Origin of the sequence: Bradyrhizobium cenepequi, from assembly GCF_020329485.1 — a bacterium.
GTDB classification, from domain to species: domain Bacteria; phylum Pseudomonadota; class Alphaproteobacteria; order Rhizobiales; family Xanthobacteraceae; genus Bradyrhizobium; species Bradyrhizobium cenepequi.
In genome coordinates this window covers 1-55,902 of record NZ_JAGKJI010000014.1, presented here as the reverse complement: position 1 = coordinate 55,902, position 55,902 = coordinate 1, and the positions used below count along the sequence as shown (strand labels likewise).

53 protein-coding genes are annotated in these 55,902 nt (G+C 63.7%); 30 read left to right on the top strand and 23 right to left on the bottom strand.

Annotation, left to right across the window (positions count from 1 at the left end; all coding sequences use genetic code 11):
- The first annotated feature begins 65 nt into the window (after positions 1-65).
- A complete protein-coding gene (locus tag J6497_RS17070) occupies positions 66-836 on the top strand; it encodes an IclR family transcriptional regulator (RefSeq protein WP_225705434.1) in 771 nt (256 codons plus the stop codon).
- A gap of 164 nt (positions 837-1,000) precedes the next feature.
- Here J6497_RS17070 and J6497_RS17065 read toward each other — a convergent pair whose 3' ends face one another.
- The 4 genes from J6497_RS17065 to J6497_RS17050 form a co-directional block, all read right to left on the bottom strand.
- On the bottom strand, positions 1,001-1,747 hold the full coding sequence (locus J6497_RS17065; RefSeq protein ID WP_225705433.1) for an SDR family NAD(P)-dependent oxidoreductase: 747 nt from the start codon (positions 1,745-1,747) through the stop codon (positions 1,001-1,003).
- The gene (locus J6497_RS17060) at positions 1,744-2,985 is read right to left on the bottom strand and encodes an ABC transporter substrate-binding protein (protein WP_376708222.1); all 1,242 of its coding nucleotides are present in this window, start codon (positions 2,983-2,985) and stop codon (positions 1,744-1,746) included. Before J6497_RS17060 ends, J6497_RS17065 begins: the two co-directional genes overlap by 4 nt.
- An 87-nt stretch (positions 2,986-3,072) precedes the next feature.
- Entirely contained in the window at positions 3,073-3,879 is an 807-nt protein-coding gene (locus J6497_RS17055; protein ID WP_225705432.1) for an acetoacetate decarboxylase family protein, read from the bottom strand.
- A 28-nt stretch (positions 3,880-3,907) separates the two neighbouring features.
- Positions 3,908-4,735, bottom strand: a complete 828-nt coding sequence (locus J6497_RS17050; protein WP_225705431.1) for a phytanoyl-CoA dioxygenase family protein — start codon at positions 4,733-4,735, stop codon at positions 3,908-3,910.
- 197 nt (positions 4,736-4,932) lie between these two features.
- Here J6497_RS17050 and J6497_RS17045 point away from each other — a divergent pair, with 197 nt between their 5' ends.
- A complete protein-coding gene (locus J6497_RS17045) occupies positions 4,933-5,715 on the top strand; it encodes an SDR family oxidoreductase (RefSeq protein ID WP_225705430.1) in 783 nt (260 codons plus the stop codon).
- A 99-nt stretch (positions 5,716-5,814) separates the two neighbouring features.
- Here J6497_RS17045 and J6497_RS17040 read toward each other — a convergent pair whose 3' ends face one another.
- Positions 5,815-6,546, bottom strand: a complete 732-nt coding sequence (locus J6497_RS17040) for an aspartate/glutamate racemase family protein (RefSeq protein WP_225705525.1) — start codon at positions 6,544-6,546, stop codon at positions 5,815-5,817.
- Between the two features lie 156 nt (positions 6,547-6,702).
- Here J6497_RS17040 and J6497_RS17035 point away from each other — a divergent pair, with 156 nt between their 5' ends.
- Entirely contained in the window at positions 6,703-6,996 is a 294-nt protein-coding gene (locus J6497_RS17035; RefSeq protein WP_225705429.1) for a GYD domain-containing protein, read from the top strand.
- Positions 6,997-7,077: 81 nt separating this feature from the next.
- On the opposite strand, the gene J6497_RS17030 is transcribed toward J6497_RS17035, so the two are convergent.
- Both J6497_RS17030 and J6497_RS17025 read right to left on the bottom strand, forming a co-directional pair.
- Positions 7,078-8,055, bottom strand: coding sequence for a DUF3280 domain-containing protein (locus J6497_RS17030; protein ID WP_225705428.1), 978 nt, complete (start codon positions 8,053-8,055; stop codon positions 7,078-7,080).
- 311 nt (positions 8,056-8,366) lie between these two features.
- Entirely contained in the window at positions 8,367-9,047 is a 681-nt protein-coding gene (locus J6497_RS17025) for an alpha/beta hydrolase family protein (protein WP_225705427.1), read from the bottom strand.
- A 306-nt stretch (positions 9,048-9,353) separates the two neighbouring features.
- Here J6497_RS17025 and ybaL point away from each other — a divergent pair, with 306 nt between their 5' ends.
- A complete protein-coding gene (gene ybaL / locus J6497_RS17020; RefSeq protein ID WP_225705426.1) occupies positions 9,354-11,078 on the top strand; it encodes a YbaL family putative K(+) efflux transporter in 1,725 nt (574 codons plus the stop codon).
- 156 nt (positions 11,079-11,234) lie between these two features.
- Complete coding sequence (locus J6497_RS17015) at positions 11,235-11,708, top strand: hypothetical protein (RefSeq protein WP_225705425.1); 474 nt, start codon at positions 11,235-11,237, stop codon at positions 11,706-11,708.
- A 55-nt stretch (positions 11,709-11,763) separates the two neighbouring features.
- Here the strand turns inward: J6497_RS17015 and J6497_RS17010 are convergent, their stop codons facing one another.
- Positions 11,764-12,738: a LysR substrate-binding domain-containing protein gene (locus tag J6497_RS17010; RefSeq protein WP_225705424.1), complete on the bottom strand. Its 975-nt coding sequence runs from the start codon at positions 12,736-12,738 to the stop codon at positions 11,764-11,766.
- Between the two features lie 128 nt (positions 12,739-12,866).
- Between J6497_RS17010 and J6497_RS17005 the strand changes: the two genes are divergently transcribed.
- The 4 genes from J6497_RS17005 (at position 12,867) to J6497_RS16990 (ending at position 16,649) form a co-directional block, all read left to right on the top strand.
- A complete protein-coding gene (locus J6497_RS17005; protein WP_225705423.1) occupies positions 12,867-13,541 on the top strand; it encodes an RraA family protein in 675 nt (224 codons plus the stop codon).
- A gap of 98 nt (positions 13,542-13,639) precedes the next feature.
- A complete protein-coding gene (locus tag J6497_RS17000) occupies positions 13,640-14,746 on the top strand; it encodes an amidohydrolase family protein (protein ID WP_225705422.1) in 1,107 nt (368 codons plus the stop codon).
- 14 nt (positions 14,747-14,760) lie between these two features.
- Positions 14,761-15,666, top strand: a complete 906-nt coding sequence (locus tag J6497_RS16995) for an amidohydrolase family protein (protein ID WP_225705421.1) — start codon at positions 14,761-14,763, stop codon at positions 15,664-15,666.
- Positions 15,663-16,649, top strand: a complete 987-nt coding sequence (locus J6497_RS16990) for a Bug family tripartite tricarboxylate transporter substrate binding protein (protein ID WP_225705420.1) — start codon at positions 15,663-15,665, stop codon at positions 16,647-16,649. Before J6497_RS16995 ends, J6497_RS16990 begins: the two co-directional genes overlap by 4 nt.
- A gap of 192 nt (positions 16,650-16,841) precedes the next feature.
- On the opposite strand, the gene J6497_RS16985 is transcribed toward J6497_RS16990, so the two are convergent.
- Complete coding sequence (locus tag J6497_RS16985) at positions 16,842-17,096, bottom strand: hypothetical protein (protein WP_225705419.1); 255 nt, start codon at positions 17,094-17,096, stop codon at positions 16,842-16,844.
- Between the two features lie 137 nt (positions 17,097-17,233).
- On the opposite strand from J6497_RS16985, the gene J6497_RS16980 reads away from it, so the two are divergent.
- From J6497_RS16980 to J6497_RS16965, 4 genes are all read left to right on the top strand, one after another.
- A complete protein-coding gene (locus J6497_RS16980) occupies positions 17,234-18,622 on the top strand; it encodes an FAD-dependent oxidoreductase (RefSeq protein WP_376708221.1) in 1,389 nt (462 codons plus the stop codon).
- Between the two features lie 11 nt (positions 18,623-18,633).
- Positions 18,634-19,638 carry an ABC transporter substrate-binding protein gene (locus J6497_RS16975; protein WP_225705417.1) on the top strand — a complete coding sequence of 335 codons (1,005 nt, stop codon included), beginning with the start codon at positions 18,634-18,636 and terminating at the stop codon, positions 19,636-19,638.
- 176 nt (positions 19,639-19,814) lie between these two features.
- The gene (locus J6497_RS16970) at positions 19,815-20,588 is read left to right on the top strand and encodes an ABC transporter ATP-binding protein (RefSeq protein ID WP_225705416.1); all 774 of its coding nucleotides are present in this window, start codon (positions 19,815-19,817) and stop codon (positions 20,586-20,588) included.
- A complete protein-coding gene (locus J6497_RS16965; protein ID WP_225705415.1) occupies positions 20,581-21,408 on the top strand; it encodes an ABC transporter permease in 828 nt (275 codons plus the stop codon). The genes J6497_RS16970 and J6497_RS16965 overlap by 8 nt, the downstream gene beginning before the upstream one ends.
- 101 nt (positions 21,409-21,509) lie before the next feature.
- Here the strand turns inward: J6497_RS16965 and gtdA are convergent, their stop codons facing one another.
- Positions 21,510-22,550 (bottom strand): gentisate 1,2-dioxygenase, encoded by a 1,041-nt coding sequence (gene gtdA, locus J6497_RS16960; RefSeq protein WP_225705414.1) that lies wholly within the window; start codon positions 22,548-22,550, stop codon positions 21,510-21,512.
- 105 nt (positions 22,551-22,655) lie between these two features.
- Here gtdA and maiA point away from each other — a divergent pair, with 105 nt between their 5' ends.
- From maiA to J6497_RS16945, 3 genes are read left to right on the top strand one after another with little or no spacing between them, the layout of a single operon-like run.
- Positions 22,656-23,288, top strand: coding sequence for a maleylacetoacetate isomerase (maiA, locus tag J6497_RS16955; RefSeq protein WP_225705413.1), 633 nt, complete (start codon positions 22,656-22,658; stop codon positions 23,286-23,288).
- Entirely contained in the window at positions 23,278-23,790 is a 513-nt protein-coding gene (locus tag J6497_RS16950; RefSeq protein ID WP_225705412.1) for a MarR family winged helix-turn-helix transcriptional regulator, read from the top strand. The genes maiA and J6497_RS16950 overlap by 11 nt, the downstream gene beginning before the upstream one ends.
- Entirely contained in the window at positions 23,790-24,977 is a 1,188-nt protein-coding gene (locus J6497_RS16945; RefSeq protein WP_225705411.1) for a 3-hydroxybenzoate 6-monooxygenase, read from the top strand. Before J6497_RS16950 ends, J6497_RS16945 begins: the two co-directional genes overlap by 1 nt.
- Before the next feature lie 366 nt (positions 24,978-25,343).
- Here the strand turns inward: J6497_RS16945 and J6497_RS16940 are convergent, their stop codons facing one another.
- The 3 genes from J6497_RS16940 to J6497_RS16930 form a co-directional block, all read right to left on the bottom strand.
- Entirely contained in the window at positions 25,344-26,954 is a 1,611-nt protein-coding gene (locus tag J6497_RS16940; protein ID WP_225705410.1) for a benzoate-CoA ligase family protein, read from the bottom strand.
- Entirely contained in the window at positions 26,951-28,093 is a 1,143-nt protein-coding gene (locus tag J6497_RS16935; RefSeq protein ID WP_225705409.1) for an FAD-dependent monooxygenase, read from the bottom strand. The genes J6497_RS16940 and J6497_RS16935 overlap by 4 nt, the downstream gene beginning before the upstream one ends.
- Before the next feature lie 84 nt (positions 28,094-28,177).
- Positions 28,178-28,999: a hypothetical protein gene (locus tag J6497_RS16930; protein WP_225705408.1), complete on the bottom strand. Its 822-nt coding sequence runs from the start codon at positions 28,997-28,999 to the stop codon at positions 28,178-28,180.
- A gap of 234 nt (positions 29,000-29,233) precedes the next feature.
- On the opposite strand from J6497_RS16930, the gene J6497_RS16925 reads away from it, so the two are divergent.
- Positions 29,234-30,433: an efflux RND transporter periplasmic adaptor subunit gene (locus J6497_RS16925; protein ID WP_225705407.1), complete on the top strand. Its 1,200-nt coding sequence runs from the start codon at positions 29,234-29,236 to the stop codon at positions 30,431-30,433.
- Positions 30,434-30,444: 11 nt separating this feature from the next.
- Positions 30,445-33,615: an efflux RND transporter permease subunit gene (locus J6497_RS16920; protein ID WP_225705406.1), complete on the top strand. Its 3,171-nt coding sequence runs from the start codon at positions 30,445-30,447 to the stop codon at positions 33,613-33,615.
- Between the two features lie 157 nt (positions 33,616-33,772).
- On the opposite strand, the gene J6497_RS16915 is transcribed toward J6497_RS16920, so the two are convergent.
- Positions 33,773-34,774 carry an NADP-dependent oxidoreductase gene (locus J6497_RS16915; protein WP_225705405.1) on the bottom strand — a complete coding sequence of 334 codons (1,002 nt, stop codon included), beginning with the start codon at positions 34,772-34,774 and terminating at the stop codon, positions 33,773-33,775.
- A gap of 143 nt (positions 34,775-34,917) precedes the next feature.
- The gene (locus J6497_RS16910) at positions 34,918-35,871 is read right to left on the bottom strand and encodes an ATP-grasp domain-containing protein (RefSeq protein ID WP_249793607.1); all 954 of its coding nucleotides are present in this window, start codon (positions 35,869-35,871) and stop codon (positions 34,918-34,920) included.
- A gap of 288 nt (positions 35,872-36,159) precedes the next feature.
- Here J6497_RS16910 and J6497_RS16905 point away from each other — a divergent pair, with 288 nt between their 5' ends.
- Both J6497_RS16905 and J6497_RS16900 read left to right on the top strand, forming a co-directional pair.
- Complete coding sequence (locus J6497_RS16905; protein ID WP_225705404.1) at positions 36,160-36,933, top strand: ferredoxin--NADP reductase; 774 nt, start codon at positions 36,160-36,162, stop codon at positions 36,931-36,933.
- 328 nt (positions 36,934-37,261) lie between these two features.
- On the top strand, positions 37,262-38,887 hold the full coding sequence (locus tag J6497_RS16900; protein WP_225705403.1) for an FMN-binding glutamate synthase family protein: 1,626 nt from the start codon (positions 37,262-37,264) through the stop codon (positions 38,885-38,887).
- Positions 38,888-39,195: 308 nt separating this feature from the next.
- On the opposite strand, the gene J6497_RS16895 is transcribed toward J6497_RS16900, so the two are convergent.
- The 3 genes from J6497_RS16895 to J6497_RS16885 form a co-directional block, all read right to left on the bottom strand.
- Positions 39,196-41,196, bottom strand: coding sequence for a carbohydrate porin (locus J6497_RS16895; RefSeq protein WP_225705402.1), 2,001 nt, complete (start codon positions 41,194-41,196; stop codon positions 39,196-39,198).
- Positions 41,197-41,663: 467 nt separating this feature from the next.
- A complete protein-coding gene (locus J6497_RS16890) occupies positions 41,664-41,939 on the bottom strand; it encodes a hypothetical protein (protein ID WP_225705401.1) in 276 nt (91 codons plus the stop codon).
- A 140-nt stretch (positions 41,940-42,079) separates the two neighbouring features.
- Positions 42,080-42,892, bottom strand: a complete 813-nt coding sequence (locus J6497_RS16885) for a creatininase family protein (RefSeq protein ID WP_225705400.1) — start codon at positions 42,890-42,892, stop codon at positions 42,080-42,082.
- A 249-nt stretch (positions 42,893-43,141) separates the two neighbouring features.
- Between J6497_RS16885 and J6497_RS16880 the strand changes: the two genes are divergently transcribed.
- The 5 genes from J6497_RS16880 (at position 43,142) to J6497_RS16860 (ending at position 47,591) form a co-directional block, all read left to right on the top strand.
- A complete protein-coding gene (locus J6497_RS16880) occupies positions 43,142-44,161 on the top strand; it encodes an ABC transporter substrate-binding protein (protein WP_225705399.1) in 1,020 nt (339 codons plus the stop codon).
- A gap of 20 nt (positions 44,162-44,181) precedes the next feature.
- Positions 44,182-44,991, top strand: a complete 810-nt coding sequence (locus J6497_RS16875) for an ABC transporter ATP-binding protein (RefSeq protein WP_249793606.1) — start codon at positions 44,182-44,184, stop codon at positions 44,989-44,991.
- Positions 44,988-45,776, top strand: a complete 789-nt coding sequence (locus J6497_RS16870) for an ABC transporter permease (RefSeq protein WP_225705397.1) — start codon at positions 44,988-44,990, stop codon at positions 45,774-45,776. Before J6497_RS16875 ends, J6497_RS16870 begins: the two co-directional genes overlap by 4 nt.
- Positions 45,773-46,762, top strand: a complete 990-nt coding sequence (locus tag J6497_RS16865; protein WP_225705523.1) for a 2-hydroxyacid dehydrogenase — start codon at positions 45,773-45,775, stop codon at positions 46,760-46,762. The genes J6497_RS16870 and J6497_RS16865 overlap by 4 nt, the downstream gene beginning before the upstream one ends.
- Before the next feature lie 127 nt (positions 46,763-46,889).
- Complete coding sequence (locus tag J6497_RS16860; protein ID WP_225705396.1) at positions 46,890-47,591, top strand: AprI/Inh family metalloprotease inhibitor; 702 nt, start codon at positions 46,890-46,892, stop codon at positions 47,589-47,591.
- A 291-nt stretch (positions 47,592-47,882) separates the two neighbouring features.
- Here the strand turns inward: J6497_RS16860 and J6497_RS16855 are convergent, their stop codons facing one another.
- The gene (locus tag J6497_RS16855; RefSeq protein ID WP_225705395.1) at positions 47,883-49,550 is read right to left on the bottom strand and encodes a methyl-accepting chemotaxis protein; all 1,668 of its coding nucleotides are present in this window, start codon (positions 49,548-49,550) and stop codon (positions 47,883-47,885) included.
- A gap of 317 nt (positions 49,551-49,867) precedes the next feature.
- On the opposite strand from J6497_RS16855, the gene J6497_RS16850 reads away from it, so the two are divergent.
- A complete protein-coding gene (locus tag J6497_RS16850; protein WP_225705394.1) occupies positions 49,868-50,242 on the top strand; it encodes a hypothetical protein in 375 nt (124 codons plus the stop codon).
- 32 nt (positions 50,243-50,274) lie between these two features.
- Here J6497_RS16850 and J6497_RS16845 read toward each other — a convergent pair whose 3' ends face one another.
- The 3 genes from J6497_RS16845 to radC are packed head-to-tail and all read right to left on the bottom strand — an operon-like array spanning position 50,275 to position 51,460.
- Positions 50,275-50,571 (bottom strand): GNAT family N-acetyltransferase, encoded by a 297-nt coding sequence (locus tag J6497_RS16845; RefSeq protein WP_225705522.1) that lies wholly within the window; start codon positions 50,569-50,571, stop codon positions 50,275-50,277.
- Positions 50,543-50,722: a hypothetical protein gene (locus J6497_RS16840; protein WP_225705393.1), complete on the bottom strand. Its 180-nt coding sequence runs from the start codon at positions 50,720-50,722 to the stop codon at positions 50,543-50,545. Before J6497_RS16840 ends, J6497_RS16845 begins: the two co-directional genes overlap by 29 nt.
- A gap of 24 nt (positions 50,723-50,746) precedes the next feature.
- Positions 50,747-51,460: a RadC family protein gene (gene radC, locus J6497_RS16835; RefSeq protein ID WP_225705392.1), complete on the bottom strand. Its 714-nt coding sequence runs from the start codon at positions 51,458-51,460 to the stop codon at positions 50,747-50,749.
- Between the two features lie 209 nt (positions 51,461-51,669).
- Between radC and J6497_RS16830 the strand changes: the two genes are divergently transcribed.
- From J6497_RS16830 to J6497_RS16815, 4 genes are all read left to right on the top strand, one after another.
- Complete coding sequence (locus J6497_RS16830) at positions 51,670-52,623, top strand: helix-turn-helix domain-containing protein (RefSeq protein WP_225705391.1); 954 nt, start codon at positions 51,670-51,672, stop codon at positions 52,621-52,623.
- Positions 52,624-52,770: 147 nt separating this feature from the next.
- Complete coding sequence (locus J6497_RS16825; RefSeq protein WP_225705390.1) at positions 52,771-53,484, top strand: SDR family NAD(P)-dependent oxidoreductase; 714 nt, start codon at positions 52,771-52,773, stop codon at positions 53,482-53,484.
- A gap of 10 nt (positions 53,485-53,494) precedes the next feature.
- Positions 53,495-54,586 (top strand): NAD(P)H-dependent flavin oxidoreductase, encoded by a 1,092-nt coding sequence (locus J6497_RS16820; protein WP_225705389.1) that lies wholly within the window; start codon positions 53,495-53,497, stop codon positions 54,584-54,586.
- 85 nt (positions 54,587-54,671) lie between these two features.
- The gene (locus J6497_RS16815) at positions 54,672-55,391 is read left to right on the top strand and encodes a DNA-3-methyladenine glycosylase I (protein ID WP_225705388.1); all 720 of its coding nucleotides are present in this window, start codon (positions 54,672-54,674) and stop codon (positions 55,389-55,391) included.
- 280 nt (positions 55,392-55,671) lie between these two features.
- On the opposite strand, the gene J6497_RS16810 is transcribed toward J6497_RS16815, so the two are convergent.
- Positions 55,672-55,902, bottom strand: a 231-nt coding sequence (locus J6497_RS16810) for a transposase (RefSeq protein ID WP_225705387.1), incomplete at its 5' end; no start/stop codon positions are given.

The window sequence follows — 55,902 nt, the reverse complement described above, 5'->3', positions numbered from 1 at the left end:
CAAGCTTCGTTCCCTGCCGCCTGCGGCGGGGAGATGATGTACTGGCATGTCCCAAGGCTTGACGGATGAAGAAGGCGAAGAACGTGCAACCGGGGGCTCCCGCCCTTGAAAAGGGGCTGGATCTTCTGGAAGCACTCTCGGCGGAGTCGCGCGGTCTCAGCCAGAAGCAGCTGGCCGAGCGGGTCGGTCGCTCCGTCGGCGAGATCTTTCGCATGCTGGTGGCGCTGGAGCGCCGCGGCTATGTCACGCGCGATCCCTCGACGGGCGAATATACGCTGACACTAAAGCTGTTCCGGATTGCCTCGCAATTCCCGCCGACCGAGCGGCTATTGAAGGCCGCACTGCCCGTGATGGAGCAGCTTGCCGGCCGCGTGCAACTGTCCTGCCATCTCACCGTGCTTCATGGAGAGCAATTCATGGTGATCGCGCGGATCGAGCCGGAATGGCTGATGGGCTGGTCGGTCAAGGTCGGCGCCGTGTTTCCGCTCACCCAGCAATATGCTTCGGCGAAAGTGCTGGCGGCGTTCCAGCTCGAGGGCCGACGCCAGGAGCTGGCGGAAGTCATCGCCGCCAATGACCGGATCAGCGGCAAGAAGGCGCTCGCGGCGCTCGACCGAATCTCGGCGGAGGGCGGCAACTTCTCCAACGACGACGGCTATACCCGTATCCTCGCCTATAGCTGCCCGATCATCGAAGCTTCCGGCCGCGCGGTTGCGGCGCTGACCGTGCCGCTGGTGCGGGAGGGCCGCATCTCCGCCGGCGAAGCCGCCACCATCGCCACCGAGTTGCGCGCCGCCGCGAAGATCGTATCGGAGAAGGTCGGCGGCGTGCCTTAGTAGTAGCCGCGATGGCGGTGCGCTCCCTCTCCCGCTTGCGGGGGAGGGCCGGGGTGGGGGTGTCTCCGCGGGCGAGACTCTTCGTGTGGAGAGAGCCCACCCGGATCGCATCTGACGATGCGATCCGACCTCTCCCGCAGGCGGGAGAGGTGAAGCGAGCGTCTCTAACCCACCGTCATCCCTCCATCGACGACCCAGGCAGCGCCGTTGACATGGGCAGCCGCATCGGAAGCAAGGAACGCGACGATATCGGCGATATTGTCCGGCTTCCCGTACGGCGCACCGCCACGTCGTCGCGGCGCGACCGCGCGCTTGCGCGCCTGGTCTTCGAGCTCCTGGATCATGCGGGACTCGACCGGCCCCGGCAGGATCGCGTTGACCCGGATCTTCGTTCCCGTCACTTCCAGCGCTGCAGTGCGGGTCAGGCCGAGCACCGCATGCTTGGATGCCACATAGCCGGCGAGTCCCGCACGGCCGCGGATCGCAGAGGTCGACGCGGTGTTGACGATCGCGCCCCGTCCGCGCGGGATCATTCTCGCCAATACGTATTTGAGACCGAGGAAGACGCCCTTCACATTGACCTGCAACAGCCGGTCGAACGTATCGTCAGGGTATTCGTGCAGCGGCGTGACCACGCCTTCGATGCCGGCATTGTTGGCGAAGATGCCGATCGGACCCAGCTTCTGCTCGATCGTTTCGACAAAAGCCGCGGTCTCCGCCGCGCTCGAGACATCGGCGCGGATGGCGAGCGTCTTGGCGCCGGCTGTCTCAACGAGGCGCGCCGTCGCCGCAGCCGCCGCTTCGTCGATATCGACGATCGCGACAGCTTGGCTCTTGCGAGCCAGCGCGAGCACGATCGCCCGGCCGATGTCGCCACCACCGCCGGTGACGAGCGCTACGTCACCGCTCATGACTTGAGGAAGTCACAGCCACCTTCCTCCAGCGGCCGCCACGCTTCGCTCGGCGGGATGGTCTTGATCAGCTTGTAATAGTCCCAGGGATATTTCGACTCTTCCGGCTTCTTGACCTCGAACAGATACATGTTGTGCAGCTTGCGGCCGTCGGCGCGAATGCTGCCCTTGCCGAACAGGGGATCGTCGGTCGGCAGCTTCTTCATCTCCTGTACCACCGCCTTGCCATCGCTGGAGGCGCCGAGCGCGTCGACGGATTTGAGGTAGTGCAACGTGGCGGCGTAGACGCCGGCCTGCAGCGCGGTCGGATAACGGCCGTTGTTGCGAGGTGCGAAGCGCTTGGCCCAGGCGCGGGTATCGTCATTGAGATCCCAATAGAAGGATTCGGTGAACTGCAGGCCCTGCGCGACCTTCAGGCCCAGCGAATGCACGTCGCTGAGATAGAGCACGGTCGCCACCACGCGCTGGCCGCCCTGCGAGATGCCGAACTCGACCGATTGCTTGATCGAATTGATCGTGTCGCCGCCGGCGTTAATCAGCGCAATGACTTCCGCCTTCGAGGCCTGCGCCTGCAAAAGGAAGGAGGAAAAATCCTGAGTATTGATCGGCGTGCGCACGCCGCCGACGACCTTGCCGCCCAGCTTTTGCACGACGTTCTTGACGTCCGCCTCCATGGCGTGCCCGAACGCATAATCAGCCGTCAGCGTGAACCAGGTCTTGCCGCCGCTGCCGACGACCGCCCGCGCAGCGCCCGATGACAGCGCGTAGGTATCGTAGGTCCAGTGCACGAGGTTTGGCGAACAGGACTTGCCGGTGAGGTCGGACGAGGACGCGCCCGACACCAGGAGTGTCTTGTTGTTCTGCTGCACGACATTGCGCACCGCGAGCGCCACCGCGGAATTCGGCGTGTCGATGATGGCGTCGACATTGTTGCGGTCGATCCATTCGCGCGCGATGTTGGCGGCGAGGTCGGCCTTGTTCATGTGGTCGCCGCTGATGACCTCGATCGGGCGCGTCATCTTGTGCGGTGAGGCCTGAAAATCCTCCACCGCCATCTTCGCCGCCAGCAGCGATCCGGGCCCGGTGACGTCGGCATAGAGGCTCGACATGTCCGTGAGCACACCGAGCCGGAGCGGCCCGGGCTCCTGCGCCTGCACACTGAGGCTCGTGATGCCCATTGCCATGCCGCCGAGGCCGGCCAGCAGCCGGCGGCGGTTCAACGAAATACACTTTATCATGTCCAAAACCCTCCCATGTGTGGCCCGGGCTTGCGCGCGGGACGTTTGCGCCCGCGCGTGCTTTGCGCGCGGGTCGATCTTGTCGTTTTACGGAATCAGGCGCTCGATCAGCCGCCGGTCTTCGACTTCGAAGCCGCCGCCATAGACCTCCGAGACCATGAATTGCGCGCCCAGGATCTCGGGCGCGAGATCCGCGATCGGATCGTATTCGCTTGCGTGCAGCGTCATCGAGGCGCGGCCGGGCAGCGGCGCGGAATATTTCAGCGGCGTGCGGCGATAGGCGATATCGGCATAGGCCGTCTCCAGGCGTTCCGGGTGCGGCAGGCGTCGCACATGGATCTCGCCGGCCGGCAGTTCGTCGCCGTCGACAATACGGATCATCGGCGCGGACGGATCGGGTGTGAAGGAAAAATCCGTCAGCGGAATGCCGCGCCGCCTGACCCACCCAGTGATCGAACCGTCCGGCTGCTCATTGAAGGCGTAGTGCGCATCCTTCTTGGTGTAGCCGAAGACTTCGCGGCCGGCGCAGATCCCCATCGGGTCGCTGCAATACATGAAGATATGGGTCTCGGTGAACAGGCCCTTGTAGCGCACGGGAACGGTGATCATCAGATCGAACATCTGCCCGGCATGCACCGCCAGCGAATGGCCCGGCGACACCATGAAGCGGAAGGCGACGCGGTCGCTCGCGATCTCGAACGGGGTATCTGCGAGCAGGCGCGACACTTTGCCAGGTGTGACGCGCGTCATGATCTCGACCGTCCGGAGCGTGCAGCCCCACTCCACCGGATAGGCCGGCGAGTAAGGCGGATTGACCCCGCTGTTCGGGTGCAGCCGGTAGTCGCCGAACATGCGGCGCCGGGGATCGTTGGGGTCGGTAATCGGGTCGGTCATTTGGGCTTGCTCTCCTTCGGCGGCATGCTCATCGCATGGCGCCCGCTTGCGTGTTCCGCATCAAGACCTTCTGCTGGTCGCCCATCACGTGGGCGTGGAAGGTAATCGCGGCGTCGGACAGGTCGCTCTCCGGGGCATATTCCGGCGCGAAGTTGCCGTAGCGGTCGACGCCGCGCACCAGCGTCGCGCTATCGTTCGTTCCCACAACCTGCCGCACATGGGTCGGCAGATAGCGGATCGCAAAGCCGATCCGGCGCTTCGCCGACGGGTTGGGGTCGCTGCCATGGATCAGGCGGACGTGATGCAGCGACATCTCGCCGGGCTGAAGCTGCAGCATCACGGCTTTGCTCTCATCGACATCGACGGCGATCTCCTGCCCGCGCGTCAGCAGGTTGCCGGTGGCGAAGGTGTCGCGGTGTGCGATCTGCTCCAGCGTCTGAGTGTCGGGAACGACGCGCATGGCGCCATTCTCCGCGGTGCTCTCGGACAGCGCCACCCATGCGGTGACGATGTCGGCGGGGTCGAGCCCCCAATAGGTCGAGTCCTGGTGCCAGGAGACGAAACCGGGATCGTGAGCTTCCTTGATGAAGAAGGTGGAACTCCAGCAGAGGATATCAGGGCCGATCACGCTTTCGACCGCATCGAGAATGGCCGGATGGCGGATCAGGCCATCGAGCCAGGTGAACAGCAGATGGCTCTTGTGCCGCATCGATCCCTTGAGCAGGCCGTGTGCGGCCTCATGCTCCTCCAGTTTCCTGCGAATGCCTTCGACCTCGGCCGCCGACATGACCCTGATCGGCGCGTGATAGCCGTGCTCGCGGTAGTGATTGATCGCAGCTTCGGGCAGATGGGTCATGGTTTCCTCATTTCATATATGATTTCTTATTTGCATATATGAAATCAAATTTTTGACCCGAGTCAAGCCACGGGGTGGCGGTTCCGCGGGTTCGGATTGCGTCCGAATCGGGGCTAAATGCGCCGCCCAGAAAGCGGTTGCCAGCGGCGCCGGGCGACGAAAAGATGGAGTCAAACCGAAAAGGGGAGCGCTCCGCCATGCGTGTCAAAGACAAGGTCTGCGTCGTGACTGGAGCGGCTGGCGGCATCGGCGAGGCCGTGGCGCGGGCCTATGCCGAGGCCGGCGCCCGAGGTGTCGTCGTCGCCGATCTCAAGACCACGCGCGAGCGGCTTGCGAGCGTCGCCGGCGATATCGATGGGTTGGCGGTGACCGCCGATGTCGGTCTGGAAGAGGACGTCAAGGCGCTGGTCGCGGCGGCGGAAGCCAAATATGGCCCGGTCGACGTCCTCTTCTCCAATGCCGGGCTATCGCGCAAAGGACAGGAAGCCGCTTCTGATGCCGACTGGGACGTGAGCTGGCGCGTGCATGTGATGAGCCACGTGTTCGCGGCGCGGACGCTGGTCCCCGGCATGCTCGCACGCGGCTCCGGCTATCTCCTCAACACGGCGTCCGCCGCGGGTCTTCTGGCCTCGCTGAACTCGATGCCGTACGGCGTGACCAAGAACGCCGCGGTCGCGCTCGCCGAGCATCTTTCCATCCAGTATGGCGACCGCGGCATCCGCGTCTCCGTGCTGTGCCCGCAGTCGGTGCAGACCGGAATGACCACGCGGGGACCGAGCGCGGCGCGGGTCGATGGCGTGATGCAGCCGGCCGAAGTCGCGCGTATCGTGATCGAGGCGATGGAGGAGGAGCGCTTCCTGATCCTGTCGCACCCGCAGGTGCAGGAATACATGCAGCGGAAAGCCTCCAATCGCGACCGCTGGCTTGCCGGCATGCGCCGCCTGCGCGACCGCATCTACGGTGCGCCGTCTTCAGCGTGAGTGCCTCTGCCGTCATTGCGAGCGAAGCGAAGCAATCCATTGCGCCGCTTGCGGAGATATGGATTGCTTCGTCGCTGTCGCTCCTCGCGATGACGCACTTTACGGCGGCGCGAATTTCTCCAGCAAGCCCGTATAGTTCTTCGCGCCTGGAAACGCGTAGGCGCCGCGGCGCGAGGTCGTAAGCTTCAGCCCCACCAGCGCCTCGGCCTGTTTCACCGCCGCGGCGACGCCATCGATGACGGGCACGCCGAATGTTTGCGACAGTTTGGCCGCCAGATCGGCCATGCCTGCGCAGCCGAGCACGATCGCCTCAGCGCCGCGGTCCAGCGCCTGCTCGATTTCATTGCCGAGCTTTTCCTCCGCGCCCGAGCCTGGCTTCTCCAGATCGAGCACCGCGACATTGCACGCCGTCACCGCGACTCTTTCGGCAAATCCATAGCGGCGCACGAGCTCTTCCAGCGGCACCACCGAGCGCGGCAGCGTGGTGACGACCGCGATGCGCTTTGCGAGCTGGCCCGCGGTGACCAGCGCCGCCTCGCAAATGCCGACCACCGGAAATGGTGCCGCCGATCGCGCTGCATCCAATCCGGTGTCGTCGAAGCAGGCGATGATTCCGGCGTCAGCGTCCTTTGCGCTCAGTAGCGCCTGGATCAAGCCGGGGACCGCGAACGCTTCATCGTAATACCCTTCGATCGACACCGGTCCCATCGCCGAAGTAACGGCAGATATCTCGGTGCAGGGAGACGCTGCGGCGCGCGCCGCGGCGGCGATGGTCTCGGTCATCGTGACGGTGGTGTTGGGATTGACGATCAGGATTCTTGTCGGTGCCATGACGCCATCGTAGCGCGGATCAAGCGGCGTGGCAAAAATGGTCACGTCTGGTGACCTTCCTGAAAGGGGCTGTGGCTGTGCCGCAGCCGCTGTAGCATGCTCGGCACCACTTCCTCATGCCAAGTTGCACAGGGGTCCTAACCAAGGAGGACAGCCATGGTGACTTATGTCGTGCTGGCGAAGTTCACCGATCAGGGAATCCGCAGCGCCAAAGAGTCTCCGAAGCGAGCGGAAGCTTTCAAGGAAATGGCGAAGACGTTCGGCGTGAAGGTGAAAGAGCTCGTCTGGACCCAGGGTCGATATGACGTCGTGACCTTCATCGACGCGCCGGATGAATCATCCGCCATGTCGCTCAGCCTGAGCCTCGGCGCGCTCGGCAATGTTCGCAGCGAAACACTGCGCGCGTATTCGGCGGCTGAGATGATGAAGATCGTCAGCAATATGCTCTGACGACCGCTTCCAAGCGCGGCCGCCATCACAGCGGCTGCTCGGTCGGTGGCGGGCTGAGCGAAGCGGGTGCTGCGCAGCGACTTATTGTTGAGCCTGGCGCTCGAGCAGGTGATCCTTGACGAGGCGTACTGCGCCGCGCCGCCAGGAGTAGTCGGCGCCCATGCGGAGCCCGCTGTCGGCGCGCGAAATAGCGGCGCCGCTATGGGCGTCGCGGACTTGAAATCCGATCGTGTATTCGGTGCGGCTGACCCGCCTCACCACGCCGATCAGCGATTGATCCGCGCCCAGCTTCAGGGCGACGCCGGCCTCGCAGCCGCCGCAGTCGCGCAGCGTGTGTGTCTTGACGGCGTCCGCATTCGCATCGGTGATCTCGATCATGCGGTAGCGGCCCGATTGCGCGATCAGCTCGCGCACGCCATTGGTGACATCGGCCAGTTGTGCTGCATCCGAAGCCGCGACGCCGCTTGTCACAGCCGCCGCGGTGGTATCTTCCAGTTCGAACTCGAACACTGCAAGCGTGATCGGCGCGGACGCGACTGCCGGAGATGCGGGTAGCCGCGTCGCCAGCGCCGCGCGGATGTCCCGGGACAGGAAGCTCTCGGCGCGATCCCACGCCTCGTCATTGTCGCCGCGAAACGAGTAGCGCCTTTCGAACACCACCCGTTTGGTGCCGATGTCGATGACAACAGCGTTTGCCCACTGCACTAGGGTGCTCATCTTCTGAACAGCGCCGGTGATCAGGATATTGGCGCCGCCTTGCGCCGCGGCCTGCATGCGCTCAGCGGGCGTCGCCCGATCGTCCATCGAGGGCGGGATGAGGCGGTAGCGTGGGTCGGCCTCGACGCCTCGTCGCAACGCGGCCATGAAGGTCTGCAGCCGCTTTTGATGGGCGGCGGTCTGATCGGTGGGCTCGCCCGAGGTGTCGAGATAGCCGAAGTCTTCAACGGTGACGCCCAGGGTCTGGGCCGCAGGCCCGCTGGTGTCGGCACGGGCGGAACTGAAGCCCAGCAAGAGCGCAAGTAAGGCGACGGCGTGCAAGCCAACAGGGGACCGGTGCATCGGCGGACCTCTCAGTGATCATGCGGGCTTCCAGTCTGTGCCAACTAGATATGTCACCGAAGCCGACCTCCTCCCGACGCAGCCGGGAAAATTTCACGATGTCATTTTCGGGCGCGGGCAATGCTTTCCGCCGCTTCCATTCTGCCATTGATTGTATCGCCCCCGCTCGAAGATCGGGAGTCCAAATCATCCACGCGGCTGTATCCGCCGGTGTGGAAACCACAGGAGTTTCTTGCGGCACTGTCCTACGCCACGCCGCCGGCCCGGACATCGATCATGAACTCGCGGTCAGGGTTTCGCGGCGAGGGACTTCAAAGGATCGAATCCACCCACGCCACAAACGTATCGAGCACCTCGTCCATCACCTCGCGGTCGTTGCGGCCGGAGCGCGCCAGCACATGGAAGGAGTGATCGGCCTCTTTCACGAGATGCAACGTCGCCAATGATCCGAGTTGCTTGACCATCGGCTCGAGCAGCTTCAATTCCGCCAGGGCATCGCGCGTACCCTGCAGGAACAGCATCGGTATCTTGATGTCCGCAAGATGCTTTGCCCGCTCGCTGGACGGCTTCCCGGCGGGATGCAGCGGGAAGGCGAGAAACACCAGGCCGCGCACGCCGGCAAGCGGCTCGATTGCCTGCGCCTGTGAGGTCATCCGTCCGCCGAAGGATTTTCCGCCGGCGAAGATCGGCAGGCCGGCGCACCGCTGCGCGGCTTCCGCGACCGCGGCGCGCACGGCGGCATGCGCAATCGCCGGCGGATCGGGCCGCTTGCTGCCTTTGTCCATATAGGGGAACTGGTAACGCAACGTCGCGATGCCGCGCACGGCGAGTCCGGTGGCAATCACCTCCATCGAGGCATGCGTCATGCCGGCACCCGCGCCATGGGCAAACACGTAAGTGGCGCGCGCCTGTGGCGGACGCATCAGCAGCGCCGAGACCATGCCGGCATGGTCGACTTTGATCTTGAGCGATTGTGTGTCTGGGGCTTGCATCGTCCCACTCTGTGACGTTCTTTGGTTGGATCAGTCCTGCCGTATGTTCATTCACCTCTCCCGCTTGCGGGGGAGGTCGGCGCGTAAGCGCCGGGTGGGGGCTGTCTCCACTCAAAGAGTGTCAATCGCGGAGGCAGCCCCCACCCCAGCCCTCCCCCGCAAGCGGGAGAAGGAGCGCAGTTGTTACGTGGATGCAGCGCCGTCTCATCAGGCGCAGACCGCGCGAGTCAGCGCAAGCAGCACGTGCGACACGCCGCCACAAATCGTCCGCAAGACATCGGCGACAGATTGTGCGAAAAGCCGAAAATGCTGCATCATACGCCACTTATCGCGACCATTGTTGCAGGGCTTGTACTGGCTTTTGTGTTCGGTGCCTTGGCCCAGCGGTTCCGCCTACCACCGTTGGTCGGCTACCTGCTTGCGGGAGTTGCAGTCGGCCCCTTCACACCTGGATTTGTCGCCGACCAATCACTGGCAACGGAGCTGGCGGAACTGGGCATCATCCTGCTGATGTTCGGCGTGGGCCTGCATTTCTCCCTCAACGATCTCTTATCTGTCCGCGCCATCGCGCTGCCCGGTGCCGTCGTCCAGATTGTGGTTGCGACGCTGATGGGGCTCGGCCTCGCAGTCGCGATGGGATGGACGGTCGGAGCGGGCCTCGTATTCGGGCTGGCATTATCTGTCGCCAGCACCGTCGTGCTGCTTCGCGCGATGCAAGAGCGCCGGTTGATGGATACCGATCGTGGCAAGATCGCCGTCGGTTGGCTGATCGTGGAAGATTTGGCGATGGTGCTCGCACTCGTGCTGCTTCCGGCACTTGCGAGCGTGCTCGGCGGAAATGGCGATGCGCAGACCGTCGGTCCGCTCGCGGCGCGACTTGGCCTTGGCCTCACGGGCACGTTGTTGCTCACAGTCGCCAAGGTCGCCCTGTTCATCGTCCTCATGCTGGTGGTGGGACGCAGGCTCATTCCCTGGATCCTGCACTACGTTGCGCACACCGGCTCCCGCGAACTGTTTCGGCTAGCCGTGCTGGCGATCGCGCTTGGCGTTGCATTCGGCGCAACCAAGCTGTTCGACGTTTCGCTCGCGCTCGGCGCTTTCTTCGCCGGGATGATGCTGACGGAATCCCCGCTCAGCCAGCGCGCCGCGCAGGAATCGCTGCCGCTGCGGGACGCCTTTGCGGTGCTGTTCTTCGTGTCCGTCGGCATGCTGTTCGATCCGATGAGCGTCGTCCGTGAGCCGTGGCCGCTGATCGGCACGCTCTTTATCATTATCATCGGCAAGTCAGTGGCAGCCTTCCTGATCGTGTTGGCGTTCCGGCGCCCGATCTCCACGGCACTGACGATCTCTGCAAGTCTCGCCCAGATCGGAGAATTCTCCTTCATCCTGGCGGAGATTGGCGTTGTTTCCAATCTGCTCCCAAAGGAAGGTCGCGATCTGATCCTGGCCGGATCGATCCTCTCGATCATGCTCAATCCGCTGATCTTCGCCGCTGTCGACTGGCTGATACTTCGGCTCGATCAGGCGCGGGCATCACCAGAGACAGCCGCGCCTGTCACCCGCGAACCGATCTCGGTCACAAGCCTGAGCGGGCATGCGATCCTGGTCGGCTATGGTCGGGTCGGGAATATCGTCGGTGGCGCCATGAAGCAGGCTGGGCAGCCATTCCTCGTCATCGAGGACGCGGATGCGATCGTCACCGGACTCAAGCAGAAAAACATCGAGGCGATCATGGGCAATGCCGCCCGCGCCGACGTGCTTGCTGCCGCCAATCCGACCGCGGCCCGATACCTGGTGGTCGCGATTCCCGAGGCGTTCGAAGCCGGGCAGATCGTTCAGCAGGCGCGCGCCGCCAATCCGGAGATCCGGATCATCGCCCGCGCGCATTCGGACGCCGAGGTCGAGCATCTCACGCGATTGGGCGCCGATACCGTCATCATGGGCGAGCGCGAGATTGCACGGGCGATGATCGAAAGCCTGCAGCGTGAGCCGCAAATGCAGCAGGTGGAGCCGCAGGACGCCGCACTGTGATCGCTCTGCCCGGTGTGTTCCAAGAGCGCCAACAGATCGCCAGAGCGTTTTCGAGCGAAGTGGACACCAGAGCTTCGGTTCTGATTCAATCAGAACCGGGAATGCGCTAGTATGCCCCGTCTCGCGTAGGAACGCAGTCGACAGAAGAGGAACAGAATGAGTTCTCTGACGGAGCTGAAGCGGATCATCGAAACCGAATCCATCGACGGGATCCACTTGTTGGACTGTCCGCACGACAATCCGATCTGTTCGCTCTCATATGATGAAAGCATTCCCTGCATCGCGGTGGTGTGGCGGAAATACGCGACCAGCGCCCAGCTTCGCTTCGTTCATGAAATCATCCTTGGCATGCTCACGCAGCATGCCGCCGATAGGATCCTGGGAGATGATTCGGATTTGCCGATCGTCCACGCGGAAGACCAGAGGTGGATCGTGGAAGATTGGCTGCCGCGGGCGCGCGCGGCGGGTCTCAAGGCCGTCGCGACTGCCGTGTCGCTGACATTCTTCGGCAAGGTCTCGATCGGGACCATCCATTCGAAACTGGCCAAAGAGATTGCGATCAGGGATTTTCACAACATCCACTCAGCCCGCATGTGGCTCGGCAGCCTGGGTCCGCAGCAATTGGCATAGCCGCGCCGAGTTTCACCCGATCCGCCGCGCAGCGTCGCAACGCGCCCGCGAAGGTTCAGCGAAGCAGGACGATCTTCGCCTGTGGCTTGGCGTGTTCGTCGGCTGTTTTCGACGGCACCAGAAGCGGCGCATCCGCGCCACCGAGATTGCAGGCGATGTCGATGAAGCGCTGCATCAGCGGCGGCATGTCGCGATCGCGCATCGCGATCATGAGCCAGCTCTCGGCGTCTATGCCGGCGATCGGGCGGCTAGAGACGCCCGGTATCGCCATGCACGTATAGCACTCCGGCAGCACAGCAATGCCGAGCCCTGCGGAAACGAGGCCGAGCACGGTGTTGAGCTCGCGCGCTTCCTGCCCGATGCGCGGCGCGAATCCCGCCGCACCGCACAGCGTCATCAGATGTTCATGCATCCCGCAATTGACCACGGGCTCGACGCCGACAAACGGCTGATCGACCAACTCGGTCATCTCGACCGGCGCGGTCGACACGGCAAGCGGATGGGTCGAAGGAAAGAACAGCCGCGACCGGTCACGCCACAGCGGTACCAGCCTGACGTTCCGATTCTGCTGCAGCATGGCCGGCGGCCGTAGGATGCCGAAATCGATCTGGTCATCGGCGAGTGCCGCGAATTGCGAGCCGGTCCCCAAATGCTGCAATTCGATCTGCACGTCGGGATAGCGGCTGCGGAAGGCGCGCAGCATCTTCGCGAAGGCTTCGCGCATCGGGACCGAACTGGTGAAGGCGAGCCGGATGGTGCCCGCTTCGCCGCGGCCGGCGCGGCGCACCGCCTCGGTAGTCTGTTCGAGCAGCTTCACCGCGCGCCGCGCATTGTCGAGTAACACCTCGCCGGCCGGGGTGAGTTCGACCCTGTGCCGATCACGGCTGAACAGGATTGTTCCCACTTCGGCCTCGATCGCCTTGATCTGGATGCTGAGCGGCGGCTGGCTGATGTTCAGCCGTCTGGCGGCGCGGCTGAAGCTGAGCTCTTCGGCCACCGCAATGAAATAGCGAAGCTGGCGATAATCCATGTTCTTATAGTCAAAACGTATAGCCGGGCTGTCAATATCATATTGGACGGAATAGCCGCTGGCGCCTACACCGACGGCAAGCACGAGAGGAACCGGCGCTACGCCGGAGCGAAAAAGGGAGGCGAGGCGTGATTGGATTCCAGATCTGCAAACGCACGCGCAAGGTCGATGCGGAGACGGTGGCGAAATTTCGCGAGCTGCCGGTCGCCAATATCAGTGACTCGATGTCGCGGATGACCGCGGGCGGCGCGACGCTGCGGCCGATCCATAAGGAGGGCGTGCTCGCCGGCCCGGCCTTCACGGTCAAGACGCGTCCCGGCGACAATCTGATGGTGCACAAGGCGATCGACATCGCCGAGCCCGGTGATGTCATCGTGGTCGACGGCGGCGGCGATCTCACCAATTCGCTGATCGGCGAGATGATGGCAGCGCAGGCCGAGCGACGCGGTATCGCCGGCATTGTGATCTATGGCGCGATCCGCGACTACGACACGCTCCACGCCGGCACGTTCCCGGTCTATGCCGCCGGCGTCACCCATCGCGGCCCCTACAAGGATGGCCCCGGCGAGATCAACGTGCCGATCGCGATCGACAGCATGGTGATCGCGCCGGGCGATCTCATCGTTGGCGACGGCGATGGCATCGTCTGCGTGCCCTTCGATGTCACGGCCGAGGTGCTGAAGGCGACCGAGGCTAAGCACGAGGCCGAGATCAAGCAGCTCACCTTGATCAAGGAAGGCAAGCTCGACCGCTCCTGGGTCGACGCCACGCTGACCCGGCTCGGATGCAAGATTCACAATTGATCGCGACGTTGGCAAGGGAGTATGCCGTGTTTGCTTTTTCCGGATCGGTCCACCCGAACGGCTGTTCGTGTTGCGGCCCGCAAGCTTTCCAAAGCGTAATGGCTTCGGGCAGGCCTTCTTCCGTTTCGCCGCCGACCAATATCGAGGCGACGGAAGGGCTCCGCCGCGCGCGGGCGTCAGGCGGACCGATCATCGACTGCCACGGCCATTACACCACGGAGCCGCAGGCGCTGCTCGACTGGCGCAAGCGACAGATTGCGGCGATCGGCGATCGCTCTCAGATGCCATCGGTGGACGCGCTCAAGGTCAGCGACGACGAACTCCGACAATCGGTCGAGGGCGCGCAATTGCGGCTGCAGCGCGAGCGCGGCACGTCGGTGACCTTGTTCTCGCCGCGCGCCTCCGGCATGAGCCATCACATTGGCGATGCCGCGGTCAGCGAAGCCTGGTCGCGGGTTTCGAACGACCTGATCTACCGGCTGACAAAGCTCTATCCGAAGAATTTCATCGGCGTGTGCCAGTTGCCGCAGTCGCCCGGCGTCGAACCGAAGGACTGCATCGGCGAACTGACGCGTTGCATCGAGGAACTCGGATTCGTCGGATGCAACCTGAACCCCGACCCGAGCGGCGGCTACTGGAGGGATCCGCCGCTGACCGACCGCTGGTGGTATCCGCTGTATGAGAAGATGGTCGAGCTCGACGTGCCCGCGATGATCCATGTCAGCGCCGCCGCCAATCCGGTCTTCCACACCACCGGCAGCCACTACATCAATGGCGACACCACCGCCTTCATGCAGTTCCTGATGTCGGACCTGTTCAAGGACTTTCCGACGCTGAAGCTGATCATCCCGCATGGCGGCGGTGCCATTCCCTATCATTGGGGGCGTTACCGCGGCATCGCGCAGGACCAGAAGCGGCCGCCGCTCTCCGAGAGCGTATTGAAGAACGTATTCTTCGACACCTGCGTCTATCATCAGCCCGGCATCGATCTGCTGACGAAAGTGATCCCGGCGGAGAACATCCTGTTTGCTTCAGAGATGGTCGGCGCGGTGAAAGGCATCGATCCCCAGACCGGCTTCAATTACGACGATACCCGGCGCTACATAGATGGTTCGACGCTGCTAAGCGCGGACGAGAAGCGCGCGATCTTCGCCGGCAACGCGCGGCGCGTGTACAGCCGCATTCCTGCTGACATCTTTGTTTGAAGGGAGTGGCTGCCTTGATCACGGACTCGCAGGTTCATCTCTGGGAAGCGCATCGGGCCGATCGGCCCTGGCCGGCCGAGCAGGTCGGCAAGCCGTCCTTCGTCGCGGTCCCCGGCGCGCGGCCGCATCGCCCCGAGCCGCTCGGCGCGGATGAATTGATCGGGATGATGAACCAGACCGGTGTCGATCGCGCCGTGATCGTGCCGCCATCGCCGGTCGGCGATTCCAACGATACGGCGCTCGAAGCGGCGCAGCGGTTTCCTGAGCGGTTCGCGGTGATGGGCCGTTTCAATCCGGATGAGGCCGGCGCGCGCGAGCGCTTGCAGACCTGGCTCGACCAACCGGGGATGCTCGGCATCCGCATGACCTTCTACAAGCCGCGATGGGCGCGCTGGCTCGTGCCCGGCACCATCGAATGGTTCTGGTCGGACTGCGAGCGATTGGGAATTCCGCTGATGGCGCTGGCGCCCGGCATGCTCAAGGAGATCGCCGCGCTGGCGGAGCGCTATCCCGGCCTCACCATCATCCTCGATCACATGGCGCGGCAGAGCGCGCTGCGTGATGAAGCCTGTTTCGCCGATCTCGACGAACTGCTCGCGCTGGCGCGGTATCCGAACATCGCGATCAAGGCGAGCTCGCTGCCCTGCTACACCGAGAGCTCCTATCCATTCGCCAGCCTGGAGCCCTATCTGCGCCGAACCTTCGAGGCATTCGGCGCCGATCGCATCATGTGGGGCTCCGATCTCACGCGCCTGCCGTGCTCTTATCTCGAATGTCTCGACCACCTGCGGCGCGAACTTCCGTTCCCGACCGAGGACGATCGCAGGCTTGTTCTCGGCGGCACCGCCGCGGCGCTGCTGCGCTGGCCGGAGACGGGCGGCGCCGTCAAACCAGCAACATCGAACGAGGCACGCCCGTGACCGATCAGATCAACCGACGCACCATCCTGTCGCTGCTTGCCGGCGCTACGCTGCTTCCCGGCCTGCCCAGGATGGCTCTGGCGGCCGGCTATCCCGAACGCCCGATCCATGTCGCAGTGCCGTTCTCGGCGGGCGGCGCGGTCGACATCGTCGCGCGCACCGTGATGCAGCAGGCTGGTCCGCAACTCGGCCAGCCGATCGTGATCGAGAACCGGCCCGGCGCCAGCGGCAACATCGCGACCGCCTTCGTCGCCAAGTCCGATCCCGACGGCTACAACGTGCTGATCGCCGCCAACAATCTCGCGACCAACGAATCGCTGTTCGACAGCCTGCCCTTCAACGCGCAGAAAGACCTCGAGCCGGTCGCGCTGGTCGGCTATTCGCCCTTGATCCTGGTGGTGCAGCCGCAATTCGAGGCCAAGACCGTCAAGGACCTCGTCGACATGGCCAAGGCGTCGCCGGACAAGCTCACCTTTGCTTCCGCCGGCACCGGCACCTCGGGCCATCTTGCGGCGGAGATCTTCAAGCAGGTGACCGGCATCCGGGCGCTACACGTGCCATATAAGGGCGGCGCACAGGCGATGGTCGATATCATCGCCGGCCGCGTTTCCTTCATGTTCGTCGATCCCGTGCAGGGCATGCCGCAGATCCGCGGTAGCCAGCTCCGGCCGGTCGCAGTCAGCTCGTGCGAGCGGCTGGTGCTGTTGCCGGAGGTCCCGACGGTCACCGAGGCTGGTTTCCCCGGCATCGAGGCCACCGTCTGGTGGGGCTTCCTGGTTCCGGCCCGCACGCCGAAGGAGATCGTGGCGCGGCTGAACAAGGAGATCGACCTTGCGCTTGGCGATCAGAAAGTGAAGGACAGCCTTCGCGAGATGGGCGCCGTGGTCAAAGGCGGCACGCCCGAGGATTTCCGCGCCTTCATCAGGTCCGAGACGGAGCGCTGGGGCAACATCATCCGCACGGCCAAGATCAAGGCGGAGTGAATCGCTAGCGTTGGAAACGCGCTCGGTCTCACCTCGCTCCGCTTGCGGGGAGATGTCGAAATTCAAGCGCAGCTTGGATTTCGGGTGAGGGGGACTCTCCGCAAGCTCATCTCTCACCGTGTTTGCGGAAACAGCCCCTCACCCCAACCCTCTCCCCGTAAGAACGGGGAGAGGGAGAACTGCTGCCGTCGCTCAGCAGCCGCGGCAGATGCTGCGCAGACTTTTGTAGACCTCTTCGTCATCACGCCGCATCGGCTGCAGCGCTTCCATCGGCTTGCTCTCGTAGGTCGGCTCCGGCTTGCGCCTCGCCGCCAGCGCCGCGGCCTGGCGCTCGTAGTAGGCTTCCCGCTCGGCCTTGGCCTGAATGAACCGGCATTGCTCGATTGCTGCCGAAGCGGGGGCGACGCCGGCCGTGAGGCCAAGGGTTATGAGGATGAGGAGTTTCAATCGTGCCCGTCCTTTGCTGGCTCTTTGTTTCAGTTCCGTGGGGTGGGAGCAACATCAACTTTGCGCGCGAGCCATTTCCTGACCGGGCTTTCTTTGCTAGCCCCTTGTTGCGATAACAAATCCTTCAGCCCGCAACCATGGCGGGCCACTTCCGGGAAGCAAACGTGCCAAAGACCATCGAAGAACCCGCACGGCGCGTGCCGATCTATGGCGAATATGAGGTTGCGGTGCTCGGCGGCGGGCCAGCCGGGATTGCGGCCGCGGTTGCCGCGGCGCGTGCCGGACGGCGCACGCTCCTGATCGAACGCTACGGCTTTCTCGGCGGCATGGGAACGGCCGCCGGCGTCACGAATTTTTGCGGGCTCCATGCCAATGTCTACGGCCAAGCGCATCGGGTGGTGCAGGGCATCGCCTCCGATTTGCTCGAGCGCATCGATCGCCTCGGCGGATTGAACAAGCCGCATCTGATCCTCGGCAAGATCCTGGCGCAGGCCTATGACACTGCGGCCTACAAGATTGCGGCCGATGATCTGTTGGCGAGCCACAAGGTCGACATCCTCTTCCATGCGCTCGGCGCCGGCGTGGTGATGGATGATGAGCAGCGCATCGGCGCACTGATGGTGGAGATCAAGGCCGGCCGTCAGGCGGTGCTGGCAAATATCTTCATCGATTGCTCCGGCGATGGCGATCTCGCCGCCTGGGCCGGCGCGCCGTACGAGGTCGGCGACAATGCCGGCAGCATGCTGTACCCGTCGATGATGTTCCGCCTCAACGGCATCGATCCCGATAGAGCCGGCGACGCGTGGCGGACGATTCCGGCGCTGATGGAAAAGGCGGAAGCTGCCGGTAGTCACAAGTTTCCGCGCAAGGCTGCGATCGTGCGGCCGCAGCGCTCGCCGGTCGAATGGCGGGTGAACTTCACCCAGCTCGCGCGAGCGGACGGCACCGCTGTCAATGGCCTGGAACCCAACGACCTCACCCGCGGCGAGATCGACGGCCGCCGCCAGGCGATCCAGGCGTTCGAATTTCTGCGCACGGTGCCCGGCTTCGAGAACTCCTACATCGTCGACCTGCCGCCGCAGCTCGGCATCCGCGAGACCAGGCGCGTGGTCGGCGGCTACCAGCTCAGCGGCGAGGACGTGCTCGGCTGCGCGTCATTCGAGGACTCCATCGGCGTCAATGGTTGGCCGATCGAGGCGCATGTCGCCGGCGATGTCATCTTCAAGTTCCCACCGATCCCGGAATCGCGCGGCTTCAACGAACTGCCCTATCGCATGCTGCTGCCCCAGCGCGTCGACAATCTCCTGATCGCCGGACGCTGCGCCTCGATGACCCATGAGGGACAGTCGGCGGCGCGGGTCTCCGGCGCCTGTTTTGCGATGGGGGAAGCAGCGGGCTCGGCCGCCGCGCTCGCGCTGAGGGGCAATACGATTCCACGCGACATCGCTGTCGAAAAGCTGCAACAAGGGTTGAAAGAGCAGGGCGCCTTCATCGGGCGCGACCAGGAAGTCCCTGCCGGATTGTGAGGAGGAGGCGGATGAAGGGTTTTGCGCGGCTCGCGCTCGTGGGCCTGCTGGCGCTGACGGCAAGCGGGATCGCGCGCGCCGATGAGATGCTGAAAGCCAAGATCGGCGTGCTCAGGCTATCGTCCTCGGCGCCGGTGTTCATCGCGCAGGACAAGGGCTATTTCCGTGAGGCGGGGCTTGATGTCGAACTGAAATTCTTCGACGCCGCGCAGCCGATCGCGGTCGCCACCACCTCGGGCGACGTCGATTTCGGTGTCACCGCCTTCACGGCCGGGCTCTACAATCTCGCCGGCAAAGGCACGCTGAAGGTGATCGGCGGCATGAGCCGTGAGAAGGCCGGCTATCCCCTGATCGGCTATTTCGCCAGCAACAATGCGTATGCGGCTGGGCTGAAGACGCCGAAGGATCTTGCGGGCAAGCGCGTGGCGGTGACGCAGGTCGGCTCCAGCTTTCATTATTCGCTCGGCCTGCTCGCCGACAAATATGGCTTCAAGCTTTCGGACGTGAAGGTGGTGCCGCTGCAGTCGCTCTCGAACGCGGCCGCCGCGCTGAAGGGAGAAACCGTCGATGCCGCGCTGCTGCCGGCCCCGACCGCACGTCCGCTGATCGAGACCGGCGGTGCGAAGCTGCTCGGTTGGGTCGGCGACCAGACGCCGTGGCAGCTTGGCGCGGTCTTCGGCTCGCCCAGGACGCTCGCGAATAAGGCGCTGGTGTCGAGGCTACTCGCCGCTCTAGTGAAGGCCGATCGCGAATATCACGACGTGATCCTCGCCGCGATGAAAGACGGCAAGTCGCCGATCGACGAGAAGACAAGGCCGCTGCTCGAGATCATCGCCAAGTACACCAATCTTCCGCTCGAGCAGGTGGTCGGCAATTGCGCCTATATCGATCCCGACGGCAAGCTCGACGTCAAGAACGTCGCCAACCAGATTTCCTGGCTGCAGCAGCAGGGTTTCGTCGACAAGGGCTTTGACGCGGATGCGGTCATAGCGAAGGAATATGTGAAGCCGGATTGAGGGTCTACACCGTGGCCTCATGGTTCGAGACGCCGCGTTGCGGTTCCTCACCATGAGGGGAGATATTCGCCCACGGGCACGAAACTATCCCCTCATGGTGAGGAGCGCGGCTCTGCCGTGCGTCTCGAACCATGAGGCCCCACCGCCTCCGCGATGGACCAAGACTGGAAGAACAAATGGACCTGATCGCCGACCATATCAGTCACCGGTTTGACGCCCTCGACGTGCTCGACGACGTCTCGTTCACGGTGCGCGCGGGCGAAGTAGTCGCGATCGTCGGACCTTCCGGATGCGGCAAGAGCACGCTGCTCTCGATCCTCGGCGGCCTATTGCGGCCCTTCGGCGGCGCGGCCGAACTGCGTGGCGCGCCGCCGAAGGACAGCGTCAATCCGCTGACTTTCGTGTTCCAAGACTTTGCACTGCTGCCCTGGTGCACGGTGGAGGAAAACGTCGCGTTCCCGCTTGAGCATACCGCGCTAACCGCAGCCGAGCGCCGTGGCATTGTCGACGACGCGTTGCGTCGCACCGGGCTGTCGGATTTTTGTGGCGCCTATCCGAAGCAGCTTTCCGGCGGCATGCGCCAGCGCGTCGGCATTGCGCGGGCGCTGGCCGTGAAGCCGGCGATCCTTTTGATGGACGAGCCGCTGTCGGCGCTGGATTCGCAGACGCGCGAACTCCTGATGGAGGATTTCGTCCGGCTGCTTGCCGATGGTGCGATGGGCGCGGTCTATGTCACGCATAATCTGGAGGAAGCGGTGCGGCTTGCCGACCGCATCGTGGTGCTGTCGCGCCGGCCCGGGCGTATCCGAAAAGTCGTGCCTATTGCGATGACGCGCAGCGAGCGCGGCGACAGGAGCGCGCGCGAGAAGCTGCTGGCGCTGCAGGACGAGCTGTGGTCGCTGATCCGCGAGGAGGCGATCGACGCCGAGCGCGAGGTCCAGCATGCTTGAGCGCGCGCCAGCAGAGACGCCGTCGGACATCGACGCGAAGCCGCGGCCGGTCGAGTTTCGCGGCGCTGGCTTCACGCCGAGCACGGGCCGCGCCTCCGGCTGGATCGCGCTCGCGCTAGTCATTGCGCTCTGGCAACTCGCGGGCAGCGCCGGATGGGTCAATCCGCTGTTCCTGCCGGCGCCGTCGGCGATCGTGGTCGCGACCTACAAGCTCGCGTTATCAGGCGCGCTCTGGCAGCATCTTGGCTGGTCGGTGATGCGGATCGGCACCGGCTGGCTGCTCGGCACGGTGGCCGGCGTCATCGTTGGTTTTGCGATCGGCCTGTCGACGCTGGCGCGCGGCGTCGGCATCACCTTCATCTCGGCGCTGTTTCCGATCCCGAAGATCGCGCTGCTGCCGCTGTTGATCCTCTGGCTCGGGATCGGGGAGGAGCCGAAGATTGCCACCATCGCATTGGGCGTGTTCTTCTCCACCGCGATTTCAGTCTATAGCGGCGTCGATGCAGTGCCGCGCAATTTGATCCGCATGGCGCAAAGCTTCAACGTGCCGTTCCATGCCATCGTGCGCCGCGTGATCTGGCCGGGGGCTTTGCCCTCAATCCTGGCCGGCTTCCGTATCACCGCTTCGGTTGCGCTGCTGTTGGTGGTGAGTGCGGAGATGATCGGCGCGCAATATGGCATCGGCGCCTTCGTGCTGCAGGCCGGCAATCTGATGCAGACCGATCAGCTGCTCGCCGGCGTCGTGATCCTGTCGCTGTTCGGGCTAGCGGTCGGGAAGCTGATTAATTTCCTTGAGACGAAGCTACTCCACTGGCGGTGATGCCCTCGCCGTCATTCCGGGATGGTCCGAAGGACCAGACCCGGAATCTCGAGATTCCGGGTTCGATGCTTCGCATCGCCCCGGAATGACGAATTCAATCGTCACGCATTCCCGCGGTCTTCGCGGAACAGATCGAGCTTTTGCTGCACCGGGCGATCGGAGAAGCTGAACAGCACCGAATCCACATCCGCCTCATGCGTGACCCAGTGCCAGCTCGGGACCACGAACAGGTCGCGCGGGCCCCATTCAAAAGTCTGCTCGCCGATCCGGGTGCGGCCCTTGCCCTCGATCGCCGCGAATACGGTGGCGTCTGTTGAGCGATAGCGCGCGGTCTTGAAACCCTTGGGGACGAGCTGGATGAAAGTGCCGATCGTCGGCATCGCGTAATCGCCGGTCTCGGGGTTGGAGAACTTCAGCTTCAAGCCGTGGCAGGAGTCCCATTCATCGCGCGCCTTGGCCTGCTCCAGCGCCTCGCGGGTGTAGCTGTAGGGATAGTTGAAGATCGGTGACGTCTTCGACGCGCGCTTCTGATCGACCGGCAGCAGATTGTGACCATAGCGCGCAAAGCTGTCGCCGGCAGGCTTTGTAATTTGTTGTTGGTCCTCCTTCGCGCCTTCAGCGAACGAAGCGTCGAAGAACTGCACCATGGGGATATCGAGCCCATCGAGCCAGAACATCGGCTCGCTAGTTTCGTTGGAATGGTCGTGCCACGTCATCGACGGCGTGATCACGAAGTCGCCGGGTGACATCGCGGTGCGCTCGCCGTCGACGGACGTATAGGCACCCTTGCCCTCGAGCACGAAGCGCAGCGCCGACTGGCTGTGGCGGTGGGCCGGGGCGATGTCGCCGGGCACCACCATCTGGACGCCGGCAAACAGCGACGTCGTGATCTTCGATTGCCCGCGCAGGCCGGGATTTTCCAAAACCAGCACCCGCCGCTCGGCTTCTTTGGCCGTAATCAGCTTGCCCGCCTCGTTCATATAGTCGCGGATCTGGTCGAACTTCCAGAGGTGCGGCCGGCAGGCGCTCCTCGGCTCCGGCGTGATCAGATCGTTCATCACGTTCCAGAGCGCAGAAAGATTTTCGCCGTCGATCTTCTTGTAGAACGCCTCGCGCTCCGGCGTCTTTTGCACGGCTTCCATGGCAGGCCTCCCGTCCATTTCTATCTTGTTCGCCGATTGACAGCATACTGACAATATGGCTAGCGTCAACTTTAAGCAAAGTCAGAAAAGACGAGGGAGGTTCCGATGAAGCTGCACGGCTATTTCCGCAGCAGCGCGGCCTATCGGGTGCGGATCGCGCTGAACCTGAAGGGGCTCACCGTCGAGCATCTGCCGCATCACCTTCGCAAAGGCGAACAATGTGCGCCGGCGTATCTCGCGATCAATCCGCAAGGGCTGGTGCCGACCTTGGAAAGCGACGCAGGCGCGATCCTGACCCAGTCGCTCGCCATCATCGAATGGCTCGACGAGATCCATCCCGAACCGCCACTATTGCCGAAGGATTCGCTGCAGCGCGCAAAAGTCCGCGCCTTCGCGCAGGCCATCGCCTGCGACACTCATCCCGTGCAGAATCTGAAGGTGCTGGCGCGATTGCGGCAGCTTGGCCTGCCGGAAGAAAAGGTGACGGAGTGGGCCGCCTGGGCAAACCGCGAGGGGCTTTCGGCCTGCGAAATATTGGCTGCGGGCGAAGCCGGACCGTTCTGCTTTGGTGCCGCTCCGACGCTGGCCGACCTCTGCCTGGTGCCGCAGCTTGCCAATGCGCGGCGCTTCGGCGTCGATGTCGCCGCGTTTCCGCGGCTGCTCAAGGCCGAAGCCGCGGCCAAGGAAATGAGGGCGTTTTCCGACGCCGCCCCGGACAAGCAAGTCGATGCCGAATAACAAGCGGACCCCTGTTACCATGGATGCGGTCTATACCGCGCCCGGCTATCTGTTCCGGCGGATGCAGCAGATCGCGGTCTCGATTTTCGTCGAGGAGTGCAGGGCGTTCGACCTGACGCCGGTGCAGTATGCCTCGCTGATCGCGATCCAGACCCATCCCGGCATCGATGCGACTCGGCTGTCGGCCGTGATCGCGTTCGACCGCTCCACGCTCGGCAACGTGATCGAACGGTTGCAGAGCAAGGGCCTGATCGAGCGCAAGCCCGGTTCCGAGGACAAGCGTGTCAAGCTGCTCACCATCACCAAACAGGGCGCGGCGCTGCTGCGCGAGATCATGCCGTCTGTCGAACGCGCGCAGGCGCGGATGCTGCAACCGCTCAAGCCCGCGGACCGCAAGACGCTGATGGAGCTGCTCGCGCAACTCGTCGATCTCAACAACGAAGCCTCGCGCGTGCCACTACGCGCCGAGGACGCCCTCGAACATCTCGGGAAATCGGGCTGATGGCAAAGGACAAGCTGCCGGTCCTGATCGCAGGTGGCGGCATCGGTGGCCTTGCGGCGGCGCTCGGGCTTGGGCAGAAGGGCATCCGCTCAACTCTGTTGGAAAAATCCGCCACGCTCGGCAAGATCGGCGCGGGTATCCAGCTCGGTCCGAACGCGTTCCATGCCTTCGATTATCTCGGCGTCGGCGAGGCCGCGCGCCGCATGGCCGTCTATATCGACCAGCTCCGCCTGATGGATGCTCTCACCGCCGAAGAGATTACCCATGTTGACCTGCGCGAGCCGTTTCGAACCAGGTTCGGCAATCCCTATGCCGTGGTGCATCGCGGCGATCTCCACGGTGTGTTCCTGCGCGCCTGCCGCGAGCATGAGTTGATCGAGCTGCGCGTCAGCAGCGAGGTGACCGGCTATGAGCAGGACGGCGCCTCGGTCACGGCGCAACTCGCCAATGGCGAGCACGTCACGGGTCGGCTCCTGATCGGCGCGGATGGCCTATGGTCGAATATCCGCAAGCAGGTCATGTCAGATGGGCCGCCGCGGGTGTCCGGCCATACCACCTACCGTTCGGTGATCCCGACCGAAGAGATGCCGGAGGATCTGCGCTGGAACGCGGCGACGTTGTGGGCCGGGCCGAAGTGCCACATCGTGCATTATCCGCTGTCCGACTGGAAAGTGTTCAACCTCGTCGTCACCTACCACAACGACGCGCCGGAGCCGGTCGCGGGAAAGCCGGTTAGCGATGAAGAGGTGATGCAGGGCTTTCGACACGTACATGCGCGTGCGCAAAGCATCATCCGCCACGGCAGGAACTGGCGGCTGTGGGTGTTGTGCGATCGCGATCCGAACGAGCGCTGGGTCGACGGCCGCGTCGCGCTGCTCGGCGATGCCGCGCATCCGATGCTGCAATATTTTGCGCAAGGCGCCTGCCAGGCCATGGAGGATGCGGTGTGCCTGTCGCACATGCTGTCGCATCATGACGATCACGCCGTGGCGCTGGAGCATTATCGCGCGCAACGCTTCCCGCGCACCGCGCAGGTGCAATTGTGGTCGCGCGCGATCGGCGAGCACATCTATCACCCCGCCGGCGACCACGCCCGCCTCCGCAACGCCATCATGGGCGCGAAGACCTCGGAGGATTACTACCGCGATCTAGCGTGGCTCTATGGTGGCACGGGGTTGAACGCGTAAGGTCTCTCGCCTCACACTCCGCCGTCGTCCCGGGCGTGCGCGCCGCGGCGAAGCCCTTGGGCGAAGCCGGGACCCGGGACCCATAACCACGAAATGTTGCTGTGGCGCGATATCCGCACGGCAACCCCCCACCTCTCCCCTTGTGGGAGAGGTCGGAATCCAAGCGCAGCTTGGATTCCGGGTGAGGGGTATGCCTCCGCGAGTCGTGGTCCCTCGAACCACCGCGACCCCTCACCCGGATCGCATTCCGCTTCGCTGCATGTGCCATAGCCGAAGCTTCGCTTCGGCGTCCACTTAAGAACGGCCGCCGACGCGGCCTACGCCTCTCCCACAAGGGGAGAGGCGGGGCAGCAGCGCAAGCGGATGTCACATCCTCATCACCGCCTGCCGGTCGATCTTGCCCGTTCCGGTCTTCGGCAGTTCGTCGGTGAATTTGATCTCGCGCGGGTACTTGTAGGGCAGCAGTTTTGCCTTGACGTAATCCTGCAGCCGCTTCGCTGCCTCTTCCGCATTGAACGCGCTGTCGTTCATCACCACGACCGCCTTCAGTGTCATGCGCCTATCAGGCAGTTCGGCGGCGAAGACGGCGCATTCGCGGACATCGGGGTGATCGGCGAGGCAGAGCTCGACCTCCAGCGGGTAGACCCATTGACCTGATATCTTGATCAGGTCGTCGGCGCGGCCGCGGAAGAAGTGGAAGCCGTCGCTATCGCGGACGAAGCGGTCGCCGGTATAGATCCAGCCGCCCTCGCGCACGGTCTCGGCGGTCTTGTCGGGACGGTTCCAGTAGAGCGGCGTGTTGGAATCGCCGCGCACCCACAAAATGCCTTCCTCGTTGTCGGCGACCTCGCGGCCGTCCTTGTCGCGCAGCAGGATCTCGTAGCCGGGCACGCGCAGGCCGGCGGCACCAAGCTTCTTCCTGTCCGCGCGGTTGCAGAGATAGATGTGGAGCACCTCGGTCGAGCCGAGGCCTTCGATGATCTCGAGCCCGGTCAACGCCTTCCAGCCGTTGAAGACCTCCGCCGAGAGCACTTCCGCAGCCGAGATCGCCATGCGCAGCGACGAGAAATTCACCCCTTTCGCACCGTCGGCCTTGGTCAGCGAGGTGTAGAGCGTCGGCAGGCCGAAGAACACGGTCGGCCGATACTGCTCGATCGCCGCGAAGATCGATGCCGGCTTTGGCTGGCCGGGCAACAGCAGCGTGGCAGCGCCGACCGAGAACGGGAAGGTGATGGAATTGCCGAAGCCATAGGCGAAGAAGATCTTCGGCACCGAGAAGCAGATATCGCCTGATGTCAGCTTCAGCACATTGCGCGAAAACGCCTGCTCGCTATAGGCCATGTCGTGGTGCAGATGCACGATGCCCTTGGGCCGGCCGGTCGAGCCGGAGGAGTACATCCAGAACGCCATCTCGTTGCGGTGGGTGTCGGCTGCGGCGAGCTCGGTGGAAAAGCGCAGCAGCCATTCATCGGCCAGGAGCGCCTGTGGCACGGCATGGCCGCCGGCCGCGCCGTTGACCACGATCAACGCTTGCAGCGGCGTGTCCTTGCAGGCCTCAGTGGTGAAGCGCGAGCAGAATTCGGCGTCGGCCACCGCGACCGTTGCACCCGAATCCGAAAGATAGAACTGCAAGAGGTCCGGCGGCGTCAGCGTGTTGATGAGAAGCGGCACGAAGCCGGCGCTGACAGCACCGAAGAACGCCGCCGGATATGCCGGTGTGTTGTCGAGGAACAGCAGGATGCGATCGCCGCGGCGCAGCCCCAGCGAGGCAAAGCCGTGGCCCCAGCGCGCCACCTCGGCGCACAGCTCGCGGTAGGTCCGCTTTCCCGCGGGGCCGGTCAGCGCCGTCAGGTCACCGCGGCCTTCCGCGAGATTGTCGAACAGGATGCGGCTTGCGTTGTAGCGCTCGGGCAGCTCAAAGCCGATCTCGCGCGCGCCTGGGCTGTCAGGCGGTACCTGGTCTGCGATCTCGTTCATGGCTTGCTCCTCGACGCCTCGTAGCCTGCCATGAAGCTCGGCGACATCGCGCGCAGCCGCGCATCGTCGATCCGTCCCGAACGGGTGATGTAGCTATAGGCAAAATCCATCAGCTCGAGCTTCATGTGCTCGGGGAATTTTTCGTACCATTCGCCGCTGGTGCGTGCCGCGGTCACCAGCTTCTTCACAATCGGCTTGCGTTCGGCCTCATAGCGGCAGAGGGCGGTGGCGACATGCGCCTCGGCTTCGAGCGCCTTCGTCAGCGCGATCGCGTCCTCGATCGCAAGACGGGTGCCGGAGCCAATCGAGAAATGCGCCGAGTGCAGGGCGTCGCCGATCAGCACCATGTTCCTGAATGACCAGTGCTCGTTCCAGATCCAGGGGAAATTGCGCCACGCCGACTTGTTCGAGATCAGCGGCTGCCCGCCAAGCGTCTCGGCAAACACCTCCTCGCAGACGGCCTTGGATTGCTCGGCATCCTTGCTGGCAAAGCCGTAGGCCTGCCAGGTTGCGCGGTCGCACTCGACCAGGAACGTGCTCATGGTAGGTGAATAGCGATAGTGGTGGGCGTTGAAGGCCCCGCGTTCGGTCTTGACGAAGGTCTGCGACAGCGTCTCGAACCGCCTCGGCGTGCCGTACCAGGCGAACTTGTTGGACGAATAGGACAGCGAGGTTCCGAAATCGCCCTCGAAGCTCCGGCGCACCAGCGAGTTCAGCCCGTCCGCGGCGACGATCAGGTCATAGCCTTGTTGGAGTCCTTGGAGCGCGTCGACTGACTGGATTGCCCTGTCGAATTGCGTGACGACGCCGACCGCGCGGACGCGCTCCTGCAGCAGGGAGAGCAGCGCAAGCCGCCCGATCGAGGAGAAACCGACGCCATCGATCTCGATGCTCTCCCCGTGCAGGTTGAGCGTGATGTTCTTCCAGCCCTCCATGTTCGGCGCGATGGCGTCGACCGTCTCAGGATCGTCGGCGCGCAGGAATTCCAGCGCCTGGTCCGAGAACACGACGCCGAAGCCCCAGGTCGCGCCGGCGGGGTTCTGCTCGAACAATTCGACGACGGCATCCGGATGTCGTCGCTTCCAGAGATAGGCGAAATAGAGGCCGCCGGGACCTCCGCCGATCACGGCGATACGCACGATGCTCCTCCTAATTGACAGTGTACTTACGATTTTGCGCTTAGACTATCCGCGACACGGGCGCGGCGCCACCGGAAAGTTGGCTCATCGCGCCGCGAACTGTTCCAGCACTTCCTTGCAGGCGGGCGACAGCGACGCGGCATTGGAGGCCAGGCACTGCACGATCCGGCCGCCGCCGGGTGCAACACCGCCGCACAGCGAACGTACGTCGGCGCCACAGGCCGACCGCGCGACGAACAGTTCTTCGCGCGGACGCAAGGGCCGCAGCACAATTGCCGAGGGTGCCGTCGGCGCGGCGGTAGGCGCCGCCGGTGCGCCTGCCGCCGGCGCCGCACCACCGCTCGTGGCCGCAACCGCCTCTCCGCAAGCAGGCGACAGTCTCGCCTTGTTCTTGTCCAGGCATTTCAGCGCGGGGGCGCCGCTGGTCGACACGCCAGGACAGAACTTCTGATAGTCGGAGCGGCACGCGCTGCGGATCGCTGAAACCTGCGCTTCGCTCGGCTGCGGATTGGCCTGCGAGCCCGCTGCTTTCGGCTTTGCTGCAGTGGTTGCCGCTGGCGGCGCCTCGGTCTTGGCTGGGGGCGGCGCGGCCTCCGTCTTGGCCGCGGCTGGAGCCGCCTCAGGCTTGGGCGTCGTCTCTGCCTTCGGCGCGGCCGGTGCTTCCGCTGCACGCACCGCGCCGGCGCAGCCTGCGGACAGGCTCGACATGTTCTTCTGCAGGCATTGCAGCGATGCTTCGCCGCCGGGCGGAATGCTGGAGCAATGCGCCATGTAGTCGTTGCGGCATTGCGACTTGATGGCCGCACGCTGCGCCTCGCTCGGCGCCTGCGCCAGCGCTGCGGTCGCAAACAGGACGACGGAAAATGGCAGGACACGCCCGCATGCGCGCTTCAATGTCTTGACCATGTCAGCAACCCCTTTGTTGTCGGCGGCAGCCGCCGCTTCAACTGAAGTTCATTGCCGCGAAGTTCGTCCATGCGAAGGACGTTCTTGAAAAGGAGCCCGTTACAGCAATCTTGGCGACAGGTATCATTTTCTGTTTCGGGTTCCGCTGCAAGCCAATTGTTGCTATGGATGGAGCGCGGCAGCCTCCTCCAGGTGACGCCTCGTTTGCGGGGCAAATCGAACTGGTGCATGGAAATGAAGCCTGCGCGTCCATCGATCTGTTGCGGATTGTACGATGGCGCGTGGCCGGCCGCAGCGCCCCTGTTACGCATCGGCGTCCTGCTCTCCGCCTTCGTCGGCCTAGGCGGCTGCGAGCAAAATACTTTCGTGCCACCGCCGCCGCCAAAGGTGGAGGTCGCAATTCCGGTGCAGCGCAGCATCACCCGTTTTTTGGAGACGACCGGCACCACGGCGCCAGTCAAGAGTGTTGACCTTGTGGCGCGCGTGCAGGGTTTCCTGCAGGCGATCGACTATCAGGACGGCACTTTCGTCAAGCAAGGCACCACGCTGTTCACCATCGAGCCTGAAACCTACAGGTTGAAGCTTGAGCAGGCGAAGGCGGCGGAAGCTGGCGCGCAGGCGACGTTGAAGCAGGCTGAGACCGATTACAAGCGCCAGGTTGACCTGGTGCAGCGGCAGGCCGTCTCGCAGGCAACGCTCGATAGTTCGACGGCGACGCGCGACAACGCGCAGGCCAGTCTGCAGCAGGCGCAGGCCAATACCCAGATCGCGGCCGTCAATTACGGCTACACCAATGTAACGGCGCCGTTCGACGGCATCGTCAGCGCGCATCTGGTCTCGGTCGGCGAGCTCGTCGGCGTGTCCTCGCCGACGCAGCTTGCCACCATCGTCCAGCTCGATCCGATCTGGGTGAACTTCAACGTCAATGAACAGGACGTGCTGCGCGTCCGCGAGGAGGCGCGGCGGCGTGGCCTGTCCGTGTCCGATCTGCGCCAGTTGCCGGTCGAGGTCGGCCTGCAGACGGAGTCTGGCTATCCGCACCAAGGCAAGCTCGATTACATCTCGCCGACCCTCAACCAGTCGACCGGCACGCTGGCGGTGCGCGGAATCCTGGAAAATCCGAACCGCGTGCTGCTGCCCGGATTCTTCGTCCGCGTCCGCGTTCCCTATGACCAGCAGCAGAACGCGCTGCTCGTGCCGAATATCGCGCTTGGCAGTGATCAAGCCGGTCGCTACGTGCTGGTCGTCAACTCGGAAAACATGGTCGAGCAGCGCAAGGTGCACGCCGGACAGCTCGAAGGCGAATTGCGCGTCATCGAGAGCGGGCTGAAGCCGGACGACCGCGTGGTGATCGCAGGGCTGCTGCGCGCGATACCCGGCCAGAAGGTCGATCCGCAACTGCAGAAGATCGAAGCCTCCGCATCGGCGAAGTGAGGGGGGCGGCCATGATCTCGAAATTCTTCATCGAGCGGCCGGTCCTTTCCAATGTCATCGCTATCCTGATGATCCTGATCGGCGCCGTGGCGCTGCTCAACCTGCCGGTCGCGCAATATCCGGACGTGGTGCCGCCAACCGTGCAGGTGACAACCCGCTATCCCGGCGCGTCCGCCAAGACCGTGATCGACACCGTGGCGCTGCCGATCGAGCAGCAGGTCAACGGCGTCGAGGACATGCTCTACATGCAGTCCTACAGCGGCGCCGACGGCACCTACACGCTGACGGTCACCTTCAAGATTGGCACTGACCTGAACTTCGCGCAGGTGCTGGTGCAGAACCGGGTGTCGAGCGCGCTGTCGCAATTGCCGCAATCGGTGCAGAGCCAGGGCGTCACGGTGCAGAAGCGATCGACCTCGATCCTGCTGTTCGTGACACTGACCTCGCCGAACAAGACCTATGACAGCCTGTTTCTCTCCAACTACGCCACCATCAATATCAGGGACGAGCTGTCGCGGCTGCCGGGCGTCGGCAACGTCACCGTGTTCGGCGCCGGCCAATATTCGATGCGCGTGTGGCTCGATCCGAACCAGTTGCAGGCGCGCGATCTGGTGCCGCAGGACGTCATCCAGGCGATCCAGCAGCAGAGCCAGCAGGTCACCGCAGGGCAGGTCGGCATGCCGCCGACGCCGTCCGGCCAGGCCTTTCAGTACACGCTGAACGTCGCCGGCCGGCTCGATGACAGGGAGCAGTTCGAGAACATTATCGTCAAGACCGGCAATGTCGGCGATGTCACCCGCGTGCGCGACGTCGGCTGGGTCGAGCTCGGCGCCCAGACCTACAGTCAGATCTTCTCGCTCAACAACAAGCCCGCCACCGGCATCGGCGTGTTCCTGTCGCCGGGCGCCAACGCGCTCGAGGTCGAGAAGGCGGTGGAGAAGAAGATGGCGGAACTGGCCAAGCAGTTTCCGCAGGACATCAAATACGACACGCCGTTCGACACCACGGTCTTCGTGCAGGCCTCGATTGACGAGGTCTACAAGACGCTGATCGAAGCCGGCCTGTTGGTGCTGGTCGTGATCCTCATCTTCCTGCAGGACTGGCGCGCGATGCTGGTGCCGGCGACCACCGTGCCGGTGACCATCATCGGCGCGTTCGCGGCGATGGCGGCCCTCGGCTTCTCCATCAACCTTTCGACGCTGTTTGCGATCGTGCTGGCGATCGGCATCGTGGTCGACGACGCCATCGTCGTGGTCGAGGGCGCCGCGCACAATATCGAGCGCGGCCTGTCCGGCCATGACGCGGCGATCAAGGCGATGGACGAATTGTTCGCGCCGATCGTCGGCATCACGCTGGTCCTGATCTCGGTGTTCCTGCCGGCGGCGTTTCTGCCTGGCCTCACCGGGCGCATGTATGCGCAGTTCGCGCTGGTGATCGCCGCCACCGCACTGCTCAGCGCCATCAATGCCGCGACCTTGAAGCCGACGCAATGCGCGCTGTGGCTGCGCCGGCCGGTGCCGCCGGAGCAGCGCAATTTCTTCTACCGCGGCTTCAATGCCGTCTATGAGCGGCTGGAGCGCGGTTATGCGCGGCTGATCGGCAGACTGGTCAGGCACAGCAACGTGTCGGCTGTGGCCGCGCTGATCCTGATCGGGCTTGCCGGCTACGGCCTGTCGCGGGTGCCAACCGGCTTCATCCCGATCGAGGACCAGGGCTATCTATTGGCCGCGGTGCAATTGCCCGACGGGGCGGCGCTCGACCGTACCCAGCGCGTGCTTGAGAGGGTCAGCGAGATCGCCGGCAAGTCGCCCGGTGTGCAGCAGGTCGTCTCCATCGCTGGCATCTCGGCGCTCGACAACAGTTCGAGCCTGGCGAATGCTGGCGTCGCTTACCTGATCCTGAAGGATTGGAGCCAGCGCGGGCCTGGCGAGGATCTGCGCTCTCTGGTGTTCGGCCTGAACGACAACCTGGGCGAGATCGAGGAAGCGCGTATCCTGGTGATCCCGCCGCCGCCCATTCAAGGAATCGGCAATGCCGCGGGCTTCGCGATGCAGGTCGAATTGCGCGACGGCAATGCCGATTATGCCAAGCTGCAGGCGATCACGGGTGCGGTCGTTGCCAATGCGCAGACGCAGAGCGCGCTGCAGCGGGTGAGCTCGTCCTTCCGCTCCATGGTGCCGCAGTACGACGTGGAGGTCGACCGGATCAAGACCCAGACGCTGCATGTCACGACCGACCAGATCTTCGCAACGCTGTCGTCCTATCTCGGCGCGAGCTACGTCAATCAGTTCAACAAGTTCGGCCGCACCTTCCAGGTCTATGTGCAGGCGGATGCGAAATTTCGCTTGAATGTGCGCGACATCGAGAACCTGATGGTGCGCAACAGCAATGGCGACATGATCCCGCTCGGCACCGTCGCCACGATCACGCCGTCGATCGGCCCGTCGCTGATCAGCCTCTATAACCTCTATCCGTCCGCTTCCATCATCGGCCTGCCGGCGCAAGGCTACAGCTCCGGGCAGTCGATGGCGCTGATGGAGCAGATCGCCGCAAAGACGCTGCCTCCTGGCGCGGGTTATGAATGGACGGCGATGTCGTATCAGGAAAAGGCGGTCAGTAACCAGATCTATTACGTGTTCGGCCTCGCGCTGCTGCTGGTCTACTTGGTGCTGGCCGGGCAATATGAGAGCTGGTACGCGCCGATCTCGGTGATCCTCGCCGTGCCGCTGTCGTTGCTCGGCCCGATGCTGGTGCTGTCAGGGTTGCGGATCGACAACAACCTCTATACCCAGATCGGCATCATCCTGCTGGTCGCGCTGTCGGCGAAGAACGCGATCCTGATCGTCGAGGTCGCGCTCGCGCATCACGTGCGCAACCGCGAGCCGCTGATCGAATCGGCGATATCAGCGGCGCGCGCTCGCTTCCGCCCGATCCTGATGACGTCCTTTGCCTTCATCCTCGGCGTGGTACCGCTGGTGCTCGCCACCGGCGCCGGGGCCAATGCGCGCAAGTCGATCGGCATCACCGTGTTCTCCGGCATGATCGCATCGACCTGCCTCGCCGTGCTGTTCGTGCCCGCGTTCTTCGTCGTGGTCCAGCGCTTCGAGAACTGGCGCAAGTCGCGCAAGGTCAAGACGCCGGATACGAAGACTGTCCCGCAGGCGCCGAGCGTCGCGCCCTAGAAGACCGTATCTTCCGTCGTCCCGGGCTTGACCCGGGACCCATAATCACAGGCAGTTGTTGTGGCGCGAGCAAGCAGTGGTAGCGGAGCGCACCACGACGGCCTGTGGTTATGGGTCCCGGCGTTCGCCGGGATGACATCTGAGAGCTCCTACGCCATCACACCCGGATCATGCGCTTGCCGCGGTTCTCGCCGGCAAGCAGGCCGATCAGTGCTGCCGGCGCGTTCTCCAGCCCGTCGATCACGTCTTCCTGCACCTTCAGTTTCCCCGAGGCGACCCAGGACTGCAGGTCGGCGAGCGCCGCGTCGCGCTGGTCCATGAAGTCCATCACGATGAAGCCTTGCATGATCAGCCGCTTCACGACGATCAATCCGGGCACGCCGCGCGGGCCGTGCGCGGAGGGGACGCCATCATATTGCGAGATCGCGCCGCAGCAGGCGATGCGACCGCGGTTGTTCATCTGCGGCAGGCAGGCTTCCAGGATGTCGCCGCCGACATTGTCGAAATAGACGTCGATGCCGCCAGACGCGGCCGCCCGCAGCGCCTTGTAGGTGCCGCCGTCCTTGTAATCGACCGCGGCGTCGAAGCCGAGTTCGCTGGTCAGCCAGTGGCACTTGTCCTTGCCGCCGGCAATGCCGACGACGCGGCATCCCTTGATTTTTGCAATTTGTCCGACAATCGAACCCACCGAGCCGGCGGCGGCCGAGACCACGACGGTCTCGCCTTCTTTGGGTTTGCCGACATGGAGCAGCCCGAAATAGGCGGTGAGGCCGGCGATTCCGTAGACGCTGAGCAGATGCGTCATCGGCTCGAGCTTCGGCATCTTGCTGAGATGTTTTGCCGGCACCGCGGCATAGTCCTGCCAGCCGGTGTCTCCGAACACGATGTCGCCTGGCGCAAGGCCGGATGCTTTCGAGCTCACCACTTCGGCGATACCTCCACCGGACATCACCGTGTTGGCCTCGACCGCGGCGCGGTAGGTCGCGCCGTGCATCCAGGCGCGGTTGGCGGCATCGAGCGAGAGATAGCGCAGCCGCAGCAAGGCCTCGCCGTCCTTCGGCTCCGGAATGCTGCCGTTGACCATCCTGAAATGCTCAGCTCCGAGTTTCCCGGTCGGCTTCTCCACCAGCAGGATCTGATGATTGATAGCCTCACTCATGATGTTCCTTCCCCTCGTTGGTCAATCGCGATGCAATGGCGAGCCCGTTGCGCGCTCGATTGCACGCATTGTGCGCTGCCATGACGCTAGTCTTCGCCTGTCCATTGCACAACTGGAACATGCCGCAATGCTCGCGGAGCGCCCTACGAGGCAAACACTCTATCCAGCGCCGCTTCATACGCCGCATAAACCAATTCCGGATGCGAGCGGCTCAGCGCTTCCATCTTCACGCCGGCGTTGACCTCGAGGATCCGCCAGGCGCCGTCGGTGCGCACGACGTCGATCGAGCCGAAGCGGATGCCGATCGCGCGGGCGGCCTTGATCGCGATCTCGATGCAGGCACGGCGGTCCTCGCCCTCCTCCAGCAGCACCGGCCGGGCGTCGGAATCGAGGTTGTGGCGCCAGTTCAGGATACGCCGCTCGCCCACTGGGACGATCGCATCGAGCTCGGCCCGCGATAGCTCGGCGATCACGGCGGGCAGCGCGGTCGATCGCCGCTCGGCAGGCGTGGCCGCGAGTGTAAGGTCAAGCAGCGAGTGCCGGCCGTCGCCGATCACGAATGGACGCTCCTTGCTGTAGACGACGACCGGGAGATCATCGACCAGGACGACGCGGACCTCGTCCTCGACCTCGACATAGGGGGAGATGGCAAGACTCGGATAGGTCGCCAGGATCTTGCCGACCGCGAGCTCGAGCGCGCGCTTGGCCGTCACCCGGAAGACGCTGTCACCCGACGTGCCCTCGTTCGGCTTGACGACGAGGCCGGCGGGATGCTCGGCCAGCAGCCGCAGCATCGTTTCCCAGGAGCCGGACGCCGGCGCATAGGCCGCAAGCTTCGGTCCCAGGAACAGGGTGTGGGGGATGCAGGGCACGCCGGAACATTGCAGCACGTCGGCGGTGGCTGCCTTGTCGTTGGCGATCTGGTGCGCGGTCGCGCTGTTCAGCCCGACGTCGTAGGCGAAGGCGAGGTGCCGCCGCTCGCCGCGCCGCATGACGATCAGCCAGCCCTCCGACCGCACCTCGACCGTAATCTTACGGACAAGGCAATATTTTGTGACTGCGTCGACGAAGATCCGCTGGCTGCTTGGGATCGTCAAATCGATTTTCCTCTCTCAAAGATGCGTTGTGGAATTAATTGCTCGATTGCGATCATTTCCAGCAAGTTAATTACGCCGTGCCGGAAACCTTAACGGCGATGTTTTGAACCATTCTGCGAAATCACTCGACAGCCATGCCGAGTTCGCAATTGCACAATGCGCGAATTCTATTATCTGTGTGAGCGGCGCGACGGGCAGGCGGGCTTTCCCCTTTATGTCAGTCACTTACGTGCGGTCGAGCGGCCGCCAGTCGACTTCGTTTATGTAAGGTCAATCGGAACCAGACACATGAGCGCGTTCTATCGAGAGAAGGTACTTGCTGTTCGTCACTGGACCGACACGCTTTTCAGCTTCCGAGCTACCCGCGATACCGGTTTTCGCTTCCAGAACGGCCAGTTCGCCATGATCGGGCTCGAGATCGATGGCCGGCCGTTGCTGCGCGCCTATTCGATGGCGAGCGCCAATCACGAGGAAGAGCTCGAGTTCTTCTCGATCAAGGTCCAGGACGGTCCGCTGACCTCCAGGCTGCAGAAGATCCGCGAAGGCGACATCATCCTGGTCGGCCGCAAGGCGACCGGCACGCTGATCGCCGATAATCTCATTCCCGGCAAGCGGCTGCTGCTGCTCTCGACCGGCACCGGCCTCGCCCCCTTTGCGAGCCTGATCAAGGACCCCGAGGTTTACGACCGCTACGAGACCATCGTGCTGGTCCATGGCTGCCGCCAGGTGGCCGAGCTGGCCTATGGCGAGGAATTGGTCGCCAACCTGCGCGACGACGAATTGTTCGGCCCGCTGCTCGCCGACAAGTTGCTCTATTACCCGACCGTGACGCGCGAGCCGTTCCGCAACCGCGGCCGCATCACCGACCTGATCACGTCGAACCAGCTCTTCAACGACATCGATCAGGCGCCGCTCGATCTCGAGACCGACCGCATCATGATGTGCGGTGGCCCGGCGATGCTGGAAGACCTGCGCAAGCTGTTCGAGGCCCGCGACTTCACTGAAGGCAGCCACAGCGCGCCCGGCCACTTCGTGATCGAAAAGGCCTTCGTCGAGCGCTGATCGCTTGGGCCACCCTCTATCTCCCGTCATTCCGGGGCGCGCAACGCGCGAGCTATGATGTGCAATTGCACATCAGAGAATCCATTTATCCGCCAGCGTTTGCGGCCCGATGGATTCCGGGCTCGCGCTGCGCGCACCCCCGGAATGACGGAGGAGAAACGGGCTTCCACCCCGCTTCGTTGCAGCGCAATACAACATCCCGGATCGCGCGGCATCGGTGTCACATCCGTGAACCCGAACGCCCATTATACCGTATGGCGGATGGCGCGAGTTGGATTAGGCTCCACGCTCGCCGACAACAATCCGGCAGGATCCGCTGAGGGGTTTCATGGAAACGCTGCTGCTTCCGTTCTCGCCGCGCTTCATCGTGCTGACGATCTGCGCGGTTGTCACCGCCCTTCTGCTGGCGCTCGGCATCTTCGATCGGAAGATCATCGACGTCATCCTGGTGCCCTTGCTGATCTTCGGTGCGCTGACGCTGCTCGGAATCCGTGACCTCATGCAGAAGCAGCACGCGGTCCTGCGCAACTATCCGATCTCGGCGCACCTGCGCTTCCTGCTCGAAGAGATCCGCCCGGAGATGCGGCAGTATTTCTTCGAGAGCGAGAAGGACGGCATGCCGTTTTCCCGCGACACCCGTGCCGTGGTCTATCAGCGCGCCAAGATGGTGCTCGACAAGCGGCCGTTCGGCACGCAGGAGGACGTCTACCGCGAGGGCTACGAATGGATGCATCATTCGGTAGCGCCGAAGCCCTATTCGAAAGAGAAATTCCGCGTCACCATCGGCGGTCCCGACTGCACCAGGCCCTATTCGGCCTCTGTCTTCAACATCTCCGCAATGAGCTTCGGCGCGCTCAGCCCGAACGCGGTGCGCGCGCTGAACGCCGGCGCCAGGAAGGGCGGCTTCGCGCATGACACCGGCGAAGGCGGCGTCAGCCCCTATCACCGCGAGAAGGGCGGCGACATCATCTGGGAAATCGGCTCCGGCTATTTCGGCTGCCGCAATCGCGACGGCACGTTCAATCCGGACGAGTTCGCGCGCATCGCGAGTGACGAGCAGATCAAGATGGTCGAGCTCAAGATCAGCCAGGGCGCCAAGCCTGGCCATGGCGGCGTGCTGCCGGCGGCGAAAGTCTCGGAAGAGATCGCCAAGATCAGGGGCGTTCCCTTGGGCGAGGACTGCATTTCGCCCGCATCGCACAAAGCGTTCTCGACGCCGCTCGAGATGATGGCGTTCATCGGCGCGATGCGCAGGCTGTCGGGCGGCAAGCCCGCCGGCTTCAAGCTCTGCATCGGCCATTCCTGGGAATTCCTCGCGATCTGCAAGGCGATGCTCGAGAGCGGGATCTATCCCGACTTCATCGTGATCGACGGCAATGAGGGCGGGACTGGTGCTGCGCCACTCGAATTCATGGACCATTTGGGCATGCCGATGCGCGAAGGCGTCAGTTTCGCTCACAACGCGCTGGTCGGCATCAACGCGCGCAACCGCATCAAGATCGGTGCCTCCGGCAAGATCGCGACCGCGTTTGATATGGCGCGCGCGATGTCGATCGGCGCCGACTGGTGTAATTCGGCGCGCGGCTTCATGTTTGCGCTGGGCTGCATCCAGTCCTTGAGCTGTCACACCGATCGCTGCCCGACCGGCGTGACCTCGCAGGACCCGATCCGCAACCGCGCGCTCTACGTGCCCGATAAGATCGAGCGCGTTTGCAGTTATCACCACGCGACGCTGCATGCGCTGGCGGAGCTGCTCGCCGCCGCCGGCCTCGAGCATCCGCAGGAGCTCCGGCCGATCCATTTCACGCAGCGGACGTCGACGGCGGAAGTTCGCACCTTTGCCGAGCTCTACCCCACGCTGCGTCCGGGCGAATTGCTCGAAGGCACCCAGGACCGCCGCTTCCGCGATGCCTGGGCCATGGCCCGCGCCGATTCGTTCCTGCCGGCGGGGTAGTTCCTCTCTCTCCCCGCTCTTGCGGGGAGAGGTGAAGCGGAGCCCGCGGCCCTAATGCGGATTCTCCAGACTGAACGTCGCCGGCGCGGATGGTCAGGTCGACGTTTTCGAGCACCAGCAGGTTCTCGCCGCTGCCCTTCGGAAACGAACGGCAGACGCCGCGGATGTCGATGAGGTTGGGCTCAGCGGATTGTTCGAGTATGGCGGCTCCTCATCACCCGAGGCGACCGCGGCGGGACAACGGTCTTTGAGCCGATCTGTCGCGCCGTCTCTTTCGTTTGAGCACGATCCTGCTCAGAAGATATGCTCTAGAATTCCCCGTGCAGCCTTCCCGAGAAGATGTGCACCGGGCCACGGTCGGCGTTATAGGCGGGGTTTGTGATGAACTGATAGTCCGCCGTCAAGGTGACCTGCTTGGTCAAGGCATAGGCGTAGTAGGCTTCGAGGATACGCTCGCGGCGGTAGTTCAGCGCGCCGTCGCCGATCAGAATGCCGAGGCCGCCGGCAGCGATGAAATCGCGATGGTCCTTTGACAGTGAATTGATCGCGCCGCCAATGCCGATAACGTCATCGGGCCGGCCCCATTTGGTGCCCTTGATCGAGGCGCCCATCGACAGCGAGGCGTCGATGTCGGTGAAGGCCATGATCTCGGTCTTGCCGTCATTCCAGCTCCAGCGGCCGAACAGGCCGAGATCGTCGGAGAGTGCTTGTTCGAGATTGACGACATAGCCGTATTTGAGGCGGCCGGCACGGGTCAGCGCAATGTCGAGATTGAGGGCGGGATTGTTCAGCGTCTCGCGATAGCTGCCGGAGAACGCGCTGTTCAGCCAGGCGATCGTGCGTATCTTGCCCGGCAGTGAGAACAGCGAATAGCGCCCCTCGTATTCGAGCACGTAGGTTCCGCGCTCGAACACGTTGGTGTCGAAGCTGTTGGCGTTCGATACCGACTGCATCAGGAAGTATCCGCCGCGGAGCGCCCATCGCTTCTGATTGAGCTCGGCGGTGACGCCATAGGTCAGGCCGACCTTATCGGCGGAGTAGTCGAACGCGCCCGGCGCCCACATCGCCCAGTTCATGAAATCCTTGCGCGTGTCCTTGGCGTAGGCGTTGCCGTCGAACACGTCGAGCACCGCGAATTTACCGGCCTGCAGCGTCAATCTTGATACGTCGACCTTGCCGCCGAGCTGGGTCGGCCCGCTCGGCAATTCCTCCTGCTCGCCGCCGAAGCCGAAGGTCTGGCGCAGGAACAGGCGCGAGGTGTTGTAGTGCGGGTAGGGGAAATTGGATTTCTGCGCTTCGCCGTTGGAAAAGCCGGCGAGGCCGACGGTGTCGTTCAAGCCGAAGCCTTGCAGCAGTTCGGGATTGTAGTAGACCTCGCCGCCTTCCCAGAGCCGCGCATTCAGGAACAGGCTGTTGCTCCAGGTCGCCTGCGCCTGCCGCGCCGGCGTCAGGCTGTTCGTGCCGGTGTAGGGCGCGCGGAACGCCGGATAGCCCTGCGGCAGGTAGGTAGTCTGGCCGTGGATCTCCCAGCGATCGGATTCGGGATCGGTGATGTCGGTGTTCGGTGTCAGGCTCGGCCCGCCTGGCCAGTCGATCTTGCGGTTGAGGCCGATGCGCACCGACTGGAAGTCGAGGCTGGAGGAGTACCGCGTGCCCGACGGCAGGAACTGGATGTTGGCCCGGTCGAACTGGCTGTAGAGATATTCGAGCCGCGCGGTCCAGTGCGGCGCGAAGGCATATTCGAAGCCCGCGCCGGCAGCCCAGCCGAGCCGGACATGGATCTCCTTCTCCTCGTCGCCGAACGCCGTCGGCGTGTTGAGGAAGCGTCCGCCGGCATAGGCGAAGCCGCCGGTCACATAAGCGAGCCACGGGCCAGTCGCATAGCCGAGGCGGCCGCGTACCGTGCCGACATAGTCCCATTGCTCGACGAAGTCCGAGCGTGGCGTCGCGAGCGACGTCACCACCGAATTCGAGGGCAGATAGTTCGGAAAGGTCAGATCGCCTTCGACGCCGAGGAGCAGGCCGGAGGGCAGGTGAACATTGTAGCCGGCCTGCACGCCGCCGATCATGCCGCTCACCCTGCTGCTAGCGGTGCTGACGAGGGGATCGGCCAGCACCGCGTTTGAGGAGCCGAAGCTGTAGCCGGCATGCGCGCCAATGTAGAGCCCGGTCCAGTCGAAGAGCGGCTGTGCGTGAGGCGCCTTGACCGGCAGCTTGAAGTCGGCCGCAACCGCCGGGCCACTTAGAGCGAAGGTCGCGACCGCCGCGCGGCCAAGAATCCGCTCAAGGGATCGGCTGCGGCGCGACATGGTGCGGATATTCCCAGCGCGGACATCGCGGCGGCGCGACGTGCCCGTTCCCAAAGCGCTGTTACGTCGCCATCCCCAACACGAAATCATCACGCCGCCTCTGCCCCGGTCGCATGTCTTGATTCCCCTCCTTTGCGCCAGATCGGGGAAGCCACACTGTACCGCGATCTTTATTGCAAATAATTCGCAATAGCAACTAGAGACCTAAGTATTGCGATGGATGGCATCGCTCAATGACAGTTTTGCAACAGGAGGAGCGATCAGTCGTCGCGGTCCGAAATGGATGACCCGCCCGGGGGACAACCGGGCGGGTCGGGTACGACACGGGGTGGATGAGGCGCCCGTGCCGGACGCACAATCCACGGTCGACGTGTTTTCGAGCGAAGCTTGTCCCGCATAGCGTCGCGGGGAGGTTTATCGGTTCGCGCCTGAGAAAACGCGTCAACCAAAACCACTCCGTCGATCGATCAGAAATTGCAGGTACGCACGCGGCCCATGTAGTTGCCGAACGCATCGTACTGGCGAACCCAGCCGCAGCGGCGATAGCCGCCGTAGTAGTAGCCGTTGTTCGCGGCGATGGCGCTGCCGACAACCGCGGCGCCGACAAGGCCGGCACCAACGCCCCAATCCCAGTGGTGATGGTGGAAGGGCTTGGCTTGCGCCTGGGTGGTCGAGGTTGCGATCGTGCCGGTGACAGCGAGCGCGGCGAGAGCGAGAGCAGCAATCTTGGTCTTGATCGACATGGATAACTCCATCCTGTTGAAGGCGGTGCCGGCATGGCTCGCACGCATCGTTGGACGGAGCCTCCACGATTCCGGTTCGAAGCAGATGAGGGACGCTGCGGTTGTCGCTTATTCGGGTGTCAGAACAGCGGCTTAGTGGATCAGCGCGGCCCGGCCGCGAGCCTGTTCACGTCGAAGTTATCGACATCCGCAAGCAGCTCGCAGAACGCGCGCGCGCCGTGATCGAGCAGGCGTTCGCCCTTCTCCGCGGACGCCTTCGTCGCATCGCCGACCGCGCCGCTTGCGTGCAGGTCCTGCGTCTGCCAGGCGAATGGCGCGGGCCGTTGCGTCGACAGCCAGCGGTGATCTTTTTCGATCGCGATGCTGGCGGGATGAAAATCCGCGATCGCTTCCTTGCGCACGGTGTGCGGATAGCGCGCGAGCATGATCGATGTCTCGACTGCACCGCCATGAATGCCGTGGCGCACTTCTTCCGCGTCGAACAGCTCCTCCGCCGCGCTCAGCCGCGACCAGCTTGTGGTGACCACCAGCATCCCGTGTTGCGCGCGCAAATCCTGCGCGACCAGACTCATCGCGGCGCTGTTGCCGCCATGGCTCGTGACCATCACCAGCTTCTTGACGCCCGCGCGCGCCACGCTCTCGCCGAGCGCCATCCACGTCTTCAATGCGACATCGGCCGGCAGCGTCAGCGTGCCCGGAAAATCGATATGCTCGGTGGAAATGCCGACCGGTTGCATCGGCAGGAAGGTGGCGGGGAGGCTGACGGGCAACAGCTCCCGCACAAGCGCCAGATAGGCTTCGGCGATCATGATATCGGTGCCGACAGGCAGATGCGGCCCGTGCTGCTCGGTCGCCGCGAGCGGCAGCACCGCGATCCACCGCGCCGGTTCGCCGGCAGCGATCTCCGGCCAGCGGATTTCAGTCCAGTCGCGGAGTGGAACAGTCGAAGTCATGCCAAACGTTTCTCCGCTAGATCATGATCCGATTAGACGTAATCGGATCATGATCTCATCTCTTTGTTTGAGCATGATCTCCGCGCAAACACTACGCGTTTGTCGCGAGGGAAAACCGGTTTCCACTTTTCCGGATCATGCTCTGGGCGTTCCTTTGCGCGGATTTGCGAGGTAATTTGCCGGCCCTGCCGCGGACGCATTCGGCGTCCATCACCCATCATGGGCCATAACAAGCGACGGAGTCCAACCATGAACCGGGCCTTTTTGCTGCGAGCGTTAACTATAGCTGTTTTCGCCTTGGCTGGGGCCTTTGCGCCCGTAAAGGCCCAGACCCTGGACAAGGTTTCGTTCGGCACCAACTGGGTCGCCGAGGCCGAGCATGGCGGCTTCTTTCAGGCGGTGGCCGACGGCACCTACAAGAAATACGGCCTCGACGTCACCATCGTTCCCGGCGGACCCAACAACAACAATCGCATCCTGTTGATCGCCGGCAAGATCGATTTCTTCATGAGCGCGAACTCGCTGCAGTCCTTCGATGCGGTCACCAACAACGTGCCGCTGGTCGCCGTCGCCGCGATGTTCCAGAAGGATCCGCAGGTGCTGTTGACCCATCCTGACGTCAAGGCAACCAAGCTCGAGGATCTGAAGCCGCTGACGCTGCTCGTCTCCAAGGAGGGGATAACGACCTATTTCCAGTGGCTGAAGTCCGAATATGGATTTAGTGAGAACAAGGTCAAGCCCTACACCTTCAACCCGCAGCCCTTCATCGTGGACAAGAAGAGTGCCATGCAGGGCTATGTCACCTCGGAGCCGTTCGCGGTGGAGAAGGCTGCCAACTTCAAGCCCGGCATCTTCCTGCTCGCCGATTACGGCTTCAACAGCTATTCGACCCTGATCGAGACCCGCCGCGAGCTGGTCGAGAAGAAGCCCGATCTCGTCCAGCGCTTCGTCGACGCGTCCATCATCGGCTGGTACAACTATCTCTACGGCGATAATGCCGCCGCCAACGCCATGATCAAGAAGCTCAATCCGGAAATGACCGACGAACTGCTTAGCTATTCCATCGACAAGATGAAGGAATACGGCATCGCCGATTCCGGCGACTCCTTGAAGAACGGCATCGGCGCCATGACCGACGAGCGGATGGCGAGCTTCTTCGACAAGATGGTGCGGGCCGGCGTCGTTCGCTCCGATATCGACTTCCGCCAGGCCTATACGCTACGCTTCGTCAACAAAGGCGTCGGGCTCGACCTGCGGCCGAAGAACTAAGTACGAAGATTTGTTGCGTGATGGCCGAGCAAGCCTCGAGCGAACTGGACGCCGGCTCCGCGCTTGCGGTGAGCCTGCGCGGTGTCACGAAAGTCTATGACAGCGGCGTGGCGGCGCTCGGGCCTGTCGACCTCGACGTCCAACGCGGAGAGTTCGTGTCGCTGGTCGGACCATCGGGCTGCGGCAAGTCCACGGCGTTACGGCTGATCGCGGGGCTCACCGCGCCGACCGCCGGCACGGTCAGCGTCTCGCGTCTGGCGGCGGAAGTGCGCGGCCATCATCCGATCGGCTTCGTGTTCCAGGAGCCAACCCTGATGCCGTGGGCGAGCGTGCGCGAGAACGTCCGCCTGCCGCTGAAGCTTGCCCATGCGCCGACGAGCGAGGCGGATGCGCGCATCGACGAGGCGTTGGCGCAGGTCGGGCTTGCCGAATTCGCCAAATCCTATCCGCGCGAATTGTCCGGCGGCATGAAGATGCGGGTCTCATTGGCGCGGGCGCTGGTCACCGATCCCGATATTCTCCTGATGGATGAGCCGTTCGCGGCGCTGGACGAGATCACGCGCTTCCGCCTCAACAATGATCTGCTCGCGCTCTGGCGCAAGCTTAACAAGACCGTGATCTTCGTGACCCATTCGGTGTTCGAGTCGGTGTATCTCTCGCAGCGCGTGATCGTGATGACGGCGCGGCCGGGCCGCATCGGCGCGGAGTTTCGCATCAGCGCGACCGAGCCGCGCGGCGAGGAATTCCGCACCTCCGCCGAATATGCCGGCTTCTGCCGCCAGGTTTCCAATGCGCTGGCGCCGGCCTATGCGGGACAGGCCGGCGCATGAAGTCCTCGCTGCATGCGGTCCGCCTATTGTTGCCGGTCGTCGTCTTCGCGGCCGCCCTCCTGCTGTGGGAAGCAATCGTTCGCGTCAACAACATCCAGCCCTATGTGCTGCCGGGGCCGGTGGCGGTGTTTCAGACCCTGATCGACGACTGGTCGGTGTTGTCGCAATCGCTGGGCGTTACCCTGCTGACCACGCTTGAAGGATTCGTGGCGGCCGCGATCGGCGGCATCGCGCTGGCGCTGTTGTTCAACCAGTCGAAATGGCTGGAATATTCGCTGTTCCCCTATGCGGTGATCCTGCAGGTCACGCCCGTGATCGCGATCGCGCCACTGCTTCTGATCTATCTGCAGCAGCAGACCGCCGTGGTCGTCTGCGCCTGGATCGTCGCCTTCTTTCCAGTACTGTCCAACACCACGCTCGGACTCAATTCGGTCGACCGCAATCTCGCCGGGCTGTTCCAGCTCTACGGCGCGACGCGGCTGCAGACGCTGTCTTATCTGAAGTTGCCGGCGGCGCTGCCGTTCATCCTCGGCGGATTGCGGATCGCTGGCGGACTGTCGCTGATCGGCGCGGTCGTGGCCGAGATCGCGGCCGGCACCGCGGGCGCAGGCTCTGGCCTCGCCTTCCGCATCGCCGAGTCCGGCTATCGTCTCAACATTCCACGTATGTTCGCGGCGCTGTTCCTGCTCTCGGTCGCCGGGATTGTCATTTATGGGGTGCTGGCGCTAATTTCGCATCTGGTATTGCGGCGCTGGCACGAGAGCGCGCTTGGAAAGGAAAGCTGATGGCTGGAAGTATCTCTTCTGACAAGATCGACCTTTTGGTCTACGGGCCGATCCGTCCCATTCTGCAGAATGGCTTTCCCGATCAGTTCATCCTGCACATGGCCGAAAACCGCGCCGATCTCGAGCGGCTGACGCCGGAAACCAAGGCCAAGATCCGCGGCATGGCCGTGACCTATCACACCGTGTCGACCGACAAGACCGTGCTGGCGCAATTCCCGAAGCTCGAGATCGCCTCGAGCTTCGGCGTCGGCTACGACCATGTCGATTCCGCTTATGCGCGTGAGCACAATATCGTCGTCACCAACACGCCCGACGTCCTGACCGAAGAGGTCGCCGACGTCGCCATGGGCCTCCTGATCGCGACTTTACGTGAATTCATCAAGTCCGATCGTTACGTGCGCTCCGGCCTCTGGATGACGCAGAACTATCCCTTGAGCGTTGGCTCGCTGCGCGACCGAAAGGTTGGCATCGTCGGCATGGGGCGGATCGGGCAGGCGATCGGGCGAAGGCTCGAGGCGTCGCTCGTTCCCGTCGTCTATCATTCGCGCAGGCCAGCGGCCAGCGTGTCCTACCAGCACTATCCCGATCTGATCGAGATGGCGAAGGCGGTGGATACGCTGGTGGTGATCGTGCCGGGCGGTGCCTCCACCGCAAAGATGATCAATGCCGACGTGTTGAAGGCGCTCGGCTCGCGCGGCGTTCTGATCAACGTCGCGCGAGGCTCCGTCGTGGACGAGCCGGCGCTGATCGCGGCGCTGAAATCGGGGACCATTCTGGCCGCCGGCCTCGACGTATTCGCCACCGAGCCGAACGTGCCGGACGAGCTGAAGTCGATGCAGAATGTCGTGCTGCTGCCACATATCGGTTCGGCTTCCGTGGTAACGCGCAATGCCATGGATCAGCTCGTGGTCGACAATCTCAAGAGCTGGTTCGCCGGCAAGCCGCCGCTCACGCCCGTCGCGGAGACGCCGGTAAAGGGACGTTGATAAAGCATGATCCGGAAAAGTGGAAACCGGTTTTCCGAAAAGATCATGCTCAAACAAAGAGATGAGATCATGATCCGATTACGTCTAGTCGGATCATGAGCTAGAGGACGTTGATCAGGGACCGTTGATGTCAATCCGCCGTTTCAGCGTCGTGGCCGCAACGCTGCTTGCAACTGTCGGCGGCGCTGGACCTGCGTCGTCCCAGGATGCCGCGTCGCTGAAAAAAGAAATGATCGGGCAGTGGGAGCTTGCCACCACGGACCGCAGCAAAACCTGCGTCGTCACCTTGAAGGGCGATGCGACGGCGCAGGGCCTCAAGCTCGAGCTCGAACCTTCCTGCGCGGCGGCGCTGCCCTTCGCCAAGGACATCACTGCCTGGAACACCAGGGGCCTCGACATCGTGCGGCTGCAGAACGCGACCGGCGAACCGGTGATCGATTTTACTGAGGTCGAGAGCGGCATTTTCGAGGGACATCGGACCGGCGAGGGCGTCTATATCCTGCAAAACCTCGCCGCGGCACGCTCGCTCGCCAAGTCCATGGACCAGATGATCGGCGACTGGTCGATGGTCCGTGGCAACGGACAGGCGATCTGCGGTCTGACGCTGACCAACACCGAAGCCGGCCAGGACAATTTCCAGGTCTTCCTGAAGCCGAAATGCGATCCCGCCGTGGCGGCGTTTGCGCCGACGGTTTGGCGGCTCGATCACGGCCAGATGCTCTTGATGTCGCAGAAGGGCGAGACCTGGCAGTTCGAGGCCGACGACAATGCGCAGTGGCGCAAAGTCCCCGACAGCGCCGACCCCCTGATCATGCTGCGTGACCAGTAGCAGCGCTGCACCTCTCCCGCTTGCGGGCAGGGCTATCGCATATAGCTGTTTGGTGGCTATGAACGAGGTGGGCCTCATGGTTCTCCCGGCGATGCGGAGCATCGTCCGGAGACGCGCCGCAAGCGGCGCTCCTCACCATGAGGGTCTAATATTCCGCCGCGAAATCAGACCTCATCCTGAGGAGCCCGCCAAAGGCGGGCATCTCGAAGGATGGGCCGCGAAGGGACTGTCCACCAAGTTCTATTTCATATGCGATAGCCCTGCCCGCAAGCGGGAGAGCGAGTGCAGCTGTCAGCCTATGCTGGCGGCCTCGTTGGCGGCGCGCTGCATGCTCGACGACATCTCGTTGGTCACGACGCTCTGCTCTTCGACCGCGGCCGCCGTCGACGTCACGTATTCGCCCACCGCCTCGATCGACCGGCGGACCGTGCCCAGGGCAGTGACCACGTCAGCGGAAATGCCATTGAGCGAGTCGATTTCGATGCCGATCTTGTCGGTCGCCTGCTTGGCCTGATTGGCAAGGTTCTTGACTTCGGCCGCGACCACCGCAAAGCCACGACCGGCCTCGCCGGCGCGCGCGGATTCGATGGTCGCGTTCAGCGCGAGCAGGTTGATCTGACCGGTGATGTCGCCGATCATCTGCAGGATGCCGCTCATCGAGGCGGCGGCGGCGGTCAGCCGCTGCGCCTGGTGGTCGGCGGATTGCACATGGTCGGTGGCGGCGGCAGCCGTTTCCTTCGACTTGACCATCGCCTCCGAGATCTCGCGCACCGAGGCGTTCAATTCCTCGGCGCCGGCCGCGACCTGCTCCATCATGCCACGGACGCGCTCGCTCTTCAGCCGCGCGATAACCTGGGCGGTGACATCGGAGGCGTATTTGACGACTTTGAACGGCTTGCCATTGAGATCCATGATCGGATTGTAGGAGGCCTGGATCCAGACGTCGCGTCCGCCGGCGCCGATGCGGCGAAATTCTCCGGCCTGGTATTCGCCGCGGTTCAGCGCGGCCCAGAACTCCCGATAGGCAGGCGCGTCACGCTCGGCCGGATCGACGAACATGCTGTGAGGGCGGCCCTGGATGTCGTGCAGCGTATAGCCCAGCGCTTTCAGGAAATTCGCGTTCGCCGTCCTTACCGTGCCGTCCATCGCGAACTCGATCACGGCCTGCGACTTGTCGATGGCCGCGATCTGGCCGGCAAAATCAGCATTGCGCAGCTTCTGCTCGGTGACGTCCGTTGCGAATTTGACTACCTTGAACGGCTTGCCGTTCTCGTCGAACACCGGATTGTAGGACGCCAGAATCCAGACCTCCTTGCCGCCCTTGCCGATGCGCTTGAACTCGCCGACCTCGAACTCGCCGCGGTTCAGCTTCTGCCAGAACTCACGATACTTCGGGCTGTCGCGGAACGATGCCTCGACAAACATGCTGTGGTGCTTGCCCTGGATCTCGGTCAGCGAATAACCGAGCGCGCGCAGGAAATTCTCGTTGGCGGTGATGACGGTGCCGTCGAGATTGAATTCGATCACCGCCTGGACGCGGCCGATGGCCATGGTCTGCGCCCGGAAATCCAGGTTCTGCAGCCGGACCGAAGCGTCGAACCATTCCACGGCGAAGCCCGCGCGCTGCCCGTCATCAGTGGCGAGCGGCGTGACCGCGAGATCGAAAGCGCGGCCACCGAACCTGATGGTCTCCCGATGGAGCGACTTCAACTGCCCCAGCACCTGGCGCTGTGCGGAATCCTTGTAAAAAACATCGACGCTGCTGCCGATCAGCTTGGCGACCGAGAAGCCCGGAAGCTCCTTGCGGATGTCGGCTTCCGCCTCGGTGAGCAACCTGGTCACCGCATGATTCATGTAGGTGATGGTGAGTGACGCATCCGCGACCATCAGGTTGGCGGTGATGACGTCGGCGGCAGTCTTGGCAATTTCACCGGCACGCGATTTCCGGCTTCCGAACATCTTTGGGGTTCCTGGGTTGGAGGCCAGGCGACGCAATTGTCGCGCTGGTACTTGCGAGCGGCGAACCAATTCCAATGCGATGCAGGAAGCCTCTCAGCATCGTGTGAACGGTCCCTTAAACATCGGATTACCGCCGACAAAATCGCTGAGATCGATATTGCGTTGCGGCTGAGCGCGTAAAACTACGGGCCGATCGGTGCTTGCTTTCGCGGCGTTCCGCCCGCTGTCACCGGCCCGTGTACCGAGCGAGGAACGTCGTCCATGTCTGCGGCGTTGGCTGTTCATGTCTCGATCCGGCTTCGGCCCAGGAGCGCGCCATGGCGACCACCGTGCTTGCAATCGGCATCGATCCCGCATTCGCGGATTTTGGCGCCTTTTCGCACCTCACGCCGGAGCTCATCAGGAATCATATCGATGCGCAGATCGATCAGTTGCGCACCCACGGCTATGAGGCCGAAGCCTGTCTGGTCGATCTCGGTGATACCGCCGAGCAGGTGGTGGAGTCAGCGCTGCAGTCGAAGCGGTTCGATTGCGTCGTCATCGGCGCGGGCTTGCGCGAACCTGCCGCGCAACTCCTGCTGTTCGAGAAGATCCTCAACCTTGTCCATCGGCTGGCACCGGAAGCCTCCATCTGCTTCAACACCGCGCCCGCCGATACGATGGATGCGGTAAGGCGCTGGGTCGCGCCGTGAGGCGGGCCGTGCGCCGTTACGCGCCGCCCGCACTACAGGTCATCGTCGTCGGGAGCCGAGGGTGCAATCAAGCCTTTCCTGATCGCGGCGTCCTCGTTGCTGAAGATGGCCATCGCCGTGAGCATGTGGCGGAAGCCAAGTTTCTCATACAACTTTTCGGTGCCGGGATTGGCGTACAGGATGATCTTCCGGTGGCCGCGCGACAGGTTCAGCAGTCGCATCGCGATCTCCTTGCCGAGCCCTCGCCCCTGAAAACGCGGGTGAACCGCGATGTCGCAAATATAGGAGCAATCGACACCATCAGCGACAGCACGTCCCGCGCCGGCCAGGACGCCCTCCTCGAACGCGAAGCATTTTGTACATGCTGTTCGCGAAGGCGCGCTTCAGGTCCTCCGGCTTCTTGTCGCCGAGCGGAGCGATCCGATAGAGCTCCGACAGCGCGTCCCAGTCGATCTGGTCCTGATCGGACGTCCATTCCATGTCGCGCTCCTTTCGAATCGCGCGCTAGATCAGCCGCATCCCCTTCAAGCTCGCGTGGCCATTCTTGCCGACGATGATGTGGTCGTGCACGGAGATGCCGAGCGGCTTGGCGATGTCGATGATCGCCTTGGTCATCTGGATGTCGGCCTGCGAGGGCGTCGGGTCGCCGGACGGGTGGTTGTGCACCAGGATCAGCGCGGTGGCGGATAGTTCGAGCGCGCGCTTGATCACCTCGCGCGGATAGACCGGCGTGTGGTCGACGGTGCCGGTCTGCTGCACCTCATCGGCAATGATCTGGTTGCGCTTGTCGAGGAACAAGAGGCGAAACTGCTCCTTGTCGGCGAATGCCATGCTCGAACGGCAATAGTCCAGCACGTCGTTCCATGACGACAGCGCGCTGCGCCGCTTCACCTCGCCTTTCGCGACGCGGCTCGCGGCGGCCGCGATCAGCTTGAGCTGGTTGATGGAGGCTTCGCCGATACCGTCGACCTCGCGCAGGCGGGCGACGGGGGCATGGATCACCTCGGCAAACGAGCCGAATCGCCTGAGCAATTCCTTGGCGAGCGGCTTGGTGTCGCGCCGTGGGATCGAGGCAAACAGCGCCATCTCCAACAGCTCGTAGTCGCTCAGCGCGTCGGCGCCGGCGGTATGGAAGCGCTCGCGCAGGCGCTCCCGATGGCCGTGGTAGTGCGGCGTCTCGGCGGGCTGGTCTTTGCTATTGTCAGTCTTGGCGGGCATCGGCGCCAAACATGCCGTGCTGCGCGGTTTTTGCAACCATGAAGTGCCGCGGGCGCATCGAAGCCTTCGACATGCGCCAGAAGATCGGCAGACCTTTGATCGCGTCCGCGTGATCTGCGGGCAAGAATCGTTGCGATTTGGCTGCGAGGCGGCCACATTGGACTGGCTGGGGGAATTGTCGTCGATTGCCAGATACCGGGTTATGTCGAATGAATTCCAGCTATGAAAAGCAGAGGCTCGCATGTCAATCGGAGCAGCCGGCTTCGCCGGGGACACACGGGCTCGAGAGCTACGGCGTCTCCGGGCTTCTGGCGTCTTCTGCCGATCGAGGCTGGTCGGACATAGCGGCGGAGCTTCGCAGTCACAGCGGTGGCACGATCGCCTGGAAGAGCCCGCAGCCTGATACCGAAATTTGCGTCGACGTCCGCGGCAATGGGTCCGTGGTCACGCGACAGAGGTTTGGCATCACCGATCGTACCGTTTCCGAACGCGGAACGATTTGGCTTTCGCCGGCGGCAGCCGAGGATGGGCTGATCGATTTGTCCGATCCCGTTCCAGCTGTCCTGCATATTCTTCTCCCTCCGAGCCGGTTTTCGCTGGAGAGCGTTGGCGAAGGGCTCACTCCATCCGTCATGACATCGCTGCGCCATGAGAGCAGTTTTCGTGATCCGCTCGTGGCCGAGATCGCATATGCACTCACCTCCGAGCTGGACCGCGAGACGTCTGCCGGCAGGCTGCTGGCGGAGACGCTGGCCTCGAGCCTAGCCGCACGATTGGTTCAAAACCACCTCGGCAAGCCATCGCAAGACTTCCTCGCACCTACCACTGGCGAGGGGCTCGATCGGCGCAGGCTCGCGCGCGTGATCGATTACATCGAAGCCAATCTGGAAGGCGAACTGACGGTCGGTCGCCTGGCGTCGATCGCGTGCCTGAGCCAGTTTCATTTCGCCCGTGCCTTCAAGGCCGCCGTCGGCCGATCGCCGCATCGCTATGTCAGCGCCAGGCGCCTCGAGCGCGCCAAGGAACTGCTCGGAGAAAGGGAGCAGCCGCTGGCCGATATCGCGCTCAGGCTCAACTTTTCGTGCCAGGCAAATTTCACCCGCGCGTTCCGGCAGGCGACGGGCCAGACGCCGGCTCAGTATCGCCGCAGCGTCGTGACCTGATTTGTTACGGATGTAACCGATCCGCGCCTGCTGTCCCTGACGGCGGCAAGAAATGACAACAGCTGAGCAAGCGAGGCAAAGCCGCGTCCCGTCGAATGATGCATCTATCCGCTCCGATACACCCCCAAGCAATTGCGAGGAGCGAATATGACATCGGAGCGAAAGGTCGTCATCATCACCGGCGCGTCACGCGGCATCGGCGCTGAATTGCTGAAAGCCTATCGCGAAAACGGCTACCGGGTCGTGGCCACCGCCCGTTCGATCGGCAAGAGCGATGATCCGTCCGTCCTCATGATCGAGGGCGACATCGCGCAGCCCGAGACGGCCGAACGCATCTTCAGCCTGGCGATCGATCGCTTCGGACGAATAGATACGCTCGTCAACAACGCCGGCGTGTTCATTGCCAAGCCCTTCACCGAATATTCCGCGGCCGATTTCGCAAAGATGGTCGCAGTCAATCTCGCCGGCTTCTTTCATTTGACCCAGAAGGCCGCGGCCCGAATGCTGCAGGCGGGGTCAGGCCACATTGTCAACGTCACCGCAACGATCGCCGAGCAGCCGATGGCATCGCTGGCGGCGGGCCTTGCGGCGCTGACCAAAGGCGGGCTCAACGCGATCACGCGCTCGCTCGCGATCGAATATGCCCCCCGGAATATCCGGGTGAATGCGGTGTCGCCCGGCGTGATCAGCACGCCCATGCATTCGCCGGAGGCGCACGGCTTTCTCGCCGGGCTGCAGCCGATCGGCCGAATGGGCAAGACGCAGGACGTCGTCGACGCCGTGATGTATCTGGAGAAGGCAGCCTTCGTCACCGGCGAGATCCTGCATGTCGATGGCGGCTGGTCCGCCGGTCGTGGCTAGGAGATGCGCGATGTGGACCGACCGGCGTCTGCTTGAACTGTTTGGGATCGAACACCCGATCGTGCTGGCGCCGATGGCGGGTTTTGCGACGGTTGAAGTCGCGGCCACTGTTTCCAATTCCGGCGGTCTCGGCTCGATCGGCTGCGGGACCATGGATCCGCAGGCGGCCGGGGACGCTATGGCGAAGCTGCGGCGACTGACCAGCAACCCGGTCAGCCTCAATTTCTTCTGCCATGAGCCGGCTAAGGCGGATGCCGGCCGCGAGCGCGCATGGCACGATCGGCTATCACCCTACTATCGCGAGCTTGGCATTGACGATGCGACGCCGCCGCGGCGCACCGATCTTGCGCCGTTCAACACTGGCATGTGCGAGTTCGTCGAGGATGCCAAGCCGAAGGTGGTGAGCTTCCATTTCGGCTTGCCGGCGCCGGTATTGCTGGCCCGGATCAAGGCGGCCGGCTGCAGGGTGATCTCGTCGGCGACGACGGTCGATGAAGCGCGCTGGCTGCAAGACCATGGCGCCGATGCGGTCATCGCGCAGGGCTATGAGGCCGGCGGGCACCGCGGCATGTTCCTCGATCGCGATCATAGCCGTGCGCTCGCCTCGCAACTTGGCACCTTGGCCCTGGTGTCGCAGATCGTTGACGCCGTCAGCGTGCCGGTGATCGCCGCCGGCGGCATCGCCGATGGACGCGGCATTGCCGCCGCCCTTGCCCTTGGCGCGTCCGGAGTGCAACTCGGGACCGCCTTCCTGCTTTGTCCGGAGGCGGCGACGCCGCCGCTGCACCGCGATGCGCTGCGGCAGGCGCGCCAGCTTGGCACGATGGTGACGAACGTGCTGACCGGCCGACCTGCGCGCGCTCTGGTCAATCGCTTCATCGCCGACGTCGGTCCGTTGTTCGATGCCGTACCGGATTTTCCGTTGCCTATGGGTGTGTTGGCGCCGCTGCGGGCCGCAGCGGAGCCGAAGGGAAGCCGTGATTTCACCCCGCTCTGGGCAGGGCAGGGTGCTGCATTGATCCGTGAATTCCCGGCCAAGGCGCTGATGCAGATGTTGGTGAAGGAGGCGGCCGAGCGCTTGAACCGCATCAAAGACGGCTGAGATCCGCCCGATGCTTCGCATTGGCAGCGCGGCTTGCGGCACGCTATGATCGGCCGTCCCTGCCAATGCAAAGAGGTCTCGCCGCGTGACGTCGTTTAGGGTTATCCGGGCGGGGGCCGAGAAGCGCAAGGGCGGTGCGAAAGCGCTGGAGAAGCTGCTGCCGCCGGTGCCGAACGCGAAATCCCTGGCCAGTCTGAAGGACGATCGCGTTCTCGCCGAGATGACCAAGCGGGTGTTCTGCGCCGGCTTTGCCTGGAGCGTGATCGAGGCGAAATGGTCGGGCTTCGAACAGGCCTTCCTCGGCTTTCAGCCCGAGAAGCTTGCATTCGAGCCCGACGAGTTCTGGGAGCGGCTCACGAGCGATACGCGCATCGTACGCAACGGCGCCAAGATCATGTCAGTACGCGACAACGCCCGCTTCGTGCAGCAGATCGCGCGCGAGCATGGCAGCTTCGGCAAGTTTTTGGCCGACTGGCCGTCCTCCGATGAGGTCGGGCTCTTGAACCTGCTGGTCAAGCGCGGTAGCCGGCTCGGCGGCAATACCGGCCAGATGCTGCTGCGTTTCCTGGGCTGGGATGGTTTTGTCACCTCAAGGGATGTCGTCGCCTGCCTGCGTGACGCCGGGCTCGATATCGCGGAGGAGGCGAAGTCGAAGGGCGACCTCGCCAAGGTGCAGGCACAGTTCAACGCCTGGGCCAAGGAGACCGGGCTGCCTTACGTCCATCTCTCGCGCATCTGCGCAATGTCAATCGGGGAGAATTACGAGGCAGCCGAACTCACGCGCCGCATGGGCGGCGATGATTGAGAGCGTGATCCGACCGGGTCGAATCGGCTGCGAGTTGGCTTCACCTCCCCCGCTTGCGGGGGAGGTCGGCGCGAAGCGCCGGGTGAGGGTTCTCTCCACTCGGGGAGCCCCAATGCGGAGGCACCCCCACCCCAGCCCTCCCCCGCAAGCGAGAGCTTTGCTTAATTGGCTGAGCGGGAGTGGCAGCCGATGTCAGGCATTTTTTTGCGCTGCCTCAGGCGGTACGCGAGGGTTGACGGCCGCGTTTTCAGGGCCGTCCGATGGCAGCGGGCGGTGGCGGTCACGCCGCAGCTCCCACGGGCTGCAGCACCGCCCATCGTTTGAGGTTCATGGCGAGGCAGATAAGACGCAGATGCGTCTGGTTGCGTCTCAGGCCCAGATAGCGGGCGCGCGCCCAGCGGTAGACGCCCTTGAGACGCGCGAAGACCTGCTCGACCGGCGCGCGGCGCCGGCCCACCGCGTCGTTGAAGCGCTTCTGCCGCTCGGTCAGGGGATGATGCTTGTTGGGCCG

What these genes read in the sequence shown, in the direction of transcription:
- J6497_RS17070 (WP_225705434.1), top strand. Translation starts at nt 66, where the DNA reads ATGAAGAAGGCGAAGAACGTGCAACCGGGGGCTCCCGCCCTTGAAAAG.
- J6497_RS17065 (WP_225705433.1), bottom strand. Translation starts at nt 1,747, where the DNA reads ATGAGCGGTGACGTAGCGCTCGTCACCGGCGGTGGTGGCGACATCGGC.
- J6497_RS17060 (WP_376708222.1), bottom strand. Translation starts at nt 2,985, where the DNA reads ATGATAAAGTGTATTTCGTTGAACCGCCGCCGGCTGCTGGCCGGCCTC.
- J6497_RS17055 (WP_225705432.1), bottom strand. Translation starts at nt 3,879, where the DNA reads ATGACCGACCCGATTACCGACCCCAACGATCCCCGGCGCCGCATGTTC.
- J6497_RS17050 (WP_225705431.1), bottom strand. Translation starts at nt 4,735, where the DNA reads ATGACCCATCTGCCCGAAGCTGCGATCAATCACTACCGCGAGCACGGC.
- J6497_RS17045 (WP_225705430.1), top strand. Translation starts at nt 4,933, where the DNA reads ATGCGTGTCAAAGACAAGGTCTGCGTCGTGACTGGAGCGGCTGGCGGC.
- J6497_RS17040 (WP_225705525.1), bottom strand. Translation starts at nt 6,546, where the DNA reads ATGGCACCGACAAGAATCCTGATCGTCAATCCCAACACCACCGTCACG.
- J6497_RS17035 (WP_225705429.1), top strand. Translation starts at nt 6,703, where the DNA reads ATGGTGACTTATGTCGTGCTGGCGAAGTTCACCGATCAGGGAATCCGC.
- J6497_RS17030 (WP_225705428.1), bottom strand. Translation starts at nt 8,055, where the DNA reads ATGCACCGGTCCCCTGTTGGCTTGCACGCCGTCGCCTTACTTGCGCTC.
- J6497_RS17025 (WP_225705427.1), bottom strand. Translation starts at nt 9,047, where the DNA reads ATGCAAGCCCCAGACACACAATCGCTCAAGATCAAAGTCGACCATGCC.
- ybaL (WP_225705426.1), top strand. Translation starts at nt 9,354, where the DNA reads ATGCTGCATCATACGCCACTTATCGCGACCATTGTTGCAGGGCTTGTA.
- J6497_RS17015 (WP_225705425.1), top strand. Translation starts at nt 11,235, where the DNA reads ATGAGTTCTCTGACGGAGCTGAAGCGGATCATCGAAACCGAATCCATC.
- J6497_RS17010 (WP_225705424.1), bottom strand. Translation starts at nt 12,738, where the DNA reads ATGGATTATCGCCAGCTTCGCTATTTCATTGCGGTGGCCGAAGAGCTC.
- J6497_RS17000 (WP_225705422.1), top strand. Translation starts at nt 13,640, where the DNA reads ATGGCTTCGGGCAGGCCTTCTTCCGTTTCGCCGCCGACCAATATCGAG.
- J6497_RS16980 (WP_376708221.1), top strand. Translation starts at nt 17,234, where the DNA reads ATGGCGGGCCACTTCCGGGAAGCAAACGTGCCAAAGACCATCGAAGAA.
- J6497_RS16975 (WP_225705417.1), top strand. Translation starts at nt 18,634, where the DNA reads ATGAAGGGTTTTGCGCGGCTCGCGCTCGTGGGCCTGCTGGCGCTGACG.
- J6497_RS16970 (WP_225705416.1), top strand. Translation starts at nt 19,815, where the DNA reads ATGGACCTGATCGCCGACCATATCAGTCACCGGTTTGACGCCCTCGAC.
- J6497_RS16965 (WP_225705415.1), top strand. Translation starts at nt 20,581, where the DNA reads ATGCTTGAGCGCGCGCCAGCAGAGACGCCGTCGGACATCGACGCGAAG.
- gtdA (WP_225705414.1), bottom strand. Translation starts at nt 22,550, where the DNA reads ATGGAAGCCGTGCAAAAGACGCCGGAGCGCGAGGCGTTCTACAAGAAG.
- maiA (WP_225705413.1), top strand. Translation starts at nt 22,656, where the DNA reads ATGAAGCTGCACGGCTATTTCCGCAGCAGCGCGGCCTATCGGGTGCGG.
- J6497_RS16950 (WP_225705412.1), top strand. Translation starts at nt 23,278, where the DNA reads ATGCCGAATAACAAGCGGACCCCTGTTACCATGGATGCGGTCTATACC.
- J6497_RS16945 (WP_225705411.1), top strand. Translation starts at nt 23,790, where the DNA reads ATGGCAAAGGACAAGCTGCCGGTCCTGATCGCAGGTGGCGGCATCGGT.
- J6497_RS16940 (WP_225705410.1), bottom strand. Translation starts at nt 26,954, where the DNA reads ATGAACGAGATCGCAGACCAGGTACCGCCTGACAGCCCAGGCGCGCGC.
- J6497_RS16930 (WP_225705408.1), bottom strand. Translation starts at nt 28,999, where the DNA reads ATGGTCAAGACATTGAAGCGCGCATGCGGGCGTGTCCTGCCATTTTCC.
- J6497_RS16925 (WP_225705407.1), top strand. Translation starts at nt 29,234, where the DNA reads ATGAAGCCTGCGCGTCCATCGATCTGTTGCGGATTGTACGATGGCGCG.
- J6497_RS16920 (WP_225705406.1), top strand. Translation starts at nt 30,445, where the DNA reads ATGATCTCGAAATTCTTCATCGAGCGGCCGGTCCTTTCCAATGTCATC.
- J6497_RS16915 (WP_225705405.1), bottom strand. Translation starts at nt 34,774, where the DNA reads ATGAGTGAGGCTATCAATCATCAGATCCTGCTGGTGGAGAAGCCGACC.
- J6497_RS16905 (WP_225705404.1), top strand. Translation starts at nt 36,160, where the DNA reads ATGAGCGCGTTCTATCGAGAGAAGGTACTTGCTGTTCGTCACTGGACC.
- J6497_RS16900 (WP_225705403.1), top strand. Translation starts at nt 37,262, where the DNA reads ATGGAAACGCTGCTGCTTCCGTTCTCGCCGCGCTTCATCGTGCTGACG.
- J6497_RS16895 (WP_225705402.1), bottom strand. Translation starts at nt 41,196, where the DNA reads ATGTCGCGCCGCAGCCGATCCCTTGAGCGGATTCTTGGCCGCGCGGCG.
- J6497_RS16890 (WP_225705401.1), bottom strand. Translation starts at nt 41,939, where the DNA reads ATGTCGATCAAGACCAAGATTGCTGCTCTCGCTCTCGCCGCGCTCGCT.
- J6497_RS16885 (WP_225705400.1), bottom strand. Translation starts at nt 42,892, where the DNA reads ATGACTTCGACTGTTCCACTCCGCGACTGGACTGAAATCCGCTGGCCG.
- J6497_RS16880 (WP_225705399.1), top strand. Translation starts at nt 43,142, where the DNA reads ATGAACCGGGCCTTTTTGCTGCGAGCGTTAACTATAGCTGTTTTCGCC.
- J6497_RS16875 (WP_249793606.1), top strand. Translation starts at nt 44,182, where the DNA reads ATGGCCGAGCAAGCCTCGAGCGAACTGGACGCCGGCTCCGCGCTTGCG.
- J6497_RS16870 (WP_225705397.1), top strand. Translation starts at nt 44,988, where the DNA reads ATGAAGTCCTCGCTGCATGCGGTCCGCCTATTGTTGCCGGTCGTCGTC.
- J6497_RS16860 (WP_225705396.1), top strand. Translation starts at nt 46,890, where the DNA reads ATGTCAATCCGCCGTTTCAGCGTCGTGGCCGCAACGCTGCTTGCAACT.
- J6497_RS16855 (WP_225705395.1), bottom strand. Translation starts at nt 49,550, where the DNA reads ATGTTCGGAAGCCGGAAATCGCGTGCCGGTGAAATTGCCAAGACTGCC.
- J6497_RS16850 (WP_225705394.1), top strand. Translation starts at nt 49,868, where the DNA reads ATGGCGACCACCGTGCTTGCAATCGGCATCGATCCCGCATTCGCGGAT.
- J6497_RS16840 (WP_225705393.1), bottom strand. Translation starts at nt 50,722, where the DNA reads ATGGAATGGACGTCCGATCAGGACCAGATCGACTGGGACGCGCTGTCG.
- radC (WP_225705392.1), bottom strand. Translation starts at nt 51,460, where the DNA reads ATGCCCGCCAAGACTGACAATAGCAAAGACCAGCCCGCCGAGACGCCG.
- J6497_RS16830 (WP_225705391.1), top strand. Translation starts at nt 51,670, where the DNA reads ATGAATTCCAGCTATGAAAAGCAGAGGCTCGCATGTCAATCGGAGCAG.
- J6497_RS16825 (WP_225705390.1), top strand. Translation starts at nt 52,771, where the DNA reads ATGACATCGGAGCGAAAGGTCGTCATCATCACCGGCGCGTCACGCGGC.
- J6497_RS16820 (WP_225705389.1), top strand. Translation starts at nt 53,495, where the DNA reads ATGTGGACCGACCGGCGTCTGCTTGAACTGTTTGGGATCGAACACCCG.